This window comes from Leucobacter sp. gxy201 (assembly GCF_051043335.1).
Lineage (GTDB): Bacteria > Actinomycetota > Actinomycetes > Actinomycetales > Microbacteriaceae > Leucobacter.
Map to the genome: position 1 here is coordinate 55,750 of NZ_JAMXWS010000007.1, position 44,052 is coordinate 99,801.

Annotated in this window: 37 protein-coding genes (1 of these 37 only partly in view); 6 read left to right on the forward strand and 31 right to left on the reverse strand. The window is 70.3% G+C overall.

The features are described from left to right. From NHL51_RS11880 to NHL51_RS11900, 5 genes are all read right to left on the reverse strand, one after another. Positions 1–99: the 5' portion of a YggS family pyridoxal phosphate-dependent enzyme gene (locus NHL51_RS11880; RefSeq protein ID WP_434144113.1), read on the reverse strand. Its footprint begins 555 nt before the window's first position; the window shows 99 of its 654 coding nt (coding positions 1–99); it begins with the start codon at positions 97–99; its stop codon lies beyond the left edge, outside the window. A 51-nt stretch (positions 100–150) separates the two neighbouring features. After that, on the reverse strand, positions 151–1,383 hold the full coding sequence (gene ftsZ, locus NHL51_RS11885; RefSeq protein WP_434144043.1) for a cell division protein FtsZ: 1,233 nt from the start codon (positions 1,381–1,383) through the stop codon (positions 151–153). Between the two features lie 170 nt (positions 1,384–1,553). Beyond that, entirely contained in the window at positions 1,554–2,669 is a 1,116-nt protein-coding gene (locus NHL51_RS11890) for an FtsQ-type POTRA domain-containing protein (RefSeq protein WP_434144045.1), read from the reverse strand. A 59-nt stretch (positions 2,670–2,728) separates the two neighbouring features. Continuing rightward, the gene (gene murC, locus NHL51_RS11895; RefSeq protein ID WP_434144047.1) at positions 2,729–4,162 is read right to left on the reverse strand and encodes a UDP-N-acetylmuramate--L-alanine ligase; all 1,434 of its coding nucleotides are present in this window, start codon (positions 4,160–4,162) and stop codon (positions 2,729–2,731) included. A gap of 123 nt (positions 4,163–4,285) precedes the next feature. Further along, complete coding sequence (locus NHL51_RS11900; RefSeq protein ID WP_434144048.1) at positions 4,286–5,485, reverse strand: MFS transporter; 1,200 nt, start codon at positions 5,483–5,485, stop codon at positions 4,286–4,288. Positions 5,486–5,856: 371 nt separating this feature from the next. Between NHL51_RS11900 and NHL51_RS11905 the strand changes: the two genes are divergently transcribed. Beyond that, positions 5,857–6,687 carry an endonuclease domain-containing protein gene (locus tag NHL51_RS11905; protein WP_434144050.1) on the forward strand — a complete coding sequence of 277 codons (831 nt, stop codon included), beginning with the start codon at positions 5,857–5,859 and terminating at the stop codon, positions 6,685–6,687. 146 nt (positions 6,688–6,833) lie between these two features. Here the strand turns inward: NHL51_RS11905 and NHL51_RS11910 are convergent, their stop codons facing one another. The 11 genes from NHL51_RS11910 to NHL51_RS11960 form a co-directional block, all read right to left on the reverse strand. After that, positions 6,834–7,904, reverse strand: coding sequence for a UDP-N-acetylglucosamine--N-acetylmuramyl-(pentapeptide) pyrophosphoryl-undecaprenol N-acetylglucosamine transferase (locus tag NHL51_RS11910; protein ID WP_434144052.1), 1,071 nt, complete (start codon positions 7,902–7,904; stop codon positions 6,834–6,836). Positions 7,905–7,916: 12 nt separating this feature from the next. Next, on the reverse strand, positions 7,917–9,113 hold the full coding sequence (ftsW, locus tag NHL51_RS11915) for a putative lipid II flippase FtsW (protein WP_434144053.1): 1,197 nt from the start codon (positions 9,111–9,113) through the stop codon (positions 7,917–7,919). Then, on the reverse strand, positions 9,085–10,599 hold the full coding sequence (murD, locus tag NHL51_RS11920) for a UDP-N-acetylmuramoyl-L-alanine--D-glutamate ligase (protein WP_434144055.1): 1,515 nt from the start codon (positions 10,597–10,599) through the stop codon (positions 9,085–9,087). The genes ftsW and murD overlap by 29 nt, the downstream gene beginning before the upstream one ends. 20 nt (positions 10,600–10,619) lie before the next feature. Then, the gene (gene mraY, locus NHL51_RS11925; protein WP_434144058.1) at positions 10,620–11,705 is read right to left on the reverse strand and encodes a phospho-N-acetylmuramoyl-pentapeptide-transferase; all 1,086 of its coding nucleotides are present in this window, start codon (positions 11,703–11,705) and stop codon (positions 10,620–10,622) included. Further along, entirely contained in the window at positions 11,702–13,111 is a 1,410-nt protein-coding gene (locus tag NHL51_RS11930) for a UDP-N-acetylmuramoyl-tripeptide--D-alanyl-D-alanine ligase (RefSeq protein ID WP_434144060.1), read from the reverse strand. Before NHL51_RS11930 ends, mraY begins: the two co-directional genes overlap by 4 nt. Next, positions 13,108–14,670: a Mur ligase family protein gene (locus tag NHL51_RS11935; protein ID WP_434144062.1), complete on the reverse strand. Its 1,563-nt coding sequence runs from the start codon at positions 14,668–14,670 to the stop codon at positions 13,108–13,110. Before NHL51_RS11935 ends, NHL51_RS11930 begins: the two co-directional genes overlap by 4 nt. A 17-nt stretch (positions 14,671–14,687) precedes the next feature. Continuing rightward, entirely contained in the window at positions 14,688–16,481 is a 1,794-nt protein-coding gene (locus tag NHL51_RS11940) for a peptidoglycan D,D-transpeptidase FtsI family protein (protein ID WP_434144063.1), read from the reverse strand. After that, a complete protein-coding gene (locus NHL51_RS11945) occupies positions 16,481–17,056 on the reverse strand; it encodes a hypothetical protein (protein WP_434144065.1) in 576 nt (191 codons plus the stop codon). Before NHL51_RS11945 ends, NHL51_RS11940 begins: the two co-directional genes overlap by 1 nt. Continuing rightward, positions 17,053–18,021, reverse strand: coding sequence for a 16S rRNA (cytosine(1402)-N(4))-methyltransferase RsmH (rsmH, locus tag NHL51_RS11950; RefSeq protein ID WP_434144066.1), 969 nt, complete (start codon positions 18,019–18,021; stop codon positions 17,053–17,055). The genes NHL51_RS11945 and rsmH overlap by 4 nt, the downstream gene beginning before the upstream one ends. A 12-nt stretch (positions 18,022–18,033) precedes the next feature. Beyond that, positions 18,034–18,465 (reverse strand): division/cell wall cluster transcriptional repressor MraZ, encoded by a 432-nt coding sequence (gene mraZ, locus NHL51_RS11955; protein WP_434144068.1) that lies wholly within the window; start codon positions 18,463–18,465, stop codon positions 18,034–18,036. Positions 18,466–18,812: 347 nt separating this feature from the next. Beyond that, positions 18,813–19,196 carry a DUF3040 domain-containing protein gene (locus NHL51_RS11960; RefSeq protein ID WP_434144070.1) on the reverse strand — a complete coding sequence of 128 codons (384 nt, stop codon included), beginning with the start codon at positions 19,194–19,196 and terminating at the stop codon, positions 18,813–18,815. A gap of 75 nt (positions 19,197–19,271) precedes the next feature. On the opposite strand from NHL51_RS11960, the gene NHL51_RS11965 reads away from it, so the two are divergent. Further along, a complete protein-coding gene (locus tag NHL51_RS11965; protein ID WP_434144072.1) occupies positions 19,272–20,372 on the forward strand; it encodes a polyprenyl synthetase family protein in 1,101 nt (366 codons plus the stop codon). A gap of 6 nt (positions 20,373–20,378) precedes the next feature. On the opposite strand, the gene NHL51_RS11970 is transcribed toward NHL51_RS11965, so the two are convergent. Beyond that, positions 20,379–20,726, reverse strand: a complete 348-nt coding sequence (locus NHL51_RS11970) for an Rv2175c family DNA-binding protein (protein ID WP_434144073.1) — start codon at positions 20,724–20,726, stop codon at positions 20,379–20,381. Positions 20,727–20,863: 137 nt separating this feature from the next. On the opposite strand from NHL51_RS11970, the gene pknB reads away from it, so the two are divergent. Further along, complete coding sequence (gene pknB / locus NHL51_RS11975; protein WP_434144115.1) at positions 20,864–22,771, forward strand: Stk1 family PASTA domain-containing Ser/Thr kinase; 1,908 nt, start codon at positions 20,864–20,866, stop codon at positions 22,769–22,771. A 94-nt stretch (positions 22,772–22,865) separates the two neighbouring features. Here pknB and NHL51_RS11980 read toward each other — a convergent pair whose 3' ends face one another. Together NHL51_RS11980 and NHL51_RS11985 are read right to left on the reverse strand one after the other, a co-directional pair. Continuing rightward, positions 22,866–24,236, reverse strand: a complete 1,371-nt coding sequence (locus tag NHL51_RS11980; RefSeq protein ID WP_434144075.1) for a class II 3-deoxy-7-phosphoheptulonate synthase — start codon at positions 24,234–24,236, stop codon at positions 22,866–22,868. A gap of 101 nt (positions 24,237–24,337) precedes the next feature. Further along, positions 24,338–25,012 (reverse strand): lysophospholipid acyltransferase family protein, encoded by a 675-nt coding sequence (locus NHL51_RS11985; RefSeq protein WP_434144076.1) that lies wholly within the window; start codon positions 25,010–25,012, stop codon positions 24,338–24,340. A gap of 151 nt (positions 25,013–25,163) precedes the next feature. Between NHL51_RS11985 and NHL51_RS11990 the strand changes: the two genes are divergently transcribed. Next, a complete protein-coding gene (locus NHL51_RS11990) occupies positions 25,164–26,993 on the forward strand; it encodes an AMP-dependent synthetase/ligase (RefSeq protein WP_434144078.1) in 1,830 nt (609 codons plus the stop codon). A 109-nt stretch (positions 26,994–27,102) separates the two neighbouring features. Here NHL51_RS11990 and def read toward each other — a convergent pair whose 3' ends face one another. Beyond that, on the reverse strand, positions 27,103–27,594 hold the full coding sequence (gene def, locus NHL51_RS11995) for a peptide deformylase (RefSeq protein WP_434144080.1): 492 nt from the start codon (positions 27,592–27,594) through the stop codon (positions 27,103–27,105). A gap of 97 nt (positions 27,595–27,691) precedes the next feature. Then, positions 27,692–31,090 (reverse strand): pyruvate carboxylase, encoded by a 3,399-nt coding sequence (locus tag NHL51_RS12000; RefSeq protein WP_434144082.1) that lies wholly within the window; start codon positions 31,088–31,090, stop codon positions 27,692–27,694. Between the two features lie 184 nt (positions 31,091–31,274). Between NHL51_RS12000 and NHL51_RS12005 the strand changes: the two genes are divergently transcribed. Further along, positions 31,275–32,117 carry a ParA family protein gene (locus NHL51_RS12005; RefSeq protein WP_434144084.1) on the forward strand — a complete coding sequence of 281 codons (843 nt, stop codon included), beginning with the start codon at positions 31,275–31,277 and terminating at the stop codon, positions 32,115–32,117. An 85-nt stretch (positions 32,118–32,202) separates the two neighbouring features. On the opposite strand, the gene NHL51_RS12010 is transcribed toward NHL51_RS12005, so the two are convergent. The 4 genes from NHL51_RS12010 to NHL51_RS12025 form a co-directional block, all read right to left on the reverse strand. Then, complete coding sequence (locus NHL51_RS12010) at positions 32,203–32,778, reverse strand: MerR family transcriptional regulator (protein ID WP_434144086.1); 576 nt, start codon at positions 32,776–32,778, stop codon at positions 32,203–32,205. Between the two features lie 151 nt (positions 32,779–32,929). Beyond that, the gene (ftsR, locus tag NHL51_RS12015) at positions 32,930–33,604 is read right to left on the reverse strand and encodes a transcriptional regulator FtsR (RefSeq protein WP_434144088.1); all 675 of its coding nucleotides are present in this window, start codon (positions 33,602–33,604) and stop codon (positions 32,930–32,932) included. A gap of 1 nt (position 33,605) precedes the next feature. Next, entirely contained in the window at positions 33,606–34,070 is a 465-nt protein-coding gene (locus tag NHL51_RS12020) for an FHA domain-containing protein (RefSeq protein WP_434144090.1), read from the reverse strand. A gap of 110 nt (positions 34,071–34,180) precedes the next feature. Beyond that, a complete protein-coding gene (locus tag NHL51_RS12025) occupies positions 34,181–35,659 on the reverse strand; it encodes a helix-turn-helix domain-containing protein (RefSeq protein ID WP_434144092.1) in 1,479 nt (492 codons plus the stop codon). Positions 35,660–35,802: 143 nt separating this feature from the next. Between NHL51_RS12025 and aceB the strand changes: the two genes are divergently transcribed. Beyond that, on the forward strand, positions 35,803–37,443 hold the full coding sequence (gene aceB / locus NHL51_RS12030; protein ID WP_434144094.1) for a malate synthase A: 1,641 nt from the start codon (positions 35,803–35,805) through the stop codon (positions 37,441–37,443). An 86-nt stretch (positions 37,444–37,529) separates the two neighbouring features. Here aceB and mnhG read toward each other — a convergent pair whose 3' ends face one another. From mnhG to NHL51_RS12060, 6 genes are read right to left on the reverse strand one after another with little or no spacing between them, the layout of a single operon-like run. After that, a complete protein-coding gene (mnhG, locus tag NHL51_RS12035) occupies positions 37,530–37,904 on the reverse strand; it encodes a monovalent cation/H(+) antiporter subunit G (protein ID WP_434144096.1) in 375 nt (124 codons plus the stop codon). After that, the gene (locus NHL51_RS12040) at positions 37,897–38,211 is read right to left on the reverse strand and encodes a monovalent cation/H+ antiporter complex subunit F (RefSeq protein ID WP_434144098.1); all 315 of its coding nucleotides are present in this window, start codon (positions 38,209–38,211) and stop codon (positions 37,897–37,899) included. Before NHL51_RS12040 ends, mnhG begins: the two co-directional genes overlap by 8 nt. After that, on the reverse strand, positions 38,208–38,777 hold the full coding sequence (locus tag NHL51_RS12045; RefSeq protein WP_434144100.1) for a Na+/H+ antiporter subunit E: 570 nt from the start codon (positions 38,775–38,777) through the stop codon (positions 38,208–38,210). The genes NHL51_RS12040 and NHL51_RS12045 overlap by 4 nt, the downstream gene beginning before the upstream one ends. Continuing rightward, a complete protein-coding gene (locus NHL51_RS12050; protein ID WP_434144102.1) occupies positions 38,770–40,452 on the reverse strand; it encodes a Na+/H+ antiporter subunit D in 1,683 nt (560 codons plus the stop codon). Before NHL51_RS12050 ends, NHL51_RS12045 begins: the two co-directional genes overlap by 8 nt. Beyond that, a complete protein-coding gene (locus tag NHL51_RS12055) occupies positions 40,449–40,967 on the reverse strand; it encodes a Na(+)/H(+) antiporter subunit C (RefSeq protein WP_434144105.1) in 519 nt (172 codons plus the stop codon). The genes NHL51_RS12050 and NHL51_RS12055 overlap by 4 nt, the downstream gene beginning before the upstream one ends. Continuing rightward, positions 40,964–43,840: a Na+/H+ antiporter subunit A gene (locus NHL51_RS12060; protein WP_434144107.1), complete on the reverse strand. Its 2,877-nt coding sequence runs from the start codon at positions 43,838–43,840 to the stop codon at positions 40,964–40,966. Before NHL51_RS12060 ends, NHL51_RS12055 begins: the two co-directional genes overlap by 4 nt. Positions 43,841–44,052: the final 212 nt, after the last annotated feature.

A 44,052-nucleotide genomic window follows, 5' to 3' on the forward strand; every position in this document is an offset into this window, starting at 1 on the left:
GACGAGGCTCGCGGGGTGGAACTTCGTGACGACGATCAGCGTCGTCTCCTCGGGCGCTCGGCCCGAGGCGCGGCAGGCATCGACGATGCCCGCGCGCATCGAGGCGAGGCGCTCGGCGAGGCCGGGCTGCGTGTCCGTCACCGAGACCGCCTACTTCAGGAAGTCGGGGATGTCGAGATCGTCGTCATCGTCGCCGTCGAACGCGGGGTCGGTCAGCTGCGCCTCGACCGGCGGGTTCGAGAGCACCTCGCCGAACTGGCCGGTCGCCGACTGGTCGGCCTCGCCGCGGTTCGCGTTGAACCCCTTGAAGCCGAGCCCGGTGGCCTCGCCGCTCGCGACGGCCGCCGCCGTGTGCGAGTTCTGCGACGGGACGTCGTCGATGCTCTCGATGTGGCTGCCGCGACGCCCGCGCTCGGGCGCCGGAGCGGACGCGACCTGGTCGATGTCGAAGCCCGCGGCGATGACGGTCACGCGCACCTCGTCGCCGAGGGTGTCGTCGATGACCGTGCCGAAGATGATGTTGGCCTCCTGGTGCACGACGTCCTGCACCAGCGTGGAGGCCTCGTAGATCTCGCTGAGCGCGAGGTTCGACGATCCCTGGATGGAGAGCAGCACGCCGTGGGCGCCCTCGACCGAGGCCTCGAGCAGCGGCGAGGCGACGGCGAGCTCGGCCGCCTTGATCGCGCGGTCGGCTCCACGCGCCGAGCCGATGCCCATGAGGGCGGAGCCCGCCCCCTGCATCACGGATTTCACGTCGGCGAAGTCGAGGTTGATGAGACCCGGCGTGGTGATGAGGTCGGTGATGCCCGAGACGCCGGCGAGCAGCACTTGGTCGGCGGCGGCGAATGCCTCGATCATGCTGATGCCGGGCTCGCTGATGTCGAGCAGGCGGTCGTTCGGCACGACGATGAGCGTGTCGACGGCCTCGCGCAGCGTGTGCACGCCGGCATCGGCCTGAGCCGCGCGGCGCTTGCCCTCGAAGCTGAAGGGGCGGGTGACGACGCCGATGGTGAGCGCGCCGATCGACTTGGCGATGCGCGCCACGACGGGGGCCGCGCCGGTGCCGGTGCCGCCGCCCTCGCCGGCGGTGACGAAGACCATGTCGGCTCCGGCGAGCGCCTCTTCGATCTCCTCGGCGTGATCCTCGGCGGCGCGACGGCCCACCTCGGGGTCGGCGCCCGCACCGAGACCGCGGGTGAGCTCGCGGCCGACGTCGAGCTTGACGTCGGCGTCGCTCAGCAGCAGGGCCTGGGCGTCGGTGTTCACGGCGATGAATTCCACCCCGCGCAGGCCGAGCTCGATCATGCGGTTGACGGCGTTGACGCCGCCGCCGCCGACGCCGACCACCTTGATCACCGCGAGGTAGTTCTGGTTCGTTGACACCTGGTTCCTCCGCCCCTAACTCTCAACCTCTACCTGAAGTTAAGTGTTAGTATCGCCGTATACGTTTCCTGGGCACCAAGGTATGCGGCATTGCCCCGCGCGCCTCGCAGACACGCCGAATTCGACGGCGAACTTTCCGAGACGCGCTCCGAAGCGCCGCCTCGACGCCGCTACCGGAAGACCGGGGCCTCGGACGACGAGACGTCGAGATAGCTCACCGGCCGCTCGGCGAGCGACGAGAACATGGTCGTGAGCACGATCGCCTTGCGCGCCGTGTCCTCGGGACCGCCCCACATCACCTCGGCGCCGTTCGTCAGGGCGAGCAGCACGTCCTGCCCGCTCGACGCCGACACCGCGGTCACCTGCGCGCGCAGTTCGGCCGGCATGTCGCGCAGCACGCGCGCCGCCGAGGCGAATGCCTCCGAACCGAGATCCTTCGCCCGCCCGTCGGCGACCGGAACGCCCGCCGGCGGCGCCTCCGCGCTGCCGACCAGCACCCCCGCCGCATCGTAGAGCTGATAGGCGCCGTCGTCGCCGATCGAGATGACGGGCACCCGCTCCTCGATGCGCACGAGCAGCGTGTCGGGCGGAATCCGCTCGACCGCATATCGCTCGACCAGCGCGAACGGCTCGAGGGCGCCGCGCACCTCGCCGTCATCGACGAGCGCCAACGGCGTGCCCGAGAAGCGGTCGAGCGCCTGCTGCAGGTCGGCGGGGTTCACGGCCGACGCGCCCGAGATCTCGATGTTGCGCACCGACATCACCGGCGTGAACACCCCGGCGAGCACGAAGATCGCGAGCGCGAGAACCGCACCGCCCGCGACGAGCCACCACCGTCGCCGCCTGCGCGAGGCGAACGAGAACCGGCGCCGCTCGCGGCGTTCGCGGCGCTTGAGCTGCCGCTGCGCCGTGCGCATGCGCTGCTCGGCCTCGCGCACGGGGTCGGCCGAGCGGTTCGCTCGAGCGAGCGCCCCGCCGCCGGAGCGCACTTCGCTGAGATCGACCGTCGCGGCGAGCTGCTCCCCCGCTCCCTCGCCGTCGGAATCGGGTGCCGACGGCGCCCGCTCCGTCCCGGACGATGCTCCGCCCTCGGCGGTCCGCTCCCGCTCGGGAGTTTCGGGAGTCTCCGGATGCTCCGGCGAAACCGCGGCACCGGGCGCATCCGCGGCATCGAAGGCGTCTGCATGCGTGGAGGGCTCCGACGCCGCCGGCGCGCCCCGCTCCGCCCGGTGCCCCCCGAAGAACCCTGACACGGTACGACGGCGCGCGGGCGCGTCCGCGCGCACAGGAGGTTCCCGCCGCTCGGGGGCGCGATCGAAACCGCTCGGTCGTTTCATCGCGCCGGCTATCGGCCTTCGGCCTCGAAGCGCCCGCGCAGCGCCTCGACGACCTGCGGGATGATCCGGTAGACGCTGCCGCAACTCATCGTCACCATGACGTCGCCCGGTCGGGCGATCTCGGCGAGGTAGTCCGCCGCGCGCTGCCAGTCGTCGATGTAGGCGACGCGCGATGCATCGTGAAAGTCGTTCGACACCAGGGCGCCGGTGACTCCCGGCACAGGATCCTCGCGCGCACCATCGACCTCGAGCACCACGGTGTGGTCCGCGCGGGCCTCGAGCACCTCCGCGAACTCGCGATGGAACATGCTCGTGCGGCTGAAGAGGTGCGGCTGGTGGATCGCGATGAGGCGGCCCTCGCCCGACACGGCGCGGGCCGAAGCCAGCAGCGCGTCGACCTCGGTCGGGTGGTGGGCGTAGTCGTCGTACACGCGTACGCCGCCGACGTCGGCGTGGAGCTCGAAACGGCGCTTGGTCCCGCCGAACTCGCCGACTGCGGCGATCGACCGCTCGGCGTCGTAGCCGAGGCCGGTGAGCGCGGCGACCACCCCGACGGCGTTGACGGCGTTGTGCCGGCCGTAGATGCCGAGCGAGCCCGCGTAGCGCACCCCGTCGATCTCGACCTCGTAGCGCACGGGGCCGGAGTCGTCGATCGAGACGATGCGCACATCCGCACCCTCGGACTCGCCGAAGGTGCGGATGGCGGGCAGCCGCGATCCCTGGCCGCGAAGCGCCTCGAGCGCCGCGAGCACCTCGCGCGTGCCCGCATCGTCCGCGGAGATGACCACGGTCTCGCCGGCGCCGGCTGCGAAGTCGACGAACGCCTGCATGAAGTTCTCGCGCGAACCGTAGAAGTCGAGGTGCTCGGGGTCGACGTTCGTGATGAGCGCCACGGCGGTGTCGTAGATCAGGAACGATTTGTCGCTCTCGTCGGCCTCGATCGCGAAGATCGGGTCGCTGCCCGAACCCGACGACGCGCCGAGCGACTCGATGATGCCGCCGTTCACGAACGACGGGTCGACGCCGAGACCGAGCAGCCCCGTGACGAGCATGCCGGTCGACGTCGTCTTGCCGTGGGCCCCCGCGACCGAGACGAGCCGGCTGCCGCGCGTGAGCCAGGCGAGCGCGTGCGAGCGGTGCAGTACCGGAATGCCCTGCGCGAGCGCGTACTGGTACTCGGGGTTGTCCTGCCAGAGGGCGCCGGTCACGACGAGCGTGTCGGCATCGCCGACGTTCGCGGCGTCGTGGCCGATGAAGATCGTGATGCCGAGCGCCTCGAGCGCCTCGGTCGAGTAGTTGGCCGAGCGGTCAGAGCCCGTGACCGTGACGCCCGCGACATGCAGCATGCGCGCGATGCCGCTCATGCCCGAGCCGCCGATTCCCACGAAGTGCACTCGTCCGAGCTGTTCGGGGATCTCGAGTTCCAGATCCGGATAGATCATGTGGCCTCCTAGCGGCGCGAATCGACACTCCAGCGTACCGCCTCGGCCTGCGAGCGCGCCGCGACCGCGCCGCGCTTCTGGCCGCTCTTCGGGCCGCTCCCGGAGCCGTTCTCGGCTGCGCTCTCAGCGGCGTACGATCTCGACGTCCGGGCGCGGCACGAGCGGAGCCGCGAGGAGCGGAGCGAGCGCAGTGCAGGCGAGGGCGGCCGGAATGCCGATGACGCCGATCGCAGCGCCGACGACGGGCCCGACGGCCGCGGCGGCCAGGAACTGCCCGGTGTTCTGGATGCCGAGCGCGCGCCCCGCCCATCCGGGCCCGGCGAGCTCTGCGACGGCCGTGAACGCGAGCCCGTTATCGGCGACGCTCACGCAGCTCGCCACGACATACGCGACTGCCGCGGCGGCGCTCCACTCGGCCCAACCGAACGTCGCGGCCAGCAGCAGCGTCGCGATGCCGACGACGGCGACGATGCGCAGCGGCCCGAGGCGCGACCCCGCACGGTCGCTCCAGACGCCGACGACGATGCGGCCGGCGGCGCCCATGAACTGGGCGAGGGCGACGAGGGCGCCCGCGGCGAGCGCGCTCCACCCGAAACCGACGGTGAACCACACGAGCCCGAAGGTGGAGAGCGCGAACTGGGGCACGACGAGCAGCACCGACACGGCGTGGATGCGGGCGAGCGCACCCGACCCTCGATAGGGATTGCCGACGGCCGCCGCACTCGGTGCCGCCCGTTCGGGGTCGCGCACGATCAGGGCGCACACACCGAGGCTGAGCACCGTGAGCGCACCCCCGAGGCCGAGCGCCCCGGGCAGACCGAAAGCGGTCGCGAGCGGGGGCACGCCGAGCGCTGCGACGGCCATGCCGAGCGGCTGGCACGTCTGGCGGATGCCCATCGCGAGCCCCCGTCGCTCGGGCGGGAACCAGCCGGTGATGAGCCGCCCGCTCGCGCTGTTCGTGCAGGCCGAGGCCGCACCGCTCGCGACGAGCGCGATGCCGAGCACGGCGAAGCCGTTCCCCGCCGCCGGCACGACCAGCGGCACGAGCATCGACGCCGCCACGGTCGCCGTTGTGAGGGCGAGACCCGCGAGCAGCACGCGGCGCTCGCCGAAGCGGTCGGTGGCGGCGCCCCAGGCGACGAGAGCGGTCACGAGGCCGAGGTTCGGCGCCCCCGCGAGCATTCCCGCCGCGGCGAGGCTCATGCCCTCGCTCGCGTGCAGGTACGGGATGAGGAACGCGGGCGCCGCCGCGACGACGGTGGTCGCGGCCTGCGCCAGCACCATCGCGGCGAGCATCAGCCAGAGGCGGGCTGGGACGTGCATGGGATTCTCCGGTCTCCGAGCGTGGACCGGCACGACGAACGGCACCGCGTGCGGGGCGCCGGTCGGTCTCAGACCCCGCCGCGGCTCCGAAGCAGGAGGTTCCGTGGCATGGTGACGATTCTAGCGCGCGACGAGCGCGGCGCGACCACGCTACTGTTCGCACCCGAACTTCGGCTTTCACCCGCATTTCGGAGCAGAACTGGGGTTTCCATCCGAACGACGGGTGAGAGCCGAAATACGGGTCGGCCGAAGGGACTGGAGCACCGCCGCACACTCCTCCACAGGCCGCCGAATTCCGCAGCATCGCCCAGTTCTCCACATTCGCGCATTCCCGGTGTTCTCGCGCATCGAAATCGCCGATGCTCGGTCGTGTGGACCTCAGAACTGCGCTGCGCCGCGCGAACGGCGTCACCCGAACGGGGCTGCTCCTGCGTACAGGGATCACCCGTACCGAACTCCGATCGGCGTTCGCGAACGGCGCGGTGATCCGCCCGCGCCGCGGCTGGGTCGCCTTGCCGTCGGCCGACCCCGAACTGCTCGCCGCGGCGAGGCGCGGCGCCGTGGTGAGCTGCATCTCGCAGGCGCGCAGGCTCGGGCTCTGGGTGCTCGCCGCCTCCGACGCGCCGCACTACGCTGCTCCGCGGCCGGACAGCCATATCGTCGCCGGCCCCGGCACGGTGCATTGGCGCGCACCGCCGCTGCCCCGGCCGCCCGAGATGCTCGAGGACCACCCGGAGAACGTGCTCGCGCTCGTCGCCGAGTGCCAGCCGCACGAGGCGGCGCTCGCCATCATCGATTCCGCACTGAATCAGCGCATCGCCTCGCTCCCGGCGCTCGAGCGGTTGCGGATACCGCGGCTCGACGACCTGCTGAGCGAGGCCTCGCCATTCGCCGATTCGGGCCTCGAGACGCTCTTCCGCACCCGGCTCGGCTGGCTGCGCATCGCGATCCGCGCGCAGGTGCATCTGCTCGGGCACCGCGTCGACTTCCTGCTCGGCGAACGCCTCGTGGTGCAGATCGACGGCAAGCAGCACTCGGGCGTGCAGCGCGACGCCGACATCCTGCACGACGCGCGTCTGCGGGCCGAGGGGTACACGGTGATCCGCGTGACCTACGCCCTCGTCGTGCACCGCTGGGAGGACGTGCAGAGCCTGGTGCTCTCGGCGGTCGCCCGGGGTCTGCACCTGCGGCGGGCCCGCTGACGAACGCCGGCATCCGAGCATGCGCCCGTATTTCGGCTCTCACCCGTACTTCGGAGCACAACAGGGGCTTCCATCCGAACGACGGGTGAGAGCCGAAGTTCGGGCGATGAGCGCCGGGCGCGAACGGCGTTCTGCGGGCGCGGGGCCTAGGCGAGCGCCTCGCGTACGAGATCGAGCAGCCGCTCCGTACCGTCCAGGGATCCGGCCGCGCGCGCCCGCTCCCCCATCTGCGCGAGCCGACCGCCGTCGGTGAGGAGGGGCAGCAGCACGGTTTCCACCCAGGCGGGGGTCAGTTCGGCGTCCTCGACCAGCAGCGCGCCGCCGGCCTCGACGGTCGATGCAGCGTTGAAGCGCTGCTCGCCGTTGCCGTGGCTGTACGGCACGAACACTGCGGGGATGCCGAGGCCCGAGATCTCGCTGACCGTGGTCGATCCGGCGCGCGACACGACGAGATCGCATGCGGCGAACGCGAGATCCATGCGGTCGCAGTACTCGATGACCGAGTAGCCGTCGATTCCCGGATCTTCGATCTCCGTGAGCCCGCCCCACACGTGCAGCACCTGCGCCCCCGAGCCGGTGATCGCCGGGGCCGAACCCGAGATGCCGCGGTTGATGGCGCGGGCGCCAAGCGATCCGCCGGTCACGAGCAGGGTGCGCTTGTCGGGGTCGAGTCCGAAGTGCTCTCGGGCGCTTTCGCGCAGCGCGGCGCGGTCGAGGCCGGTGATCTCGGGGCGCAGCGGCATGCCCGTCACTCGCGCATGGGCGATCGGCGTGCCGGGGAAGGTGACGGCGACGTACTCGGTGCTGCGCGCCCCGAGCTTGTTCGCCATGCCGGGTTTGGCGTTGGCCTCGTGGATGACGACGGGTACGCCCTCCTTCGCTCCCGCACGGTAGGCCGGCGCGGATGCGTAGCCGCCGAATCCGACGACGACGTCGACGCCGCGCGCCCGGATGAGTTCGCGGGTGCGCCGCACGGCGCGGGCGAAGCGGACCGGGAATCTGAGCGCGTCGAGGTTCGGGCGGCGCGGGAACGGCAGGCGCTCGATCGTCACGAGTTCATAGCCGCGCTCCGGGACGAGGCGCGCCTCGAGGCCCTCCTTCGTTCCGAGCACGACGATCTCGGAGCCGGGCTCCTCCGCGCGGATCAGGTCGGCGAGCGCGAGCAGGGGGTTCACGTGGCCGGCGGTGCCCCCGCCGGCGAGCAGATAGGTGGTCACCCGTCGATTCTCTCAGAAGCCGCCGTCGGCGAGCTCCTGCTGGTACTTCGCGCCGTCGCGGGCGATCGAGATCACGACGCCGATCGCGAGGAGGCACGCGAGGAGCGCGGTGCCGCCCGCGCTGATGAGCGGCAGCGGCACGCCGAGCACGGGCAGGATGCCGATGACGACGCCGATGTTCACGAAGGCCTGGCCGATGATCCACACGAGCACGCCGCCGACGACCGCACGGCCGAAGCGGTCTCGGGCACGGGAGATGACGCGCAGCATCACGAGCGCGAGCGCGATGAACAGCACGATCACGAGCAGCGCGCCGATGAGGCCGAGCTCCTCGCCGATGATCGCGAAGATGTAGTCGTTGTCGGCAGCGGGCAGCCACGACCACTTCGCCTTCGACCCGCCGAGCCCGACGCCGAAGAGACCGCCGCCTGCGAGCGCCCACAGGCCGTGCAGCGGCTGCCAGCCGAGCCCGCTGTAGTCCTCGTGCCCGCCCGCGAAACCGAAGATGCGCTGCAGGCGGTTCGGGCTCGTCACGACGAAGAGCAGCACGGCGAGGAGTCCGCCGCCCGCGATCACGCCGAGCGTCTTCCAGCTGACGCCGCCGAAGAACATCGCGCCGATGACGAGCGCCGCCATGATCATCGTCGTCCCGAGGTCCTTGCCGAGCAGCACGAGGCCGAGCACGAGCACCGCGCCGGGCACGATGACCGGGATGATCTCGTGGCGCATCTGCCCGAGCAGCGGCTCCTTCTTCAGCAGCACGGCGCCGATCCACACGACGAGCGCGAGCTTCAGCGCTTCGGAGGGCTGACCGCCGAAGCTGCCGATCTGGATCCAGTTGCGGTTGCCGTAGACCTCGATGCCGAGCGGCGTGAACACGAGCAGCTGCAGCACGATGCCCGCGAACAGGATGACCCACGCCCAGCGCTTCCAGAAGGAGATCGGCATCGCCGCCGCGATCAGCATCAGCGGAATGCCGATCAGCGCGAACGTCGCCTGGCGCCAGAAGCCGCCGAAGAAGCCCTGGTCGTCGAGGTACGAGGTGATCGACGACGACGAGAGCACCATGATCAGGCCGAACCCGACGAGCAGGAACGTGAGCGCGTAGAGCGCCACCACCGTGGCGTCGGTCGACCCGCCTGCGAGGCCGCCGAGCCTGATGCGCGCCTGGCCGGGGCCGTCAGCCCTCGGCTCGTGCGGCGCCGCCACCCGCCTCACCCCCGGTGTGCTCGGCCACGGCGGCCTGGAATGCGCGGCCGCGATCGGCGTAGTCGGAGAATTGATCCATCGACGCCGCCGCGGGCGCCAGCAGAACCGTGTCTCCGGGTTCGGCGATCTGCGCGGCGAGGCGCACGGCCTCGGCCATCACCGCGCCGCCGCCCCCGACGACATCGACCTCGAGCACCGGGCGGTCGCCGAGATGGCGTGCGAGCGCGGCGAGCACTTCGGCGCGCTCGACTCCGATCACCACGGCGCCGCGCAGGCGCGACGCGTGCTCGCTCACGAGCTCGTCGATGTCGACGCCCTTGAGCAGGCCGCCGATGAGCCAGACGACGTCGTGCATCGCGCGCAGCGACGCGTCTGCGGCGTGCGCGTTCGTCGCCTTCGAGTCGTCGATGTAGCGGATGCCGGCGTGCACTCCGAGCAGTTGGGCGCGGTGCGGGTCGGGGTGGAAGCTCAGTACGGCGCGCGCGATCTCGGCGGGCTCGACGCCGCGGGCACGGGCGAGGGCGCTCGCGGCGAGCACGTTCTGCGCCATATGGGGGGCGCCGATGCCGCGCTCGGCAAGCTCGTCGAGCGTTACCAGCTCGTACGCCTCGTTGCGGCGCTCGGCGTGGAAACCGCGGTCGACGAGGATGCCCTCGACGATGCCGAAGCCGCTCGGGGGCGGCGTGTCGAGGCCGAAACTGATGGCCCGGGCGCCCTCGACGACGTCGGCCTGCTCGACCATGCGCTCGGTCTCGGGGTCGGCGCGGTTGTAGACGCAGGCGACCTGGGTGTTCTCGTAGACCTTCGCCTTCGCCGCCCAGTAGCCGTCGAAGCCGCCGTGCCAGTCGAGGTGGTCGGCCGCGAAGTTGAGGCACGCGCTCGCGTAGGGCGACACCTGCGCCCCGCCCGAGCCGAGGCGCTCGAGCTGGAAGCTGGAGAGCTCGACGACGATGACGTCGTACCCCTGCGGGTCGCGCAGGGCATCGAGGATGGGGGTGCCGATGTTGCCGGCGGGAGTCACCCGCAGGCCGGCCTCGGCGAGCATGTGCGCCGTCAGACCGGTCGTGGTGGTCTTGCCGTTGGTGCCGGTGATGCAGATCCAGTCGGCGATGCGCGGCGTCTTGTCGCGCAGGCGCCAGCCGAGCTCGATGTCGCCCCACACCGGGATGCCGCGCTCGGCCGCCCAGGCGGTGAGCGGGTGGTCGGGGCGGTAGCCGGGCGACACCACGACGAGGTCGGGGCCGAACGCGGCGAGGTCGCCGAGCTGCTCGGGGTGCGTCTCGGCGCAGAAGCGCTCGGCGCCGATCACGTCGAGCAGGCGCTCGCGGTCGGGGTCGGGAGCGCCGGCGATGACGCGCACCTGCGAGCCGAGTTCGACCAGCGTATCCGCGACCGAGAACCCGGTGACGCCGAGGCCGAGCACGGCGACGCGCAGGCCCGTCCAGTCGTCGTGCCAGCTGCTGAGCGCCGCTACTCGATCGTGCATCGCTGCCTTCCCGTTCTCACTCACTGCTGCAACAACCATTCGCCGTAGAACGCGCCGACTCCGACGACGACGAACAGCGCCGCGACGATCCAGAACCGCACGACGACCGTCACCTCCGCCCAGCCCTTGAGCTCGAAGTGGTGATGGATGGGGCTCATGAGGAAGATGCGCTTGCCCTTCGTGACCTTGAAGTAGGCGCGCTGCAGAATCACGGAGCCGGTCTCGATGATGAAGAGGCCGCCGATGAGCAGCAGCAGCACTTCGGTGCGGGTGAGGATCGCGAGCGCCGCGATCGCGCCGCCGATGGCCATCGAGCCGGTGTCGCCCATGAACACCTGCGCGGGATTCGTATTCCACCACAGGAAGCCGGCGAGGCCGCCGAGGAAGGCGGCCGAGATGACCGCGAGGTCCATGGGGTCGCGAACGACGTAGCAGCCGGCCTCGTACGCGGTGGTGAGGCAGTTCTGCGATGCCTGCCAGAAGCCGATCACGAGGTACGAGCCGAACGCGAAGATCGCGGCGCCGGTGGCGAGGCCGTCGAGGCCGTCGGTGACGTTGACGGCGTTCGTGGTCGACGTCACGATGAGCACGATCCAGATGACGAAGAGCGCCGTGCCCGCGATGGCGCCGAGCGCCATGAAGTCGACGGGCAGGTCGCGGAACACCGAGATGCGGGTCGACACCGGGGTCACCCCGGCCTCGTTCGCGAAGCGCACACCGAGCAGCGCGAAGGCGACGGCGATGGCCACCTGGCCGAGGATCTTCGCCCAGCCGTTGAGGCCGGCCGAGTTCTGCATGCGGGCCTTCATGTAGTCGTCGATGAAGCCGACGAGGCCCGCGCCCACGGCCATGAGGATCACGAGCAGCGCCGAGGGGCTCGGGGTCTCGCCCATGAGGAACTTGCCGATGAGGTAGGCGATGATCGAGCCCGAGAGGAAGATCAGGCCGCCCATGGTCGGGGTGCCGCGCTTGACCTCGTGCTCCTTCGGCCCGTCGACGCGGATCGGCTGGCCCCACCGCAGGCGGTTGAAGACGCGCACGAACACGGGCGTCAGCAGCAGGGAGTACAGCAGCGACACGGCACCGGCGATCAGCAGTGCGATCATGCGAAGGTCTCCCCGAGTCGATCGCCCAGGAAGCGCAGCCCCGCCGAGTTCGACGACTTCACGAGCACGGTGTCGTTCGGCCGCAGGGTGCCGCGCAGGTACTCGAAGGCCTCGTCCTGCTCTTCGAAGAACACGCTCTCGCCGTCCCACGAACCCTCGTTGATGGCGCTGATGTGCAGGTGGCGGGCCTCCCTGCCGACAACCACGAGCTCGGAGATGCGCAGGCGCACGGCCTGCAGGCCGATGCGGATGTGCTCTTCGATCGAGTACTCGCCGAGTTCGCTCATCGCGCCGAGCACGGCGACCGAGCGGCCGTCGGCGCGGCGGACCTGCGCGAGCGTGCGGAGACCTGCGCTCATCGAGTCGGGGCTCGCGTTGTACGCGTCGTTGATGATGGTGATGCCGTCGCGGCCGCCCATGACCTCCATGCGCCAGCGCGCGGCCCGCGTGTGGTGCTCGAGCACCTCGACGATGTCGGCGAGCGGCAGACCGAGTTCGAGCGCCACCGCGGCGGCCGCGAGCGCGTTCATGATGTGGTGCTCGCCGAGCACCGGGAAGCGCACCGGGAGGCTCTGCCCATCGGCATGGATCGTGAACCGGGTGCCGTCGGCCCCCGACTCGATGCCGTCGGCGCGCACGTCGGCTTCGGGGTGCTGGCCGAACCAGCGCACGCGGGCCCGGGTCGCCTCGGCCATGCGCGAGACGTAGGCGTCGTCGCGGTTGAGCACGGCGAGGTCGGTCTCGCCGAGGCCCTGCACCATCTCGCGCTTCGTGCGGAAGGTGGTCTCGATGCCGCCGAACTCCCCCGCATGGGCGAGGCCGACGGTGAGCACGACGCCGATGTGCGGCGGCGCCATCGCGGTGAGGCGGGCGATCTCGCCCTCCGCGCTCGCGCCCATCTCGGCGACGAGGGTGTCGGTGGTGTGCTGCACGCGCAGCATGGTGAGCGGGCCGCCCACCTCGTTGTTGAACGACTTCTCGGAGGCGACGGTCTCGCCGACGCGCTCGGCCATGGCCGCGACGAGGTTCTTGGTGGTGGTCTTGCCGTTCGAGCCGGTGATGCCGACGATGGTCAGCCGGCCGGCCTCGCGCACGCGGCGCACGACCTCGGTCGCGAGGGCGCCGAGCGCCTCGGTGGCTTCCGCCACGACGATCTGCGGCACGCGGTCGTCGACCTCGCGCTCGACGACGAGCAGAGCGGCTCCGGCGTCGACGGCCTTGCTCGCGAAGAGGTGGCCGTCGGTCTCCTCGCCGCGCCGGGCGAAGAAGATCTCGCCGGGCTGCACTTCGCGGGAGTCCGTCTGCGAGATGCCGCTCACGACGGTGTCGGGGCCGGCGCCGCCGGATCCCTGGACCAGGCGGCCCTGCATCGCCGCAGCCGCTTCCGCGAGTGTCAGTTCGATCACTTGAGCAATCCTGCCTCGCGGAGCGCGCCGCGTACTTCGTCTCGCGCGGAATAGGGGATGTACTGTCCCGCGACCTCCTGGTAGTCCTCGTGTCCGGGACCGGCATACAGGATAACGTCATCGGGGCCCGCGAGAGAAATGGCGAGCCTGATCGCGGCGCGGGGGTCGCCCTCCTCGATGATCTCGGCGTGGTTCGCCGAACGGGCACCCGCGATGAGCTGCGCACGGATCGACTCGGGCGGCTCCGAACGCGGATGGTAGTCGCAGACGATGAGCACGTCGGAGCCTGCGGCGGCGATGCGCCCCATCTCCTCGCGCTTGGTGGTGTCGCGGTCGCCGTCGGCGCCGAACATGAAGATGATGCGGCCGGGTGCGACCTCGCCGAGCGCGTCGAGCATGGCGCCGAACGCGCCGGGCGTGTGGCCGTAGTCGACGTAGAACCGGGGGCCGGTCGCCCCGGGCTCCGGGTTCGACATGAGCTCGAGGCGGCCCGGGATGTAGACGGGGATGCGCCCGCGGTCGAGGCCGCCGTCGACCTGTTCGAGCGGGATGCCGGCCTCGTGCAGCATGATGAGGGCGAGGGCCGCGTTCTCGGCCATGAAGCGGCCGAAGACGGGGACGCTGCCGCGGAACATCGCGCCCTCGGGGCCCTGCAGCACGAACGAGACGCCGTCGAGGTTCTGGTTCGTGATCGCGAGGTGCCAGTCGGCCTCCTGCCCGTACTCGGTCGACAGGCGCGTGACCGGGATCTGCGCTTCCCGGGCGATGCGCTGGCCGTGGGGCGAGTCGACGACGACGACGCCGCGCTCGGCGTGCTCGGGCGAGAACAGCGCGAGCTTCGCCGCGAAGTAGGTCTCCATGTCGCCGAAGTCGTCGAGGTGGTCCTGCGAGAAGTTGTTGAAGGCGACGACGTCGAAGCGCACGCCGTCGATGCGGTGGCGCTCCACGGCGTGGGCCGAGACTTCGAGGGCGATGCCGTCGACGTGCTTCTCGGCCATGCGGGCGAGCAGGCCGTGCAGCTCGGGGGCTTCGGGGCTCGTGAGGTTCGAGACGATGACCTCGTCGCCGATGCGGCGTTCGGCGGTCGAGCTGAGCCCGGTCGTGTAGCCGGCGGCGCCGAGCAGCTCGGCGAGCATGTAGACGACGCTCGTCTTGCCGTTCGTGCCGGTGATGCCGAAGGTCTTCGCCGTGGTCTCGGCGGTGCCGTAGACGGCGGCCGCGACCGCTCCGGCGATGCTGCGGGGGGCCGCATCGGTGACGAGCACAGGGATCGGCGTCTTCGCCGCGCGGGCGATCTTCGCGCCGGCCGCGTCGGTGAGGATCGCGACCGCGCCGCGGTCGGCGGCCTGCGCTGCGAAGTCGGCGCCGTGCCGGTTCGTGCCGGGGAGCGCGAGGTAGAGGTCGCCGGAGCGCACGTCGCGGGAGTCGAGGGTGACGCCGTTCGCGGTGAGCCCCTCGAGCGGCGCGGTCGCCCGCAGCGCGAACTTCGCGGCGATCTCGACGAGCGGGGCATGCCGCGGGTTCTTAGGGCGAATGCTCAGCGCATCTCCGATGCTCAAGGTGCCTCCTGCGGCGTTCAGTACTCGGTCGGGAGTGGGACGTAGGTTCCGGTCGACGGCGGGATGTGGAACGTGCGGATCGTGGCCTCGGCCGTGTCGTGGAACGCGGTGGCCGCTGCGACGCCGCCGTCGCCCGATGTCGGGAACGCCACCGATGCTACCGCGACGTACTGGGGGTCGTCCGCCGGGAAGATGCCCGCGAACGAGCTGACGAAGTCCTTTCGGTAGCCGCCGGCGCCGTCGGGCTGCTCGGCCGTGCCCGTCTTGCCCGCGATACGGTAGCCCGGCACGCCGACGAACTTCTGCACCCACGCCTCGGTCGCGACGGTCTCGAGCATCTGCATCATCTGCGACGCCGTCTCGGGCGCGACGGCCGTCACGGGGTCGCCGTGATCGAGGGCCGTCTTCTGACCGTCGGCATCGGTGCAGCTGCGCACGATCGACGGCGGGATGCGCACTCCGCCGTTCGCGAGGGCCTGGTAGGCGCCCGCGGTCTGCACGATCGTCGACGACACCGCCTGCCCGAAAGTCGTGTTGTAGTCGGTCTGGCGGTCCCAATCCTCGACCGGCAGCAGGAAGCCCGAATCCTCGAGCGGCATGCCCGCCCGGGTCGACTCCCCCATGCCGAACTTGCGCAGGTAGTCGTAGCGCACCTCGGGCGAGAGCTGCGTGCCGAGGGTCGCGGTGCCGACGTTCGACGACTGCGTGAGAATGCCGGTGAGGGTCCACTGCATCGGCGGGTGGTTGAACGAGTCGCCGAAGCGCACCCCGGGCTCGGGTTCGGCGTAGTCGGGGGTGAGCAGCTGCGTCTGCGGCGTCGCGAGGCCCTGATCGATGAGCGCGGCCGCGGTGATCGCTTTGAAGGTCGAGCCGGGCTCGTAGGGGGCGACGAACGAGCGCGCCTCGCGCTTCGTCGGGTCGGAGGCGTCGACGTCGTTCGGGTCGACCGACCCGTCCTCCGCGACCGCGACGAGTTCGCCGGTCTGCACGTCCATCACGACGACGAAGCCCCACTCTGCGGATACCTTCTGCACCTGCTCGTTGATCGCCTGCTGCGCCTCCCACTGCAGGTCGCGGTCGATGGTGAGTTCGACGGTGCCGCCGTTCTCGACCTGCTTCGTCACGACGACGCTGCCGGGCAGCGGCACGCCGTCGGCGCTGCGCTCGTACTCCTCGGAGCCGTCGACGCCGGCGAGGCATGCGTCCTGCGACACCTCGACGCCCGACTGAGGCAGGCCGTCGCTGCCCGAGAAGCCGAGGATGTTGCCGGCGATCGCGCCGTTCGGGTAGCTGCGGGTGTGCTGGCTCTCGAAGGTGAGCCACGGGATCTGCAGCTCCTTGAGCCGGTTCAGCTGGGTGAGGTCGATCGAGCGCTTCACGTACGCGAAGTCGGATTTCGGGTTGTCGGCGAGCGCGTCCTCGACGATTTTCTGGATGTCCTCGGCGGTCTGCCCGGTGATCTCGCCGATCTCGGCGAAGGCCTGCTGCGAGGTGACCTCGACGGTGGCGATGCCGTTGCCGTTCGGGTCGATCCGGTAGAACGTGCCGCCCTGCACCTTCGTGTTCTTCGGCGACAGCTGCACGTCGTAGCGTTCGTCGGTCGTCGCGAGCACGTCACCGTCGCGGTCGACGATGTCGCCGCGCACGCTCGGGATGGCGACCGGCACGGCCCGCTTGTCCTTCGCATCGGCGGTGAGCGCCGATGCCGAGACGAGCTGCACGTCGACGAGGCGCACGACGAAGGCGAGCGCCGCGATCACGATCAGTGCGAGGGCGATGACGCGGCGGGCCCGCGCGGCGCGGTCGCGCATCAGTGCGTCTCCGGCGCCGGCAGTTTGCCCTTCCAGCGCACCGCGGGCTCCGTGGTCGCCGCGGCGGCCTGGCGCGGCACGAGCAGGCCTTCGGCGTCGACGACGGGCATGTCGGCGAGGGTCGAGTTGGGCACGAGGTTGGCCTGGGCCTCGCTCGCCGAGGTCTCCAGCGACCCGAGGATCGCCCCGTCGCTGAGGCGCAGCGCCGCGGGGCGGGCGTTCTGCACCATGCCGAGCTGCGCGGCGTTCTCCGCGAGGTTCTGCGGCGACGAGAGCTTGTCGACGTTCTGCGCGAGCAGGCGCTCGACACGGCTGAGGTCGCGCTGCTCGAGCTCGAGCGCGCGCTTCTCGTAGGCGCCCTGCGAGACGGCGATGCTGAGGCCGAGCTGCGTCGCGAGGATCACGAGCACGATGCCGACGGCGAGGAGCGCGCCCGTGAGCGGGTTCTTCTGGCGACGCGCCGTCGGTGCCGAGACCGGGCGCAGGGGCCGTTCGGCCCGCTGCTCGTCGCGCTCGGCGGGCGCGGGGCTCAGCAGACGGGAGAGGTCGATCCCTGCCGGTGCCATGCCGCTCATCGGACGTCCCTTACTCGTTCGGCGGCGCGCAGCCGCACGGGGATGGCGCGCGGGTTGCGCTCGCGCTCGGATTCTGAGGCGAGCTCGGCGCCCCGGGTCAGGAGCTTCAGCTCGGGCCGGTGCTCGGGAAGTTCGACGGGCAGCCCGGGCGGGGCGGTCGACTTCGAACGGCCGGCGAGCTCGCGCTTCACCATGCGGTCCTCGAGCGACTGGTACGACATCACGGCGATGCGTCCGCCGAGGTTCAGCAGGTCGATCGCGGCGGGGACGGCGGCTTCGAGCGCGACGAGCTCGCCGTTCACTTCGACGCGCAGCGCCTGGAAGACGCGCTTCGCCGGGTGGCGGGCGTCGCGCACGGCTGCGGGGGTGGCCTGCTGCAGCACGTCGACGAGGCGACCGCTGCGCTCGATCGGGGCTTCGGCGCGCGCCGCGATGATGGCGCGCGCGTAGCGCCCGGCGAGGGGCTCTTCGCCGTAGCGTTCGAAGATCGCGCGCAGCCGGCCCTCGGGCGCGGTGGCGAGCACCTCGGCCGCCGTCTCGCCGCGGCTCTGGTCCATGCGCATGTCGAGCGGCGCATCCTGGGCGTAGGCGAAACCGCGGTCGGCCTCGTCGAGCTGCAGCGACGAGACGCCGAGATCGAAGAGGGCTCCGTCGATCGCGTCGAAGCCCGATTCGCGCACCGCGCGCTCGATTTCGTCGTAGACGGCGTGCACGCGGATCGCGCGGTCGCCGAAGCGGGCGAGGCGCCGGCCCGCGAGTGCGAGCGCGTCCTGATCCCTGTCGAGACCGATGAGGGTGAGCCCGGGGAACGCCTCGAGCATCGCCTCGCTGTGGCCGCCCATGCCGAGGGTCGCGTCGACGACCACGGCGCCGGGGCGCCCGAGGGCGGGGGCGAGCAGTTCGAGGCAGCGTTCGAGCAGCACGGGGGTGTGGAGCATGGCGGGATCGCGTTCGGTGTCGTTCATCGTGGTTCCGGGCTAGAACATGCCCGGGATCACCTCTTCCTCGATCTCGGCGAATGCGGATTCCTGCTGGGCGAGGTACTGCTGCCAGACGCCCGCGTCCCAGATCTCGGCGCGGGAGCCGGCGCCGATCACCGCGAGCTCGCGGTCGAGGCCCGCGTACTCGCGGAGCGTGGCGGGGATCGTGATGCGGTGCTGCTTGTCGGGCGTCTCGGGGTGCGCGCCCGAGAGGAACACGCGGAGGTAGTCGCGGGCCTGCTTGGAGTTCACGGGCGCCTGCCTGATGCGCTCGTGCATCTCGGAGAACTCGCGCTCGCTGAAGACGTAGAGGCAGCGCTCCTGGCCGCGCGTGACGACGAGGCCGTCTGCCAGTTCGGTGCGGAACTTGGAGGGGAGGATGATGCGGCCCTTGTCGTCCAGCCTGGGCGTGAAGGTACCGAGAAACATCCGGGTCCTCCTTCCAGTGCCGCGCCTTGCCGCCCCAGACTACTCCACTTTCCTCCACTTCAATGACTTTTTATTCCCGAAAGCTCCCTTTTCTTTCGAAACCCGCGAGATCCGGGGGCATGGAGGCCGCTGCGTCGGGCGCACTCGCGCCGCGCCTGCGCGCCAGAACACCCCGTTTCCGGCCCGCCGACACCGCTTCCGGCGCTTCGGGGGCCTGGGGTGGAGCGAAGTGGAGCCTCGGGACGGCGCGCGGCCGGGCAGCGCGCCGCCGCCCGTTTCCGGGCAGCAAAAAAGGGACCGTGGCGAACCACGATCCCTTCAGGCCGAGAGTGCGGCGCCTGCCGCGCCTAGCTGTCCTCGCCCATGCGTTCGTTCCATCGGCGCTCCATGCGTTCGCTGAACGACTCGCTCGGCTGCGCCTGCGGCCCGCCCCGCTTGACCCGGCGGGCGTCGTCGCCGATCTCGTCGGTCTCGGAGCCGCGCGACATCATGAGCAGCACGCCGCCCACCATCGCTGCGAACCCGATCAGACCGAGCCACAGCTGCTGCGCGGCCACGCCCGCGACGAGCGCGCCGATGCCGACGAGCATCACGACGATGCCCAGCACCAGCGAGCGATAGTTCAGCCGCCTGCGGGTGACGGAGCCGGTCTCCACGACATCGGCCTCGCTCCGGTAGAAGCCCCGCTCCATCTCGTCGAGCAGCCGCTGCTCGTGCTCGGAAAGAGCCATGACGCCTCCTCGTCCAGAATGTAACTGCTGTTCCCAGAGAGTCTACCGCGACCACGGCCCGGCTAGGCTAGTCGTGTGCAGGAAACAACGCGACTCGCAGGGCTCGTACAGGAGCGCATCGGAGACATCGTCGCCGATCATCGGCAGGCCCTCGAGGTGCTCGGCCCCGACGCCGAACCGCTCTTGCAGGAGGCGCTCGGCTTCCTCGCGGGCGGCAAGCGCTTCCGCGCCCAGTTCGCGGCCCTCGGCTATCGCGCGGTGAGCCCGCTCGATCTCGCGGGCGACGTCGGCATCGAGTTCGGCGCCGTGCTCGACGCGGCCTGCGCGCTCGAACTGTTCCACGCCGCCGCCCTCATCCACGACGACGTCATCGACCGCTCGGACACCCGTCGCGGGCGCGCCGCCGTGCACCGGCATTTCGCCGCCGTGCACCGCGACGGCGGCCTCCGCGGCGATTCCGACCATTTCGGCCTCGCGACCGCCATCCTGCTCGGCGATCTGCTGCAGTCGTGGGCCGACGAGCAGTTCGAGCGCGCCTGCGACGCCACCCCGGACCGCGAGGCCGCGCGTCGCGCGCGGGGCCACTTCAACCGCATGCGCAGCGAGGTCGCCGTCGGCCAGTACCTCGACGTGCTCGAGGAGCAGCAGCCGGTCTTCGCCGCGCACGATGTGCAGCTCGAACGCTCGACCCGGGTGCTCGTGTACAAGTCCGCGAAGTACAGCGTCGAGGCGCCGCTGCTCATCGGCGCGGCCCTCGCCGGCGCGGACGATGCGCAGGAGGAGACCCTCGCCGACTTCGGCCTGCCGATCGGCGTCTCGTTCCAGCTGCGCGACGATCTGCTCGGCGTCTTCGGCGACGAGGAGGTCACCGGCAAGCCGAGCGGCGACGACCTCGTCGAAGGCAAGCGCACGGTGCTCGTGGCCCTCGCCCGCGAGAGCCTGCCGAACACCCAGCGCCGCATCTTCGACGACATGCTGGGCAGCCCCCTCGACCCCGAGCAGGTCGAACTGCTGCAGCGCACCATCCGCGAGAGCGGCGCCGTCGAGCAGGTCGAGGAGATGATCTCGCGCAACGTGGCGCGCGCCATCGGGGCGCTGCAGCAGTCGCCGCTCAGGGGCGACGCGTCGGCGCAGCTCGCACAGCTCGCCGAGCGGGCGACGCAGCGCAGCCGTTAGGGCGTGTCAGAACGCGAGCGACTGGGTGGCGCGGCGCACCGCGCTCTTGTTCCCCGCCCGCAGCAGGTCGACGGGTCGCCCGTCGAGTTCGTCGTTCGGGGCGAGCAGCCACGCCACCGCCTCGTCACTCGAGAAGCCCGCGTCGTGCAGGGCGAGCAGCGTGCCGCGCAGCGAGGCGAGCGGCTCGCCGTCCTTCACGAACAGCGCCGGCACCTTGAGCACGCCGTCCACGCGCACGGCGGCGAGGTGATGGTCTTCGAGCAGCCGGCGCACCTTGCTCTGGTTCAGCTCGAAGAGCTCGACCAGGTCGGGGATCGTCAGGTACTCGGTTTCGGGCGTGATGTTCTCGGGCACGCTTCGATGTTACGGCAGCGCGCACCGCTCGCGGAACACGAAGCCGTCACGACTTCTCGCCGCCCCCGGCGCGCGTCGCGCGTCTTCCCCTCTTCTCCCCGTAGACTCACCGCGTGAACTCCGTGCCGACCGACCCGATGATCGGGCAGACGCTCGACGAGCGATACGCGATCCGTTCGCGCATCGCCCGCGGCGGCATGGCGATGGTGTACCTCGCACACGACCTGCGCCTGGAGCGCCGCGTCGCCGTCAAGGTGATGCACGCGCACCTCGCCGAGGACGAGAACTTCACGCGGCGCTTCGAGCAGGAGGCCCGCAGCGCCGCCGGGCTCTCGCACGCGAACCTCGTGAGCGTGCTCGACCAGGGCCACGACGCGGGCCGCACCTACCTCGTGATGGAGTATCTGCCGAGCATCACGCTGCGGCACCTGCTGAAGCAGCAGAAGCGGCTCACGACCGAGCAGGCGCTCGAGATCGGCGAGGCGGTGCTCTCGGGCCTCGCCGCGGCTCACGGCGCGGGCATCGTGCACCGCGATCTGAAGCCCGAGAACGTGCTGCTCGCCGACGACGGCCGCATCAAGCTCGGCGATTTCGGCCTCGCCCGTGCGGTGAGCGCGAATACGACCACGGGCCAGGCGCTGCTCGGCACCATCGCCTATCTCTCCCCCGAGCTCGTGACGCGCGGCGTCGCGGATGCGCGCAGCGACCTCTACGCCTTCGGCATCATGCTCTACGAGATGCTGACCGGAGAGCAGCCCTTCACCGGCGAACAGCCGATGCAGATCGCCTACCAGCACGCCCACTCCGATGTGCCGGTGCCGTCGCTCAAGAGCCCCGAGTCGACGCCCGAGCTCGACGAGTTCGTGCGTTGGACGACGCAGCGCGACCCCGAGCTCAGGCCCCGCGATGCGGGTGAGGCGCTCGAGCATCTGGCGGCGATCCGCCAGGGATCGCCGCTGACGAGCACCCGCGTGCTCCCCTATGCCGATGAGACCTCGGTGCTCGCCACTCCGGCGACCGCCGTGCTCGCGCCCGCGCAGCGGGAGCTGCTCGCGGAGGATCCCGCCGCATCGCAGGAGGAGACGGGCCGGATCGCGCCGGCGCCGGCCACGGAGCGGGCGCGATCGGCCGGGCGGGCCCGTGCGGTGCGCGGCCGGGTGATCGCGCTCGTCGTGGTGCTGCTCGTGCTGCTCGCGGGCGGCGTCGGCTGGTGGTTCGGGCTCGGCCCGGGCTCGCAGGCGACGGTGCCGGAGGTCGCGGGGGCCGAGGTCGATGCGGCCGTCGCGGCGCTCGCGGAAGCGCGCCTCGAGGCCGAGGTGTTCGACTGCTCGAGCCTCGACGTCGCCGCGGGTCTCGCGGCCCGCACGGAGCCCGAGGCCGGAACGCGTCTCGATCGCGGCAGCACCGTGCGGCTGTGCCGGTCGAGCGGACCCGAGCAGATCGCGGTACCGACCCTCGTCGGCCTCACCGTCGACGAGGCCGAACGCGCGATCACGGACGCCGGGTTCACCTTCGGCTCGGTGATCGAGCAGCGCTTCGGGGCCGAGGCCGAGCACACCGTAGTGGCGGCCCTCGACAGCGACGGCGCAGGCCTCGGCGAGACCTACGCCGAGCAGGGACGCGTCGACCTGATCGCCTCGGCCGGCCCGCTGCCCGACGTCGCGGGCCTGAAGCCCAAGGAGGCGGAGTCGGTGCTGAGCGCCGCCGGCCTCACGCTCGATCAGGGCCTGCGTGAAGAGGCGTACGACGCCCAGGTGCCCGAGGACCGCGTGATCGCGCTGATCCCGACCACCGACCCGGTGCGCCCGGGCGACGCCGTGGGCCTGCGCGTCTCGCTCGGCCCCGAGCTCTTCCCCGTGCCCGACGTCTCGGGCATGGGGCTGCAGGAGGCGATGGACGCGCTCGCCCAGGCCGGCTTCTCGCCGTCGACGCTAGTGCCCGACTCGCTGCGACCGCTCGCGCGGGCGAGCGGCACCGACCCGAAGGCCGGGGAAGAAGTACCCGCGGGCGCGGCCGTGCGCGTCAAGGCCGCCCTCGACCTCTGAGCATTCTTCCGCCCGCGGCGCGCACGGGGCCGAAGACGAGAGGGGCGGGGGCGCGGCGAACCGCTCCCCCGCCCCGTCGGCCGGAATCCGTGCGTCAGCGCGGGATGCGCTTCAGCTCCTCGGCCACCAGGAAGGCGAGCTCGAGCGACTGCATGTGGTTGAGGCGCGGGTCGCAGAGCGATTCGTAGCGCGTCGCCAGCGCCTCTTCATCGATGTTCTCGGAGCCGCCGAGGCACTCGGTCACGTCATCGCCGGTGAGCTCGATATGGATGCCGCCCGGGAAGGTGCCCGCCTCGCGGTGCGCCTCGAAGAAACCGAGCATCTCGTCCATGACGTCGTCGAAGCGGCGCGTCTTGTAGCCGGTCGCCGTGGTGATGCCGTTGCCGTGCATCGGGTCGGTGACCCACAGCGGCTGGGCGCCCGCGTCGCGCACGCCGGCGAGGAGGCCGGGCAGCACGTCGCGGATCTTGCCGGCGCCCATGCGGGTGATGAAGGTGAGGCGGCCGGGCTCGCGCTCGGGGTCGAGCTTGTCGATCAGGCGCAGCGCGTCGTCGACGGTAGCCGTCGGGCCGAGCTTCACGCCGATCGGGTTGCGCACCTTCGACAGGAAGTCGACGTGCGCGCCGTCGAGGTCGCGGGTGCGCTCGCCGATCCACAGCATGTGGCTCGAGGTGTCGTAGAGGTCGCCGGTGCGCGAGTCGACGCGCACGAGCGGCCGCTCGTAGTCGAGCAGCAGCGCCTCGTGGCTGACGTAGAACTCGGTCTGCGTGAGGGCGGTGTGGTCGACGCCGCACGCGTCCATGAACTTCAATGCACGGTCGATCTCGGCGGCGAGCGACTCGTAGCGCTGGCGCGCCGGGTTCGAGACGAAGCCCTTGTTCCATTCGTGCACCTGGCGCAGGTCGGCGAAGCCGCCCTGGGTGAAGGCGCGGATGAGGTTCAGCGTCGAGGCCGAGACGTGGTAGCCGCGCACGAGGCGCGACGGGTCGGCGGTGCGCGACTCCTCGGTGAAGTCGTAGCCGTTGACGAGGTCGCCGCGGAATGCGGGCAGCGTGACGCCCTCGCGGGTCTCGGAGTCGCTCGAGCGGGGCTTCGCGAACTGGCCCGCCATGCGGCCGACCTTGATCACGGGCATCGACGCGCCGTAGGTGAGCACGACGGCCATCTGCAGCAGCGTCTTCACGCGGTCGCGGATCTTGTCGGCGGTCGCCGCGGCGAAGGTCTCGGCGCAGTCGCCACCCTGAAGAACGAACGCTTCGCCGCGAGCCGCGGCCGCGAGGCGCTCGCGCAGCTGGTCGGCTTCGCCGGCGAAGACGAGCGGCGGCTGGGTGGCGAGTTCGGCGACGGCCGCATCGCGGGCCGCGGGATCGGGCCAGGTCGGCTGCTGCTTCGCTTCGAGAGCCCGATAGGCGTCGAGCTCGGCGAACGCGCTGGCGGAGGCGGTGTCGTGAGTCTGCATCGTCATCGGGATTCCCTCGATCAATCGGAAGAGAGTGCGCGCGGTCGCGCGCGTCGCCCGGGTTCGGGCAACCCTTTCAGCCTACTACCCGAACCCCGCCGCGAAGATCACCCGCGGGCCCGTACGCTCGAAGCGTAGACGTCCACGTACTGCTGCCCGCTGAGCTTCTGGATCTCGAGCATGATCTCGTCGGTGACGCTGCGCAGCACGAAACGGTCGGCGGCCATGCCCTGGAACCGCGAGAAGTCGAGCGGCTTGCCGATCACGGTGCCGATGCGTCGGATCTTGGGGAGCCGCGCGCCGATCGGCATGGCCTTCTCGGTGTCGATCATCACGGCGGGCACGACGAGCGCACCCGATTCGAGCACGAGGCGCGCGACGCCGGTGCGCCCGCGGTAGAGGTTCGCGTCGGGGCTGCGGGTGCCCTCGGGATAGATGCCGAGCACGTCCTCGCGGTCGAGCACGCTGAGGCCGGTGTTCAACGAGGCTTCAGAGGCCTTGCCGCCCGAGCGGTCGATGGGCAGCTGGCCGACGCCGAGCATGAACGATGCGATGAGCCGGCCCTTCAGCCCCTTGCCGGTGAAGTAGTCGCTCTTCGCGAGGAAGTAGACGCGCCGATCGATCATCAGCGGGAGGATGAAGGAGTCGATCACAGAAAGGTGATTACCTACAATAATCAGCGGCCCGGAGGCCGGAATATTTTCGGCTCCTTCCACCCACGGCCGATAGACGGTCTTCATAAACGGCCCGATGATCAGGTGTTTGAATATCCAGTACAGCACGCGCGGCGTTTTCCTCTCGACTCGCACAACCCTAGCCGAGGCCCGGGTCGTCGTCGGGAATGAGTATAGGCTGATGGGTACGCGCAGGGATCGCGGACGCACTCGTCGATCCCTGGAAGTGACCGGCACTGAAGGTATCGAAGGAGCTGCCGTGCAACTGTCTGAGTCCCCGATTCTCGTGAACCCCGTTCCCGAGGACAACATCACCGATCTGCTCGAGCAGCGCGTGGCGGCGACGCCCGAACGGCATCTCTTCGCCGTCCCGGCGAACGGCGGCTGGCAGGATGTGACCGCCGCCGAGTTCCGCCGCCAGGTCATCGCGACGGCGAAGGGCTTCGTCGCAGACGGGGTCGAGCCCGGCGACCACATCGGGTTCATGTGCAAGACGAGCTACGAGTGGACGTTGATCGACTTCGCGCTGCACTACGCCGGCGCGATCATGGTGCCGGTGTACGAGACCTCTTCGCCGCTGCAGATCCAATGGATCCTCGAGGACTCCGAAGCGCGCGGCATGATGACCGAGAGCCCCGAGCATGCGGAGCGGCTCGAGGAGATCGTCACCGAGCTGCCCGGAATCTCGCTGCGCTGGCGCCTCGACGAGGGCGGCATCGCGCAGCTGCAGGAGCGCGGCCGCGACGTGACCGACGAGGAGATCGAACGCCGCCGCGGCATCGCGGTCGGCAGCGACATCGCCACCCTCATCTACACGTCGGGATCGACCGGGCGGCCGAAGGGCTGCGTGCTCACCCACTCGAACTTCGTCGACCTCTCGCGCAACGCCGCGGCCTCGCTCTCCGAGGTGGTCGAGGAAAAGGGGGCGTCGACCCTGCTCTTCGTGACACTCGCGCACGTCTTCGCCCGCTTCATCTCGGTGCTCGCCGTGCACTCCGGCGTACGCGTCGGCCACCAGCCCGATACGAGCAAGCTGCTGCCGTCGCTCGCGACGTTCCAGCCGACCTTCCTGCTCGCGGTGCCCCGCGTGTTCGAGAAGGTCTACAACTCGGCCGAGCAGTCGACCGAGGCAGAGGGCAAGGGCAAGATCTTCCGCACGGCGGCGAAGGTCGCGGTCGCGCACTCCGAGGCGCTCGACGCCGGCAGCGTGCCGTTCATGCTCGGCCTGAAGTTCAAGATCTTCGACAAGCTCGTGTACTCGAAGCTGCGCGAGAAGCTCGGCGGCCGCGTCAAGTACGCGATCTCGGGGTCGGCGCCGCTCAGCCGCTACCTCGGTCACTTCTACCGGAGCCTCGGCGTCAAGATCCTCGAGGGCTACGGCCTCACGGAGACGACGGCGCCGGTGACGGTGAATCTGCCCGACAAGTTCAAGATCGGCACGGTCGGCCCGGCCCTGCCCGGGCACACCGTGCGCATCGCCGACAGCGGCGAGATCGAGGTCAAGGGCATCGACGTCTTCCGCGAGTACTGGAAGAACCCCGAGGCGACGCGCGCCACGTTCACCGACGACGGCTTCTTCAAGACCGGCGACCTCGGGTCGCTCGACGCGGACGGCTACCTCTCGATCACCGGCCGTACGAAGGAGATCATCGTCACTGCAGGCGGCAAGAACGTCGCACCGGCCGTGCTCGAGGATCCGATCCGTTCGAACACCATCATCGGCCAGGTCGTCGTCGTCGGCGACCAGAAGCCCTTCATCGCCGCCCTCGTCACCCTCGACCCCGAGATGCTGCCCGCGTGGCTGAAGAATCAGGGCGAGGATCCGGGCATGACGCTCGAGGAGGCGGCGAAGCACCCGAAGGTGCTCGCGGAAGTGCAGCGCGCTGTCGACAGCGGCAACGCCTACGTCTCACGGGCAGAGTCGATCCGCAAGTTCGTCATCCTGCCGACCGAGTTCATCGAGGCGAACGGGCACCTGACGCCGAAGATGAGCATCAAGCGCGACAACATCCTGCGCGATTTCTCCGATGAGATCGCGAAGCTCTACGGCGACAACCCCGAGACGATCGCCGTCACGCTGCCCCACTAGGGCGAGTCGTGCGGGCGGCCGGGTCGCCGGCCGCCCGCACGCGTCTGCGCGGCTTCAGAACAGGGACCCGTCAGCATCAGGGCCTCGTCAGAAGCAGAGCCCCCCCCCATCAGAACCAGGGCGAGGTGCGGATGCGGCGCATCGCCTCGCCGCGCGTCTCGCGGTCGAGGCGCGCGAGGTAGAGCTTGCCGTCGAGGTGGTCGCACTCGTGCTGCAGCGCCTGCGCCAGGAGACCCTCCCCCTCGATCACGACCTCGCGACCGTCGAGGTCGGTGCCCCGCACCTTGGCGTACGGGTAGCGCGGCACATCGAACCACAGCTCGGGCACCGAGAGGCAGCCCTCCCCCGTCGGCGCCGGTTCGCCGCGCAGCTCGACGATCTCGGGGTTCAGCACGTAGCTGACCTCCCCGTCGATGTGCAGGCTGAAGGCGCGCTGGGTGTACCCGATCTGCGTGGAGGCGAGGCCGGCGCGGCCGTCGAACGCCACCGTCTCGCAGAGATCGGCGACGAGCGCGCGCACCCCGTCGTCGATCTGATCGATCGGCTCGCACACGGTGCGCAGAACCGGGTCGCCGAACACTCGGATATCTCGAATCGCCATAGCACTCCAGTCTAGACGCACGCACGCGCAGCGCCCGCCCCCGGACGAACCGAGGGGCGGGCGCTGCGCGTGCGATGGGCGGGCCGCGGCCCGCGGCCTACTCGATGACGAGCACGAGGTCGCCCGCATCGACGGGACGCGCGCCCGTGAAGACGAGGCGCTGCACGGTGCCGCTGACCGGGGCGGTGATCGCGGCCTCCATCTTCATGGCCTCGATCGTCGCGACGGGCTGGCCCGCCTCGACCTGATCGCCGACCTCGACCTTCTGGGTCACGGTGCCCGAGAACGGCGCCGCGACCTGACCGGGAACCGTGCGGTCGGCCTTCTCCGCCGCGACGACCGACACGGTCACGTGCTCGTCCTTGACGAAGACCTGGCGGCCCTGACCGTTGACGCGCAGCATCACGGTGCGCATACCCTTCTCATCGGCGGCGCCGATGGCCTCGAGCGCGACGTAGAGGCGCACGCCCTTCGCGAGGTCGATGGCCCGCTCCTCGCCGGGCTCGAGCCCGTAGAGGTAGTCGACGGTCTCGAGCACCGAGAGGTCGCCGTACTGCTCGCGCGACGCCTCGAACTGCCGCGTCGGCTGCGGGAACAGCAGGCGGTTGAGCGCCGAACGGCGCTCGTCGCTCGTGCCGCCCAGCAGCTCCGCGTCCTCTTCCGAGATCGGGGCGATCGCGATGTCGACCGTGCGGCCGGCGAGCACCTTCGAGCGGAAGGGCTCGGGCCAGCCGCCGGGGATCTCGCCGAGCTCGCCGGCGAGGAAGCCGACGACCGAGTCGGGTACGTCGTACTTCTCGGGGTTCGCCTCGAAATCGGCCGGGTCGGCGTCGACCGCCGCCAGGTGCAGCGCGAGGTCGCCGACGACCTTCGACGACGGGGTCACCTTCGGGATACGGCCGAGGATGCGGTCGGACGCCGCGTACATGTCCTCGATCTTCTCGAAGTTGTCGGAGAGGCCGAGGGCGATCGCCTGCTGGCGCAGGTTCGAGAGCTGACCGCCCGGGATCTCGTGCGTGTAGACGCGGCCGGTCGGCGACGGCAGCCCCGACTCGAACGGCTTGTACAGGCTGCGCACCGAATCCCAGTACGGCTCGAGCGCGTAGACCGCCTCCTGCGACAGCCCGGTGTCGCGCTCGGTGTCGGCGAGGGCCGCGACGAGCGCCGACAGCGACGGCTGCGAGGTCGTGCCCGACATCGGCGCCGAGGCGACGTCGACCGCGTCGACGCCCGCAGCGGAGGCCGCGAGCAGCGTGGCCAGCTGGCCGCCCGGGGTGTCGTGCGTGTGCAGGTGCACCGGCAGGTCGAAGCGCTCGCGCAGTGCGGTGACGAGCTTCGTCGCGGCGGCCGGGCGCAGGAGGCCCGCCATGTCCTTGATGGCGAGCACGTGGGCGCCGGCGGCGACGATCTCGTCGGCGAGCCGCAGGTAGTAGTCGAGGTCGTACTTCGTCTCGGCCGGGTCGGCGAGGTTGCCGGTGTAGGCCATGGCGACCTCGGCGACGGCGGTGCCCGTCTCGCGCACGGCGTCGATCGCGACGCGCATCTGGTCGACGTCGTTGAGGGCGTCGAAGATGCGGAAGATGTCGATGCCGGTCTCCGCGGCCTCTTTCACGAAGGCCTGCGCGACCTTCGCGGGATACGGCGTGTAGCCGACCGTGTTCTGGCCGCGCAGCAGCATCTGGATCGGCACGTTCGGCATCGCCTCGCGCAGCTTCGCCAGACGCTCCCACGGGTCTTCGCCGAGGAAGCGCAGCGACACGTCGTAGGTGGCGCCGCCCCAGGCCTCGACCGAGAGCAGCTGCGGGGTCAGCCGTGCGACGTGCGGGGCGACCCGCACCAGGTCCTTCGTGCGCACGCGGGTCGCGAGCAGCGACTGATGCGCATCGCGGAAGGTCGTCTCGGTCACGGCGAGCGCCTTCTGCTCGCGCAGCGCACGGGCGAAGCCCTCGGGGCCGAGCTCGACGAGCTTCTCGCGGTGGCCCACCGGCACGGTCTGCGACAGGTCGACGGCCGGCAGCTTCGCGGCGGGGTCGCCGTGATTGCCGCGCTCGCCGTTCGGGCGGTTCACCGTCACACCGGCGACGTGCTGCAGAATGCGCGTCGCGCGGTCCTTCGGCTTGTTCATGGAGAGCAGCTCGGGGCGCTCCTCGATGAACGAGGTCGAGAGGTCGCCGGCGCGGAAGTCGGCGTCGGCGAGCACGGCCTGCAGGAACGGGATGTTGGTGGCCACGCCGCGGATGCGGAACTCGGCGAGCGCACGACGGGCGCGGATGACCGCGTCTTCGAAGCTGCGGCCGCGGCAGGTGAGCTTCGCGAGCATCGAGTCGAAGTGCGGGCTGATCTGCGCGCCGGTCGCGGTGGTGCCGCCGTCGAGGCGCACGCCGCCGCCGCCCGGCGAGCGGTATGCCGTGATGCGGCCGAGGTCGGGGCGGAAGCCGTTCGCCGGATCCTCGGTCGTGATGCGGCACTGCAGCGCCGCGCCGCGCAGGTGGATGTCCTCCTGGCGCAGTTCGAGCTCCTCGAGCGTTGAGCCCGAGGCGATGAGCATCTGCGCGCGCACGAGGTCGACGTCCGTGACCTCTTCGGTGACGGTGTGCTCGACCTGGATGCGGGGGTTCATCTCGATGAACACGTGCTCGCCCGAGCGCTCGCCCTCGGTGTCGAGCAGGAACTCGACGGTGCCGGCGTTCTCGTAGCCGATCGACTTCGCGAACGCGATCGCATCGGCGGTCAACTGGTCGCGCTTCTCCTGGGACAGGTTCGGCGCCGGCGCGATCTCGACGACCTTCTGGTGGCGGCGCTGCACCGAGCAGTCGCGTTCGAAGAGGTGCACCGTGGCACCGGTCTTATCGGCGAGCACCTGCACCTCGATGTGGCGGGGGCGCAGCACCGCCTGCTCGATGAACATGGTCGAGTCGCCGAAGGCGTTCTCGGCCTCGTGCATGGCCGATTCGAGTGCGTCGCGCAGGTCTTCGGCGCGCTCGACGCGGCGCATGCCGCGCCCGCCGCCGCCGGCGACGGCCTTCGCGAAGACCGGGAACCCGATCTCGGCGGCGCCCGAGACGAGGGCCTCGAGATCCTTCGACGGCGGGGTCGACTTCAGCACGGGAACGCCCGCGGCGATCGCGTGCTCCTTCGCGGCGACCTTGTTGCCGGCCATCTCGAGGGCCAGGCGGCCCGGGCCGATGAAGCGGATGCCCGCGGCCTCCGCGGCGCCCGCGAGCTCGGGGTTCTCCGAGAGGAAGCCGTAGCCCGGGTAGATGGCGTCGGCGCCCGATTCGACCGCGACGCGCACGATCTCGTCGACATCGAGGTAGGCGCGCACGGGGTGCCCCTCGGTGCCGATGAGGTACGCCTCATCGGCTTTCAGGCGGTGCAGCGAATTCCGGTCTTCGTACGGGAACACCGCGACGGTGGAAGCGCCCAGCTCATGAGCGGCGCGGAACGCTCGAATCGCGATCTCGCCACGGTTGGCGACCAGAACTTTCTTGAACATGCAGGAGTACCCCTCTGTAATCTGACCGGATCAGCGGCTGCCCAGACCGAAGAACTTTCGATATCAAGATACATGGATTCACGTGCCCACGCGCACGCCGCGGGTCACCGGTCGTCATGCTCCGCACTTCTCCAGCGATCATTCCGCGGGTATCGACTAAACTCGTGGTGTGCATGTATTGAGTGTGAGTTCCCTAAAGGGCGGCGTCGGCAAAACGACCGTGACACTTGGCCTCGCCTCGGCCGCGTTCTCCCGCGGGCTGCGGACCCTGGTGGTCGATTTCGACCCCCAGTCCGATGTCTCGACCGGGCTCGACGTGAACCCCGAGGGCCACGCGAATGTCGCGGAGGTGCTCGAGAGCCCGAAGGAGAAAACCGTTCGCGCGGCCATCGCCGAGAGCGGGTGGAACCGGTACCACGAGGGCGGCAAGATCGACCTCCTGGTCGGCAGCCCGTCGGCGATCAACTTCGACGGCCCGCACCCCTCCACCCGCGACATCTGGAAGCTGGAGGAGGCGCTCGCGATGGTCGAGTCCGAGTACGACCTCGTACTCATCGACTGCGCGCCGTCGCTGAACGCGCTCACCCGCACCGCCTGGGCCGCGAGCGACCGCGTGCTCGTCGTGTCGGAGCCCAGCCTCTTCGCGGTCGCCGCGACCGACCGCGCCCTGCGCGCGATCGAGGAGATCCGCCGCGGCGTGAGCCCCAGGCTCCAGCCCCTCGGCGTGCTGATCAACCGCACGCAGCCGAGTTCGCTCGAGCACCAGTTCCGCATCCGCGAGCTGCGCGAGATGTTCGGGCCGCTCATTCTGAACCCGCAGCTGCCCGAACGCCCGTCGCTGCAGCAGGCGCAGGGCGCCGCGAAGCCCGTGCACATGTGGCCGGGCGAGGCATCGCAGGAGATGGCGGCGAACTTCGACGCGGTGCTCGACCGGGTGCTGCGGTCGGCGGGCATGGACGCGCCGCAGGCCGGCGGGGCCGCGAGCCGCATGACGACGGTCACCGTCGACGCGGAGGCCGCCGAATAGGCGCTCCCCGTCACGGAACGAGAACGGCCCCGCAAGCTCGAAAGCTCGCGGGGCCGTTCTCGTCGGCGGGCCGTGCCCGCGAGAACTACGACGTCTTCTTCTTCGCGGAGCGGCGAGCGGCGAGCTCATCGTTCGCGGCTCCCGCCGCCTGGTCGCGATGGTCGTCCATATCGACGAGCGAAGTCTCCACCTCGCGCAGGACCTTGCCGACGGCGATGCCGAAGACGCCCTGACCGCGACTCACGAGGTCGATGACCTCGTCGTTCGAGGTGCACAGGTAGACGCTCGCCCCATCGCTCATGAGGGTCGTCTGCGAGAGGTCGCGCACGCCCGCCTCGTGCAGCTGCGCGACCGCGGTGCGGATCTGCTGCAGCGAGATTCCGGTGTCGAGCAGGCGCTTCACGAGCTTGAGCACGAGGATGTCGCGGAAGCCGTACAGGCGCTGCGACCCCGATCCCGCAGCACCGCGCACGGTCGGTTCGACGAGCCCGGTGCGGGCCCAGTAGTCGAGCTGCCGGTAGCTGATGCCCGCCGCGCGCGCAGCGGTCGCGCCCTTGAAACCGCCGTCCTGATTCGGCTTCGGCAGACCGTCGTCGAAGAGCAGGTCGGGGTCGATGGAGACCGGCTCCGGAGTACCGGGGGTCTGCTCGGGGGTCTCCATGCGGGTCCTTTCCACCGACACACGACGCGTCGAACTTCATCAACCGTACCCAGCCGGGCACCCCCGTGCAACGACCGCCGGGCTCCATCTTCCGCGTGTCGACCTCAAGTTGAACCTTAAGGTTGAATTCATGCGGAAATCGCGGTTCCCCCTACGACCCGAAGCGGCGCCGCAACACGCCGGAGCGCACCGTTTCGAGGTATCCGGCGATCTCGAGCGAGTCCTCGATGCCCGCCGGAGTGCTGCTCTTCACCCCGCGGGTCGACACCGCGTGCGCCACGAGTTCGGCCTCGCGCTCGGCCGCGACCCGCACCGCGCGCAGGTGACGCGGGGTGATCCCCCGCTCCGCGAGCTTCATGAGGGCGGTCAGCTGCGCCACGGCGTCGTGCGGGAAGACCTCGGCCGCCGGCAGCAGCCCCGCGGCGATCGACTCGCCCAGGAACCGGGCGCTCGCGCCGGTCGCGCGTCGCAGCTCGTCGCCGCTGAGCACGTGCTTCGGCACGAGCACGCTCGAGGCGCTGCGCGCGGCCGCACCGGGGATGATCGGGTCGTTGCCCGCATCGATCTCCTCCAGCACCTCCGCGATGACCTTGAGCGGCAGGTAATGGTCGCGCTGAAGCGTGAGGATCAGCCGCAGGCGCTCGATGTGCTCCTGCGAGAACTTGCGGTAGCCCGACTTCGTGCGTTCGGGGGCCACGAGGCCCTGCTCTTCGAGAAAGCGCAGCTTCGACGGGGTGACGTCGGCGAAGTCGTCTTGCAGCCGGGCGAGCACCTGCCCGATGCTGAGCAGGTGGGAGGACTCGGGGCGCGCGTTTGCCGCCGCCACGTCAGCCCTCGGCGGAGAGGTCGAAGCGCGAACCGAAGAAGGTGAAGCGGAACTTGCCGACCTGCACTTCCATTCCGTCGCGGAGCACGAGCTCGCCGTCGATGCGTTCGCCGTCGCAGTAGGTGCCGTTGAGCGAGCCGAGGTCGACGACGCTGAACTGCGTGCCCGCACGGCGGAACTCGGCGTGCTTGCGCGACACCGTCACGTCGTCGAGGAAGATGTCGACGGCCGGGTGGCGACCCGCGACGGTGATGTCCCGGTCGAGCAGGAAGCGCGCGCCCTGATCGGGGCCGCGTCGCACCACCAGCAGCGCTGCGCCCGAGGGCAGCGCCTCGACGGCCTCGCGCTCGTCGACCGAGAGATCGGTCGCACGGGCGCGGATCATCGCGCCGAGATCGTCACGGAACTGCTGGGTGGCCCGCACCTCGGTATCGTCTGCGCGACGGGCTCGGTTCTCGGCGTCCAATTTCTCACCATTCCCTCTGCTCGTGCTGGCGCTGGACCGTTCGGTCCGTGCCTCTACGCTAGCGCAGGCAGGGCCGGCAGCGCACCTTCTCGCACTCATCCGCCCGTTTCTCACGGCCTCCGCTCATGGGACTCAAGGAACTCGTACACCTCGTGCGTATCGACGCCCGGGAAAGTACCCGTCGGCAGTGCGGCGAGCAGACTGGTCGGGGTCGCCGCCTCGGGCCAGGCCGCCGCCGACCACTTGCGCGTCAGCGTGCTCGAGGCGCGACGGCAGCAGGCGTCATCGGGGCAGTCGGACTTGCTGCGATGCGACGTCTCCCGGCCGCGGAACCACTTCACATCCTCGAAACGCACGCCGACGCTCACCGAATACAGCCCCTCCTTCGCCTTCTCGACGCGCGAGGTGCACCAGTAGGTGCCGCCCGACGCCATGTCGGTGTACTGGTACCACGGGTTGAAGCGGTCGGGCTGCGTGAAGATGGTACGGGCCGTCCAGTTGCGGCACACCGTCGCGCCCTCGAGATTGCCGAGCGCGTCGGAGGGGAAGCGCACGCCGTCGTTCTCGTACGCCTTGATGAGCGTGCCCGACTCGTGCGCCTTCATGAAGTGCACCGGCAGCCCCAGATGCTCGGTGGCGAGGTTCGTGAAGCGGTGCGCGGCCATCTCGTACGACACCGCGAATGCATCGCGCAGATCCTCCATCGAGATACGCCGCTGCTGCTTCGCCTCGGCGAGCATCTCGACGGCAGCGGCCTCGGGCACGAGCACGGCGCCCGCCAGGTAGTTGATCTCCACGCGCTGGCGCAGGAAGTCCCGGTAGTTGCGCGGCTCCTCGTGCCCGAACACGATGCTGGCGAGCGCGCGCACGATCGGGGCGCGCGCGTCGCGCGACGGCAGATTGCTGTTCAGGTAGATGCGGCCGTTGCGGCGATCGATCACCGAACGCGTCGAATGCGGCACGTCGGGCACGTAGTGCAGCTGGAAGCCGAGGCGCTCGGCGATGCCCGCGACGGCCTGCTGCGACACCGGGCCGCCGGTGTAGCCGACGCCCGCGAGCAGTTCGGAGGCCTCGCGGTCGAGATGAGCGAAGTAATTGTTCGCGGCGCGCATCTCCTCGCGCAGCTCGGTGTTGGCGCGACGGGCCTCCTCCGGCGTCGCCGCTCGCTCGCTGTGCAGCCGCTCCACCTCCTGGTGCAGGCCCAGGATGGCGTTGAGGGTCTCGTCGCTCGTCGCCTTCGACACGCGGATGGGGTCGATGCCGAGCGAGCGGAACACCGCGCCGCGCTGCGCGCGCTCCACCGCGATCTCGAGCGCCGCCCGCTTGCTCGGAGCCTCGTCGATCAGCAGTTCGTCGACGGTCGAATCGAGCGCCTGGGCCAGTGCGCGCAGCAGCGGCAGTCGCGGCTCGCGCTTGCCGTTCTCGATCGCGGAGAGCTGCGAGGGAGCGCGATCCACCGCCTGCGCCAGCTGCTCGAGCTTCATGCCGAGCGCGAGCCGGCGCTCGCGGATGCGCCGGCCGAGCGTCAGCGCATCGCCGGGTTCTTCTGCGGCACGGAGGTCAGCATCGGTCATCGTCATGCTCACCATGCTGCCAGATGCCGATTCTTTCGACAAGCAGAAAAAACTGACTTCTTCACCCTCGATATCGACCTGCTCAGCAGTTCGGAGGCCTTCAAGATAGAACCACACCGAAACCGCGCCCCTCACGGCCCGAACCTCATGGAGGCATCATGAACCCGCTCACTGCCACCGCAGCCCCGCCCACCGCGACGGGCGCTCGCGTCGAGGTCCTCGGCGCCGCCTTCGACCGCAGCGACGAGATCCTCACCCCCGAGGCCCTGCAGTTCGTCGCCGAACTGCACCGCCGCTTCGGCAGCCGGCGCTACGACCGCCTCGCCGACCGCCAGCGCCGCCGCTACGAGGTCGGCAACGGCAGCGATCCGGTGTTCCGCGAGGACACCCGTCATATCCGCGAGGACGCGGATTGGCGCGTCGCTCTCCCGGCACCGGGGCTCGAGGATCGCCGCGTCGAGATCACCGGCCCGACCGACCCCTGTTCGAGCGTCGACGCCCTGAACTCGGGCGCGAAGGTCTGGCTCGCAGACCTCGAGGATGCGACGAGCCCGACCTGGCGCAACATCATCGGCGGCCAGATCTCGCTCTACGACGCGGTGCGCGACCAGCTCGTGTGCACCGGCGCCGACGGCGGGACCCGCCGGGTGACGGCCGAGCGCACGCCGACGATCGTGATGCGCCCCCGGGGCTGGCACCTGAGCGAGCGCCACATCCGCTTCGTCGACGACCGCGGCCAGGCCGGTTCGGCCTCGGGCAGCCTCTTCGACTTCGGCCTCTACGCCTTCCACAATGCGCGCGAGCTCGTCGCCCGCGGCCGCGGCCCCTACTTCTACATCGCGAAGATCGAGTCGAGCGAGGAGGCCCGCCTCTGGAACGACGTCTTCGCCTGGACCGAGGAGGCGCTCGGGCTCGAGCACGGCACCATCCGCGCGACGGTCTTCATCGAGACGCTGCCCGCCGCGTTCGAGATGGAGGAGATCCTGTACGTGATGCGCGATCACATCGCGGGTCTGAACGCCGGCCGCTGGGACTACCTCTTCTCGATCATCAAGAACTACCGCGGCCGCGGCGCCCGCTTCGTACTCCCCGACCGCAACGAGGTCGCGATGACGGTGCCCTTCATGAAGGCCTACACCGAGCTGCTCGTACGCACCTGCCACAAGCGCGGCGCCTTCGCGATCGGCGGCATGAGCGCCTTCGTGCCGAACACCGAGCACCCCGAGGCGACCGCCGAGGCCGAGGAGCTGATGCGGGCGGACAAGCGCCGCGAGGCCTACGACGGCTTCGACGGCACCTGGGTCGCCCATCCGGGCCTCATCCCGATCGCGCAGGAGGAGTTCGACGCCGTGCTCGGCGAGCGCAGCAACCAGCTCGACAGGCTGCGCGAGGACGTCGAGGTCACGGCATCGCAGCTGCTCGACGTGCGCATCGGCCGCGGCATCACCGAGGCCGGCATCCGCTGCAACATCACGGCGACGCTCCGCTACGTCGAGGCCTGGCTGCGGGGCCAGGGATCGGTCGTCATCGACGGCATCGTCGAGGACGCATCGGCGGCCGAGATCAGCCGTTCGCAGATCTGGCAGTGGATCCACCAGGATCAGACCACCTTCGACGGCCAGCCCATCACCCGCGAGCGCGTCGAGACCCTGCTGCACGAGACGCTCGGCGAGGTCGAGCGCTTCGCGGGCGACCGCTACGACGATGCGGCGCAGATCTTCACCGAGAACGCGCTCGGCAGCGACTTCCCGCCGTTCTTCACGGTGCACGCCTACGACCGCTACCTCGTCGAGGGGTAGACCCCGATTCGAATGCGGCGGCCGGTCGGAGTCCCTCCGATCGGCCGCCGCTTCGTCGGGTGCGCGGCCGCGGCTCGGCTGCGCCGCTACTCGGTGTCGACGGGTCCGTCACCGCCCCGCGCCCGGCGGATCGCGGGCTCGAGCTCGTCGATCACGAGCGATTCGTCATCGAGCTGCCCCGTGCGGTAGGCGGCGCGCCCCACCATGTGAGCGGCGACCGGCGCCGTGAGCGACTGGAAGACGAATACCGGAATCAGCGCGAAGAGCGTGGTGAACGAGCGCTGGTCGAAGGCGATTCCCGCGATGATGAGCAGCAGGCCGAAGACCTGCGGCTTCGTCGCGGCGTGCAGGCGGCTCAGCACGTCGGGAAAGCGGAGCAGGCCGATCCCTGCAGCGACCGAGAGGGCTGCGGCCCCGACCACGCAGATGATCGCCGCGACATCGAACAGCTGCTCAGACATGCCCCACCCCCCGACCCGGGCCGCGACGTTCCTCCTGCTCGGCCCGCCGCTTCACGTAGCGCGCCACCACGATGGTCGCGAGCGTCGCCGTCGCCGCGATCACGGTCATGAGCGGGATGCTCGCCGTGTGGCCGCGCACGATCATGTCGGTGCCGACCGCGAGCATCAGCGTCGTCAGCAGCACGTCCGAGGCGACCATGCGGTCGAGGATCGTCGGGCCGCGCACGATGCGCACCAGCGCCGCGAGCGCCGTCACCGTGAACCCGGCCCCCGCCGCGATCACCAGGACCGTCATCGTCGTGCTCATCGCCACCGCTCCACTTCCCTCGCCGAACCGACCGTCAGGGTGATCAGCCGTTCGATCTTCGCGACCGTCTCGCGCATGATCCGGATCTCGCGCTGGGTCGGCGTGTTCAGCACGTGCAGGTACAGCGTCGACGCGAACCGGTCGACCTCGGCGACGAGGGAGCCCGGGATGAGCGAGATCGTGAGCCCGACCATCGTGATGATGAAGTCGGATCGGGTGCGCAGCCGCACCGCGATGATCGCGGTCCGCGGCGGCGCGCCGGGGCGCACGGAGAGCCAGGCGACCTGCCACGACGCGATCATCAGGTGCCAGAAGAAGTAGCCGAGGTACTGCAGCGCGCGCCACGGGTTGAAGCGATCGGCGAGCCACGCGGGCGGCAGGTAGAACACGCGCATTGCGACGATCGAGACGATGAGTCCGCTCACGACCGACATCGGCGTGATCTCGCGCCACAGCATCGTCCACAGCAGGATGAGGCCCACGAGGAGCGGGAGCTCGTGCAGGCGCACGCCCCATTCGATGCGCTTCGCCGAGCGCGGCGCCTCGGCGCGATCGTGCTCACTCATGCGGCACCTCCCCACCGGGATGGGTGTCGCCGCTGCCGCCGCCGGGACTGCCGGCGGGCGATTCGCCGAGCACCGAGACCACGAGCCCCTCGGGCGCGGCGAGCTCGTCGCCCGCGCGCCAGGAGTACGCCATCAGCGGGCCCGCGAAGACCGTCAGGGCGATGCTCACCGCGATCATGCCGGCGGTCGCCCCGGTCATGAGGCGGGGAATCTCCTTCTGCTCCTGCTGCGGCCGCTCGTGCGGCGCATTGTGCAGCTGCTCGAGCATCGCCTCCTCGCGCTCGCGCAGCATGACCGCCTCGGCGCTGAGCGCCGGCACTGCGCCGGTGCTGCCCGCGCCGTCGACCGGTTCGACCCGCTTGCGCGGGCGCCAGAACGCGAGCACCCAGGCGCGGGCCAGCGCGTAAAGGGTGAGCAGCGACACGAGCGCGCCGACGCCCATCAGCCAGTAGGCGCCCGGCGAAGCGAGCTCGGCGGCCACGGTGAACAGGCCGACCTTGCCGAGGAAGCCCGAGAACGGCGGAATGCCGCCGAGATTGAGCATCGGGATGAAGAAGAGCACGGCGATCACGGGCGCGCGCCGCATCATGCCTCCGAGCTCCGAGAGCGACGTCGTACCGCCGTTGCGCTCGATGAGGCCGACCGCGAGGAAGAGGGTGGTCTGCACGATGATGTGGTGCGCGATGTAATAGACCGTCGCTCCGAAACCGGCCGCGTTCGCCATCGCGATGCCGAAGATCATGTAGCCGATATGGCTGATGAGGGTGAACGAGAGCAGACGTTTGATGTCGAGCTGCGACACCGCCCCGAGGATGCCGACGACAAGGGTGAGGCCGGCGATCACGAAGAGCAGCCCGTCGACGCTCGAATGCGGGAAGAGCCCGGTCTGCGTGCGGATGATCGCGTAGACGCCGACCTTCGTCAGGATGCCGGCGAACACCGCGGTCACGGGCGCGGGCGCGGTCGGATAGGAGTCGGGCAGCCAGAATGAGAGCGGGAAGACCGCGGCCTTGATGCCGAAGGCGATGAGCAGCGCGAGGTTCAGCAGCAGCTGCACGTCGGCCGGCAGCTCGGCGATGCGCAGGGTCAGCTGCGCCATGTTCACGGTGCCGGTCGCGCCGTAGATGAAAGCGATCGCGGCGAGGAAGAGCACGGAGGAGACGAGCGAGACGACCACGTAGGTGATGCCGGCGCGGATGCGGTGCGCCGTGCCGCTCAGGGTGATCAGCACGTAGCTCGAGACGAGCAGGATCTCGAAGCCGACGTAGAGGTTGAAGAGGTCGCCCGCGATGAAGGCGTTGAAGACGCCCGCGCCGAGCACCAGGTAGGTCGGGTAGTAGATCGACACCGGGGTATCGTCATCGCCGTCGGCGAGGCCCTGGCCGAGCGAGAACAGGAAGACGCCGAGCAGCACCACCGATGAGACCGCGAGCATGAGCGCCGAGACCCGGTCGATGACGAGCGCGATCCCGAAGGGCGCCGCCCACCCGCCGACCTCCATCACGAGGGTGCCGTGGGCGTCGACGAGCCACATGTAGACGCCGCTGAGCACGACGGTCGCTACCAGCACGACGAGCGTGAGCGCCTGCTGCAGCCGCCGGTAGCCGGGCAGCGCGAGGGTCAGCGCGGCGCCGGCGAGCGGCAGCAGCACGACGAGGGGAACCAGTGCGATCATCGCGCTCCTTCCTCTCCCGCAGGCGCGGCCGCGGTCCCGGAGGCGTCGGCCGCTCGATCGGCGCCATCGTCGTCCTCGTCGTCGGGCCCGTCGTCGTCGGCGAACTCGTCCGCCTCCTCGAGGTCTTCATCGGTGACCTCGATGGTCGTGAGCGCCTCGGTCGTGGCGATCTCGAGGTCGGCCTCGTCGTCGAGCACGGCGTCGTCGCGGTCGTGCGCGAGGCGCCACGAGCGGTAGATGAGGGCGAGCAGGAAGGCGCTCACGCCGAAGGTGATGACGATCGCGGTCAGGATGAACGCCTGCGGCAGCGGGTCGCTCATGTCGTCGGGCGACGTCGCCCCCGCGATCGGCGCGTCGCCGAAGCTGCCGCTCATGAGGAAGATGAGCAGGTTCGTGGCGTTGCCGACGAGCAGGAAGCCGAGCAGCAGACGCGTGAGCGTACGGTCGAGCATGAGATAGATTCCGACGGTGTAGAGCACCACCATCGCGATGACCAGGATCAACGGCATCGTCATGGCGTCTTCACCTCCTCTTCTTCGAAGCCCGCCGCCTCGGCTTCGGCATGCTCGTCGATCTCGACTCCGAGGCTGCGCAGCACATCGAGCACGAGCGCGAACACGACGAGGTAGACGCCGATGTCGAAGAGCGTCGAGGTGACGAAGGGCAGGGATCCGAAGGGACCGAGGTCGACGTCGACCCAGGCCGAGGCGAGGGCGGACTGCCCGAAGAAGAGCGGCAGGATGCCCATCGTCACGGCGAGCGCGAGCCCCATGCCGAGGATGCGGCCGGCATCGAGCGGAACGGTCGCCCCGAGCTCGTGCCGTCCGCCGGCGAGGTAGCGGGCGACGAGGGCGAGGCCCGCGACGAGGCCGCCGGCGAAGCCGCCGCCCGGGGCGTTGTGGCCGGCGAGCAGCAGGTAGATCGACAGGATGATCAGGCCGTGGAAGATGAGGCGCACGACCACTTCGAGGATGATCGAGCGGCGCGACGGGTCGAGGTGCGGGCCGGCGAGCAGCCACGACCCGCGGCTCGTCGGGTCCTCGGGATCGGCGACGCGCAGCAGGTGCTCCTGCGCCTGCGAGCGTGCCGCGCGCCGGCTGATCATGGGGCGCAGATCGGCGCGGGTGCGCAGGAACACGAGCGAGGCGACGCCGGTCGCCGCGGCGACGATCACCGAGAGCTCGCCCATGGTGTCCCAGGCGCGGATATCGACGAGCATCACGTTGACGACGTTCTCTCCGTGACCGCCGTTCACCGCGAGCGCCGGCAGCTGCAGCGAGATCGGGTCGGCGACGCGCGAGCCGAGGGCGACGAGGGCGACGCAGCCGAGCACGAGACCGACCGAGAGGCCGAGCAGCAGTCGGAGCCAGCGCACGCGCCTGGTCGCGCGGAGTTCGAGTTTCTTGGGCAGGCGCCTGATGACGAGGACGAAGGCGATGAGCGTCACCGTTTCGACGAGCACCTGCGTGAGGGCCAGGTCGGGGGCGCCGTGGGTGGCGAAGACCGCGGCCATGCCGTAGCCGGTGATGCCGACGAGCACGACGGCGTGGAATCGGGTGTCGGCGCGCAGGGCGAAGATCGCGGCGAGGATCATGATGGCGGCGATCGGCCACTCGATGAGCGACTCCGCGAACACGATCTCCTCGGGCCACATGGGGGTCGCGAGCACGGACCCGCCGAGCGCGAGCACCACGACGATGAGGATGACGGCGAGGTAGAACGGCAGCGATCCGCGCTGCGTCAGCGAGGTGAGCCGCACCGCAACGATGTCGATCCAATGGGTGACCACCCAGTAGGCGTGCGACGCCGAGTAGCGTTCGGGCAGGGTCGGGAACATGCGGCCCCGCCTGACGGAGACGAGGGCGATGACGCTGCCGAGCGCCAGCACGGCGAGCGAGCACCAGAGCGCCGGGGTGAACCCGTGCCAGAGCGCTAGATGCTCGGTGGCGGGCCCGGCGAACGCGGTCTGAAGGTATCGGTCGACGGCCGGCGCGGCCACGCCCCCGGCGAGCGCCAGGAGGGAGAAGACGAACGGAGCCGCTCCGATGCTCCAGCCGGGCGGGTGCACGAACGAGCATTCGACGACGCCGGGCTTGCGGGCGAAGGCGCCCCAGAGGAGGCGCCCCATGTATGCCACCGTGAGCATACTGCCGACGAACACGACTGCGAAGGCAGCATATGCGATCGGGTGATCCGCCCCGATCGCGAGGAGCTCGGTGAAGGCGGCCTCTTTCGCGACGAAGCCCATGAGGGGCGGGAAGCCGGCCATCGACAGGGCGGCCGCGGTCGTGACGACCGCGAGCGCCGGCATCTTGCGCCCGAGCCCGCTGAGGCGGCGCAGATCGCGCGTGCCCGTCGAGTGGTCGATGATGCCGACGGCGAGGAACAGCGGGGCCTTCGCGACCGCATGCGCGAGCAGCAGCGCGAGCCCGGCGAAGCTGGCGCGGGGGTCGCCGACGCCGAAGACCATGATGAGCAGGCCGAGCTGGCTGACGGTGCCGTGGGCGACGATCAGTTTGATGTCGTACTGCTTCAGCGCGCGCACGCCGCCGTGGAGCATCGTGATCGCGCCGAGCACGACGAGGGTTTCGCGGAAACCGGGCACGTCGGCGAACCCGGGCGAGATGCGCGCGATCAGGTAGACGCCGGCCTTCACCATCGCCGCGGCGTGCAGGTAGGCGCTGACCGGGGTCGGCGCCGCCATGGCGCCCGGCAACCAGAAGCTGAAGGGGAATATGGCGGATTTCGAGAGCGCTCCGGCGAGGAGCAGGTAGACCGCGACCGTCGCGAGCGTCCCACGCGGCGGTGCGGCGACGATCTCCGAGAGCAGTGAAGTACCCGCGGCCTGGGTGAGCAGCACGAAGCCGACGAGCATCGCGAGGCCGCCGAGCGTCGTCACCATCAACGCCTGGAGCGCCGCCGCGTTCGCAGTGCGGAGGCGGATCGCGTGCCCGATCAGCAGGAAGGAGAAGACGGTCGTCGCTTCCCAGAAGATGAAGAGCAGATAGACGTCGTCGGCGAGCACGAGCCCGAGCATCGAGGTCGCGAAGCCCATGAAGACGGCCCCGAACCGAGCGAGGCCGACCTCGCCGTCTTCGAAGTAGTGCGTGCAGTAGAGCAGCACGAGTGCGCCCGCCCCGGTGACGAGCAGTGCGAAGATCGCGGAGAGCGGGTCGAGCCGCAGGGTCAGCGTGAGATGCAGTTCCGGCACCCACGGGATGGCCTCGACCAATGTCTCCCCGCCGAAGACCCGGCCGACGAGCCCGAGGAGCACGATGAAGCAGCCGGCCATCAGTGCCGCGAGGCCGATGAAGACGCGCCGGCCGTAGCGGCGCATCACCGGGTGCACGATGATCGAAACGGTCGCGAGGACGAGAAGGACTCCCATCATCGCACTCAAATGCATCTCGCTCCCGCTCGGTGGCACTTCTGTTGAGTTTATCGGAAATCCGCACTCCCCCGCTGAGTGTCGCGGGCCGGAAGCCGATCAGTTCCACCGGCCGCGCAGGGAGCAATATACGCGTGCGGGAATCGGGGCAGAAATAAGAAAAGCCCCGGGAAGGACGGTCTGTGGACCTCCCCTCCCAGGGCTTCTCCGTG

Bases quoted from the DNA above. Each gene is read 5' to 3' on its own strand.
- murC (WP_434144047.1), bottom strand. From the start codon at position 4,162: ATGATCTATCCGGATCTGGAACTCGAGATCCCCGAACAGCTCGGACGA.
- NHL51_RS11900 (WP_434144048.1), bottom strand. From the start codon at position 5,485: ATGCACGTCCCAGCCCGCCTCTGGCTGATGCTCGCCGCGATGGTGCTG.
- murD (WP_434144055.1), bottom strand. From the start codon at position 10,599: ATGCACGATCGAGTAGCGGCGCTCAGCAGCTGGCACGACGACTGGACG.
- mraY (WP_434144058.1), bottom strand. From the start codon at position 11,705: ATGATCGCACTGCTGATCGCCGGTGCCGTGTCGCTGCTGTACTCCCTG.
- NHL51_RS11940 (WP_434144063.1), bottom strand. From the start codon at position 16,481: ATGCGCGACCGCGCCGCGCGGGCCCGCCGCGTCATCGCCCTCGCACTG.
- NHL51_RS11945 (WP_434144065.1), bottom strand. From the start codon at position 17,056: ATGAGCGGCATGGCACCGGCAGGGATCGACCTCTCCCGTCTGCTGAGC.
- rsmH (WP_434144066.1), bottom strand. From the start codon at position 18,021: ATGAACGACACCGAACGCGATCCCGCCATGCTCCACACCCCCGTGCTG.
- mraZ (WP_434144068.1), bottom strand. From the start codon at position 18,465: ATGTTTCTCGGTACCTTCACGCCCAGGCTGGACGACAAGGGCCGCATC.
- NHL51_RS11960 (WP_434144070.1), bottom strand. From the start codon at position 19,196: ATGGCTCTTTCCGAGCACGAGCAGCGGCTGCTCGACGAGATGGAGCGG.
- pknB (WP_434144115.1), top strand. From the start codon at position 20,864: ATGATCGGGCAGACGCTCGACGAGCGATACGCGATCCGTTCGCGCATC.
- NHL51_RS11980 (WP_434144075.1), bottom strand. From the start codon at position 24,236: ATGACGATGCAGACTCACGACACCGCCTCCGCCAGCGCGTTCGCCGAG.
- def (WP_434144080.1), bottom strand. From the start codon at position 27,594: ATGGCGATTCGAGATATCCGAGTGTTCGGCGACCCGGTTCTGCGCACC.
- NHL51_RS12000 (WP_434144082.1), bottom strand. From the start codon at position 31,090: ATGTTCAAGAAAGTTCTGGTCGCCAACCGTGGCGAGATCGCGATTCGA.
- NHL51_RS12010 (WP_434144086.1), bottom strand. From the start codon at position 32,778: ATGGAGACCCCCGAGCAGACCCCCGGTACTCCGGAGCCGGTCTCCATC.
- NHL51_RS12025 (WP_434144092.1), bottom strand. From the start codon at position 35,659: ATGGTGAGCATGACGATGACCGATGCTGACCTCCGTGCCGCAGAAGAA.
- aceB (WP_434144094.1), top strand. From the start codon at position 35,803: ATGAACCCGCTCACTGCCACCGCAGCCCCGCCCACCGCGACGGGCGCT.
- mnhG (WP_434144096.1), bottom strand. From the start codon at position 37,904: ATGTCTGAGCAGCTGTTCGATGTCGCGGCGATCATCTGCGTGGTCGGG.
- NHL51_RS12040 (WP_434144098.1), bottom strand. From the start codon at position 38,211: ATGAGCACGACGATGACGGTCCTGGTGATCGCGGCGGGGGCCGGGTTC.
- NHL51_RS12045 (WP_434144100.1), bottom strand. From the start codon at position 38,777: ATGAGTGAGCACGATCGCGCCGAGGCGCCGCGCTCGGCGAAGCGCATC.
- NHL51_RS12050 (WP_434144102.1), bottom strand. From the start codon at position 40,452: ATGATCGCACTGGTTCCCCTCGTCGTGCTGCTGCCGCTCGCCGGCGCC.
- NHL51_RS12055 (WP_434144105.1), bottom strand. From the start codon at position 40,967: ATGACGATGCCGTTGATCCTGGTCATCGCGATGGTGGTGCTCTACACC.
- NHL51_RS12060 (WP_434144107.1), bottom strand. From the start codon at position 43,840: ATGGGAGTCCTTCTCGTCCTCGCGACCGTTTCGATCATCGTGCACCCG.